The sequence below is a fragment of the Shewanella sp. SM74 genome, from assembly GCF_025653725.1.
GTDB lineage: Bacteria > Pseudomonadota > Gammaproteobacteria > Enterobacterales > Shewanellaceae > Shewanella > Shewanella oncorhynchi.
In genome coordinates this window covers 57672-115342 of record NZ_JAKKRZ010000003.1, presented here as the reverse complement: position 1 = coordinate 115342, position 57671 = coordinate 57672, and the positions used below count along the sequence as shown (strand labels likewise).

The window sequence follows — 57671 nt, the reverse complement described above, 5'->3', positions numbered from 1 at the left end:
AATCCAAGATTTGATGTTTGTATTTGAAAACTTAATTGATGTCGATGACCGCGGTATTCAAGCCCTGTTGCGTGAAGTGCAGCAAGATGTACTGATGAAGGCGCTTAAAGGCACAGATGATCAGCTGAAAGAAAAAATCTTGGGTAACATGTCAAAACGTGCCGCTGAATTATTGCGTGATGATCTTGAAGCCATGGGCCCAATCCGCATCAGTGAAGTGGAAGTCGCCCAAAAAGAAATCCTGTCTATTGCTCGTCGCTTAAGTGACAGCGGCGAAATCATGTTAGGCGGCGGTGGTGGCGATGAGTTCCTCTAATCCGAGCGATAATAAATTGCAGAATAAGGTCTTGAGCGAAGGAGATGTCGAATTTAGTCACTGGGCACTGCCAGATGTGACTGAAGCCGATGATGATTCTATCTCAAATCTGTTCGGCCATTCGAATCATCAAGCCGCTAAGTCGACTACAGTGGAAAGTGTTTCTCCACCGACTATGGCTGAGATTGAAGACATTCGAGCCCAAGCCGAAGAAGAAGGCTTTAGCGAAGGTAAGCAGCAAGGGTATGAGCAAGGGCTAGAAAAAGGGCGTTTAGAAGGGTTAGAGCAGGGCCATACTGAAGGGCTCGCCCAAGGGCATGAGCAAGGATTAGAAACCGGTTTAGCCCAAGCAAAAATATTGCTCTCGCGTTTTGAAACCTTATTAGCCCAATTTGAAAAACCATTGCAATTGCTCGATGGCGATATTGAACTTTCGCTACTGAACCTGAGTATGACATTAGCGAAATCTGTCATTGGCCACGAATTAAAAACTCATCCAGAACAAGTGCTTTCGGCATTGCGCTTAGGTATAGAATCGCTGCCGATAAAAGAACAAACGGTCACAATCCGCTTGCATCCTGACGATGTTATTTTAGTCGAACAACTTTATTCCAGCGCTCAATTGACCCGCAGTAAGTGGGAACTTGAAGTTGACCCTTCCTTAAGCCCAGGTGACTGTATTCTCAGTAGTCATCGTTCTTTAGTCGATTTGACCCTCGCATCGCGTATCGATGCTGTGTTTGAGTCCTTACGGAACCAACATGCTCACTTAAGTGACAAGCAGCGTCAATTGCAAGAGGCTATAGAGGTTGAAGATACCGCTAAACACGTTGCGGCTTCTGAGGCTGTGGGATCTGAGCTTGATGATCAGGTTGTCGATACGGTTTCTCAACATGCTGAGGATATACAATCTGCCTCAAACACAGGTGAGCAATTAGAGGCAAAATCAGATGCAAAATCGTCAACACCAATTGCTGAATAGGCTGAATCACCATCAGGATAAAGTGCCGCCATTTCGAGCTGTGGCCAGTGGTCAACTCGTGCGTGTTGTTGGCTTAACCTTAGAGGCGAGCGGTTGCCGTGCGCCTGTGGGCAGCTTATGTTCGATCGAAACCATGGTGGGCGAGTTAATTGCAGAAGTTGTCGGCTTTGATGGCGAACTATTATATTTAATGCCCATTGAAGAATTACGTGGTGTATTGCCCGGTGCGCGGGTTGTGCCTTTGGGGGAACAAACTGGACTCAATGTTGGTTTATCCCTGCTAGGACGCGTACTTGATGGTAACGGCGTGCCTTTAGATGGTTTAGGCGCGTTGCAAACCGACCAACAAGCGCCAAGACATAGCGCTGCCATTAATCCCTTATCTCGCCGTGCCATTACTGAACCGCTGGACGTTGGCGTTCGCGCTATCAACGCTATGCTGACTGTGGGCAAAGGCCAACGTATGGGCTTGTTTGCGGGCTCAGGTGTAGGTAAGAGTGTGCTCTTAGGTATGATGACTCGCGGTACTACCGCCGACATTATTGTGGTTGGGCTAGTGGGTGAGCGTGGCCGGGAAGTGAAAGAGTTTATTGAGGAAATTCTTGGTGAGAAAGGTCGAGCGCGTTCAGTCGTTGTTGCTGCGCCTGCGGATACATCGCCTCTGATGCGCCTTCGCGCCTGTGAAACCTCGACTCGTATTGCCGAATACTTCCGCGATTTAGGCTATAACGTTTTATTGCTTATGGACAGTTTAACGCGCTACGCCCAAGCGCAGCGGGAAATTGCTTTGGCTGTGGGTGAACCGCCTGCGACTAAAGGTTACCCGCCTTCTGTGTTTGCAAAATTGCCACGTTTAGTTGAGCGCGCCGGAAACGGTGGCCCTGGGCAAGGTTCAATTACGGCATTTTATACTGTGTTGACGGAAGGAGACGATCAACAGGATCCCATTGCCGATGCTTCGCGGGCGATCCTCGATGGTCACATTGTCTTGTCACGTTCGCTTGCGGATTCGGGGCACTATCCTGCAATTGATATTGAAGCTTCTATTAGCCGAGTCGCGCCTATGGTGATCTCCAATGAACATTTGGAGGCGATGCGCCGCGTGAAACAAACCTATTCTTTGTATCAGCAAAATCGAGATTTGATTTCTATTGGGGCCTATGCCCAAGGAAGCGATCCTCGCATTGATAATGCGATACGACTGCAGCCAGCAATGAATGCTTTTTTGCGACAAACCATGCGTGATGCATTTAGCTTTGCCGATAGCCAAGTCATGCTTGGGCAACTTGCTGCACAGTGCAAATAATGGCGTCATCGAATTAATCGAGGTCTAGTATGGCTAACGCCGATCCCTTGTTGTTAGTGTTAAAGCTTGCCAATGATGCCGAAGAACAAGCGGCTTTATTGTTAAAATCGGCGCAGTTAGAGTGTCAAAAACGGTTGAATCAACTCAGTGCTCTGAATAACTATCGCTTAGAATACATGAAGCAAATGCAATCCCAGCAAGGTCAAGCCATCAGTGCTAGTCACTATCACCAGTTTCACCGTTTTATTCGTCAGATCGATGACGCTATTATCCAGCAAAATCGCGTCGTAGCCGACGGTGAAAAGCAAAAAGAATATCGACAACAACATTGGTTGGAAAAGCAAAAAAAACGTAAGGCAGTAGAATTACTCTTAGCCAGTAAAGAGAAGAAGCGTCAAGTGGTTGAACAAAAAAGGGAGCAAAAAATGACCGATGAATTTGCTTCCCAGCAATTTTATCGCCGTCATCAACGTTAGTGAAATAATAGGCATCTTTACTGCTCGCTAGCCGGATAGGCTCTTTAGTTTTTTTGTATTGATGGCATAAGCATCAATTCGGCACCTCTCAGTGTTAATTCTTTTCGATATGCTGTCGTAAAATCTGATGTTTTGGCATCTTATTTGCTTTGATTTAGTCCATGACCCTGCAACCGCAGTGTTTAATTGACGTTTCTACCTAGCCATTTCTTTTTTTGCTGGGTGATGTTTGGGAGCACTTATGCAACAAATGACCAATATCCTGTTAAGTAAAACAGGCAACTCTGCGGCCAATTCCGCTAAGACATCTTCCCAAGAGTCTAATAATGAAGACTTTTCATCTACACTTGCGTCAGTCACTGCTAGCTCATTTTCTATTTCTGCGTCTAAAAAAACCATTGCTAACACTGATGATACTGTGCAGGTTACCTCTGCTGATAAAGTAAAAGATGACGATATATCAACTGATGACGCCGACGTAAATCTCATTTTTGCCCAAATTAGCATGGCAAATGATATGAAGAAAACGGCATCGGATGGAGATAGTTTGCCGCTAGCATTTTTAAATGCTGAAGAAGATATAACTGGTGAAGAAAATATTGATACTTCATCAGCTTTATTAACCGGCTCAGCATTGGCATCTACTGTTTCTGCTGAGATTGAACTGGCATCAGATATAGATGCCGATGAAGCGGGTTTTTCTGCTGAATTACAAAAGTTAGTTTCTACTAGCCCAGATATGGCAGCAATTTTAATCGCAGATGATGTGAAACCATCATCTTTGACTGATAAGTCACTCGTACAAATTCTCCCCATAGACCCAAATATACTTGAAGTGTCAGCGGATAGTGATGCTGTGATTGATCCAAATTTGACCGATGACGCTTCAGAATTACCTTTAGAAGACACTGAGCTTGTCTCTGCCACTGAAGTCGGGGTGAGTATAGATGAGTCTTTAGTTGAGAATGAGGTCACACTTAATGCTGTGATTAATCAAGCGGGCTTAGCGAACAGTGCAACGATAAAGTCGGCAACCAACACTGCGGCAAAAGCAACGACTAGTAGCTCGACAGTGAATAGTCCCAATACGGCTAATATCGCGACCTCGGGAAATACTTTCGACCTGAATACCTTAGGCTCTTCAACTTCATCTGAACCATTAGATACAACATCTGTAACAGAAAGTGATCTTGATGGGAGTCCCAATTCCGATTTGGCTGCTAACCTATTACTGAAAGATGCTAAATTAACGGTTGCGATGGATATTCCCAGAGACGAAAGTTTTATGGATGATAGTAATACTTTCTCAGAACTTAAGTCGACATCATCCATACAGACACTCTCGATGTCACAATTAAATCGCCAAGAAACCATGCAAGTTCAGCTGTCATTGCGTCAAGGAGTAGAACAGCAAAACCAAATGCAGGAGATGATCCAACGATTTTCACCTGTGATGAAGCAGCAATTGATTACTATGGTGAGTCAAGGCATCCAACATGCGGAAATCCGGCTCGATCCACCTGAACTTGGGCATATGTTGGTAAAGATCCAAGTGCATGGCGACCAAACCCAAGTACAGTTTCATGTTACTCAACCGCAAACGCGCGATCTGGTTGAACAAGCTATGCCAAGATTACGGGAGTTATTGCAAGAGCAAGGGATGCAGTTGGCTGACAGCCATGTTTCTCAAGGCGATCAAGGTGAGCGTCGGGAAGGTAGTTTCGGTGATGGCGGCAGTTCAAATGCGGCTGATATGGATGAAATCTCGGCAGAAGAGTTACATTTAGGTTTAAATCAAGCGATTAGTGTAACTTCAGGTATAGATTATTATGCTTAAGCAGGTAACCTATAGCAATGACTGACATAATTACGTTTCAAATAAAACTGTAATGAGTTTCCGCCTAAATTAAAGAGAATAGTGATGGCTAAGGAAGAATCGTTAGAACTTGAAAGTACTGAAGAGCCTAAGAGTAAGAAGAAACTATTTATTTTTGCTGGTGTGGGCGTTTTAGTCGCGCTGTTAATCGGTGGCGGTGTCTGGTTCTTTATGGGAAGCAGTACCGAAGAGGTTCCCGCCGTAGCAGCAGATAGTGCTGTTCAGGCTGAAGTACCTGCATCAGGAGAAGTAGCTACCGCATCATACGTGCCTATGCCACGTCCTTTTTTATTCAACTTACCAGGGCCTGATAGGGCTCGTTTAGTTGAGATTAAAGTGCAGCTTATGGTGCGTGGTACCGATGATGATGTGCTAACACAAAAACATATTCCGCTGATTGAAGATGCGCTTTTAACGACCTTTAGTGGTGCAGATGTGCAAAAGCTCAGCACGCAAGCGGGGAAAGATGAGTTACGGCAGTTAGCACTTTTGAGTGTGCAAAATACTCTACAGTCAGTAACTGGGCGTAAGGTTGTCGAGAAAGTACTATTTACCGGTTTTGTAATGCAATAACCCTTTAACTTCAGCACCAAAAGAGGCGAAGGCAATATAGTGAGTGATTTATTAAGCCAAGACGAAATTGATGCGCTATTGCACGGGGTTGATGACGTCGATGATGACGAAATTGACGCTGTTGGAGAAGATGCCCGTTCCTACGATTTCTCTTCCCAAGATCGAATAGTTCGTGGGCGTATGCCGACGCTGGAAATCGTGAATGAGCGTTTTGCGCGCCATTTGCGCATCAGCATGTTTAATATGATGCGCCGAGCGGCCGAAGTGTCGATCAACGGTGTACAGATGCTCAAGTTTGGTGAGTACGTACATACGCTTTTTGTTCCTACTAGCTTGAATATGGTGCGTTTTAGCCCACTCAAAGGCACAGCATTGATCACCATGGAAGCGCGACTGGTATTTATCCTGGTGGATAACTTCTTTGGTGGCGATGGGCGTTTCCATGCCAAGATTGAAGGGCGAGAATTTACGCCGACAGAAAGACGAATTGTGCAGTTACTGCTTAAGATTATATTTGAAGATTATAAAGATGCTTGGGCGCCCGTAATGGATGTTGAGTTTGATTATTTGGACTCTGAAGTCAATCCCGCCATGGCGAACATTGTTAGTCCTACCGAAGTTGTGGTGATTAATTCATTCCATATTGAAGTCGATGGAGGCGGTGGTGATTTTCATATCACTATGCCTTACTCCATGATTGAACCTATCCGAGAGTTACTCGATGCGGGGGTGCAAAGTGACAAGCAAGATACTGATATGCGTTGGTCACAGGCATTACACGATGAAATCATGGATGTGAAGGTCGGGTTCGATGCCAATATTGTTGAACATGAATTAACGCTCAAAGAGGTCATGAATTTTAAAGCGGGCGATATTATTCCGATTGAGTTACCCGAGTTTATCATGATGAAAATCGAGGATTTACCGACATATCGTTGTAAAATGGGCCGTTCTAGAGATAACCTAGCGCTTAAAATATGTGAGAAAATCCCTCGGCCAGAGACAGTTAAATCTGAGCTGCAATTGGTGACGCGTAAGGGTAAATCTCGTGATATATCAGAATTATAAGGTGAAGTAAGATGAGCACAGACGATACGGATGATTGGGCTGCAGCAATGGCAGAACAAGCGTTAGAAGAAGCCAACGCAATTGAACTCGATGAGCTGGTTGATGATTCAAGACCTATTTCTAAGGCTGAAGCGGCTAAGTTAGATACAATTTTAGATATTCCTGTCACCATTTCGATGGAAGTGGGCCGTAGCTATATTAGTATTCGAAACTTATTACAACTTAACCAAGGTTCTGTGGTTGAGTTAGATAGAGTCGCAGGTGAACCGTTAGATGTGATGGTCAATGGCACGCTTATCGCTCACGGTGAAGTGGTGGTGGTAAACGATAAATTCGGTATTCGCTTAACGGATGTGATCAGTCAAACTGAGCGAATTAAAAAGCTTAAATAATTCGAGATGTAAAAGTCGTTGGAACTTTAAATGAGCACATCGGTAATACAGAGTTTAGTGGTAGCGGTTCAAGCGAGCGCCGATAGCCTCGGTGGGGAAGGCGCAGCTAATATTGCTTCAATAGCGCCTGCTGCTACAAAAATGGCAGAACCTTCTCAAGTTGCGACCTTAGCAAGTATGTTAGGCGGCTTGATTCTGGTTTTATTATTAATTTTCGCGTTAGCTTATTTACTGAGAAGGTTTAATTTAGTCCCCACGACCAATGGCGTGCTAAAGACTATTGCTGTGACTTCCCTCGGTCAAAAAGAGCGTTTAGTCTTGGTTCAGGTGGGAGAACAACAATATTTACTTGGGGTTAGCTCGCAGCAGGTGAGTTTGATTGATAAGTTAGCTGAACCTATCCATCTAGAAGCTGATTCGTTTGCGAGTCGATTACGCCAGGCGAAATTAAAACAATGACAACACGTATCCTCGCGTTAGTTGGGTTCGTTATGCTGCTATTGATGCCGTCAGCATGGGCCGCAGATGGCGTCTTACCTGCTGTAACAGTAACAACGGCGCCAGACGGCTCAACGGAATATTCGGTCACAATGCAGATTTTACTGCTGATGACATCGCTGAGTTTTTTACCTGCGATGCTCATCATGTTGACCTCTTTCACGCGGATTATCATTGTCCTGTCGATATTACGCCAAGCCATTGGATTACAACAGACTCCATCTAATCAAGTCTTAATTGGCATGAGTTTGTTCATGACTTTTTTTATCATGGCACCGGTATTCGACCGGATTTATGATGAAGGGGTGAAGCCTTATATCGATGAGCAATTAACCTTGCAGCAAGCGTTTGATAAAGGGAAAGAGCCGCTGAGAGGCTTTATGTTGGGCCAAGTAAGAACGACGGATTTAAAGACCTTTATTGAGATTTCTGGCTATAAGGATATTAAGTCTCCCGAAGAAGCACCCATGAGTGTGTTAGTGCCCGCTTTCATTACCAGTGAGTTAAAAACCGCATTTCAGATTGGCTTTATGCTATTTGTGCCTTTTTTAGTACTCGATTTAGTGGTGGCGAGTATCTTGATGGCTATGGGTATGATGATGTTATCTCCCATGATAGTGTCGCTGCCGTTTAAGATCATGTTGTTTGTGCTCGTAGATGGTTGGAGCTTAGTCCTCGGGACATTAGCGAATAGTTTCGGATAGCCAAGGGAGAGTAAACACATGAGTCCTGAGGCGCTAATTGATATTTTTCGTGAAGCTCTCGCTGTTATCGTCATGATGGTGTCTGCTATTGTGTTGCCTGGGCTGGGAATTGGGTTAATTGTTGCTGTGTTTCAAGCGGCTACTTCTATTAACGAGCAGACCTTAAGTTTCCTTCCGCGTTTGTTAGTGACACTTTTTGGCCTAATGTTTATGGGGCACTGGTTAGTTGAAACCCTGATGGACTTTTTCATCGAGATGGTGAATCGCATTCCTCAAGTGATAGGCTAACGCGATGGAGCTGCTGCTCGATACCTTAATGCAAACCATTGCTGCTTATATTTGGCCAATGTTTCGCGTCGCGAGCATGTTGATGGTCATGGTAGTATTTGGGGCGGCAACGACACCAACTCGAGTGCGTTTATTATTGGCGATGGCAATTACCTTTGCGATAGCACCCGTTCTTCCTCCAACTAAAAATGTGGATTTATTTTCGTTAAGCGCAGTGTTCATCACGGCGCAGCAAATTATTATCGGTGTTGCCATGGGATTTGTGACTCAAATGGTGATGCAAGTCTTTGTGCTCACCGGACAGATCATTGGTATGCAGACTAGTTTAGGCTTTGCCTCTATGGTTGATCCCGGTTCTGGCCAACAAACACCCGTTATTGGTAACTTTTTCCTTTTATTGGCGACATTGATTTTCTTAGCTGTGGACGGCCATCTTTTGATGATCCGTATGCTAGTGGCGAGCTTTGAAACTTTGCCGATTTCTAATCAAGGCTTAACACTGACAAGTTATCGATCGCTGGCTGATTGGGGGTCGTATATGTTTGGTGCGGCACTCACTATGTCGATATCTGCGATTATCGCCTTGTTATTAGTCAACTTGTCCTTCGGGGTCATGACCCGCGCCGCGCCGCAATTGAATATTTTCTCTATTGGTTTTCCGATCACTATGATTGGTGGACTGTTTATTCTGTGGTTAACCCTAACACCGGTAATGGCACACTTCGATGAAGTATGGTCGACGGCTCAAGTGCTGCTTTGCGATATGTTAGCGCTCCAATGTAACGCTGATGGCTTGATATGATGTGATTAGGAGAAGCCCATGGCTGAAGAATCAAGTGGCGAACGTACAGAGGAACCCACGGGGAGGCGTCTAGAACAGGCGCGGGAAAAAGGACAGATTGCACGTTCGAAAGAACTCGGGACTGCAGCGGTATTGATTTCGGCGGCATGTGGGTTTTATATGCTAGGCCCGAGTTTGGCCATTAGCCTAACTCGGGTGTTTGAAATTGTATTTACCATGGATAGGGCGCAAATTTTTGATACTAATGAAATGTTCAACGTGTGGGGTGTTGTTGCGAGTGAAATAGCCTGGCCCATGGCTAAAATTATGCTACTGATTGTGGTTGTTGCGTTTATCGGTAACGTCTCTCTTGGAGGGATCAATTTTTCGACCCAAGCTATGATGCCAAAAGCCAGTAAAATGAGTCCCCTTGCTGGTTTTAAACGCATGTTTGGCGTACAGGCTCTGGTTGAACTCACCAAAGGCATTGCAAAATTTTCGGTAGTAGCGTTTTCTGCTTATTTTTTATTAAGCTTCTATTTCAATGACATCATGTTGCTGTCTAGCGACCATCTTCCTGGTAATGTTTACCATGCATTAGATTTGTTGGTTTGGATGTTTATCCTGTTATGTTCCTCGATTTTGTTTATTGTCGTCATCGATGTGCCGTTCCAAATTTGGAATCACAACAAACAACTTAAGATGACCAAACAAGAAGTAAAAGATGAATATAAAGACACTGAGGGTAAACCTGAGGTGAAAGGGCATATACGGCAGATGCAACGTGAACTAGCACAAAGGCGTATGATGGCTGAAGTGCCAAATGCCGATGTGATTGTCGTGAACCCTGAGCATTTTGCCGTTGCGATTAAATACGATGTGCAGCGCTCTGCGGCTCCCTTTGTGATAGCGAAAGGTGTTGATGATGTGGCCTTTAAAATACGTGAGATTGCCCGCGCGCACAATATTGCGATTGTCTCGGCCCCACCACTTGCAAGGGCGATTTACCATACGACTAAGTTAGATCAGCAGATCCCTGAAGGTTTGTTTACTGCTGTCGCACAGATTTTGGCTTATGTATTCCAGCTGCGCCAATATCAAAAAGGACGTGGCCGTAAACCTATTCCTGTCCCACTTAATCAACCTATACCAGATGAATTGAAATATTGAACCACTAGTCTCAGATGGTAGTCATTGGTAAAGCTGATGATGTCGAGTTCATTTTTTTATGGCTAATTTTATGTATATCAATCAGCCACAGTACATATCTTTCCTTCATTAATGGCTTTAATCTTGTTGGCGCGTTTTTTGCTTCATGCTATTACACGTCAAAGTTTAGGTTATAGCGAATGGATGTTAAAGCGACTCTTGGTCAAGTAAAACAAATTAGGCTCAGCACTTTTAAAGGCATTGGCACGCCGGTGGTTGTGCTTGCTGCATTGGCCATGATTGTTTTACCTATCCCTCCATTTCTATTAGACATACTCTTTTCATTCAACATTGCGTTAGCTCTCATCGTATTACTGGTGGCTATTTATACCGATAGACCCTTAGATTTTGCTGCCTTCCCTACCGTGTTACTGGTGGCGACGTTATTACGCCTTGCGCTCAACGTTGCTTCTACTCGTGTGGTTTTACTTGAGGGCCATAATGGCGGTGATGCCGCGGGTAAGGTGATTGAAGCTTTCGGTTCTGTGGTGATCGGTGGTAACTATGCCGTTGGTCTAGTGGTGTTTATCATTTTGATTATTATAAACTTTTCGGTGGTGACTAAAGGTGCTGGTCGTATCGCTGAAGTTAGCGCCCGCTTCACCTTGGATGCTATGCCTGGTAAGCAAATGGCAATTGATGCTGACTTAAATGCTGGAACCTTAAATCAAGACCAAGCGAGAATACGCCGTGCCGAAGTGACCCGTGAAGCCGATTTCTATGGTGCGATGGACGGTGCGTCCAAATTCGTTAAAGGGGATGCGATTGCCGGTATCATGATCTTAGTGATCAATATCGTAGGTGGTTTCATCATAGGGATTGTGCAGCATGGCTTAAGTTTCTCTGAAGCGGTTGAAATTTATACCTTACTGACTATCGGTGATGGTTTAGTAGCACAGATCCCTGGTCTATTATTGTCAATCGCCGCAGCCTTGATGGTGACCCGTCAAAATGAGTCAGGTGATATGGGCCAAATGATGATGAGTCAGATGTTTGACAGTCATAAGTCATTGGGTATCGCCGCCGGAGTCCTGTTTGTAATGGGTATTGTTCCTGGTATGCCACACATGGCGTTTTTAAGCTTTGCCTTTATGACAGCTGGTGCAGCTTATTTTGTTTATAAACGAAATGAAAACAAACGTCTTAAAGCGCTAGAACAAGTGAAATCAGGTCCTATAGAAAGACAAGATAAAGAGCCTAAAGAGCTGGGTTGGGACGATGTACATCATGTTGATACTATTGGTCTTGAGGTCGGATATCGTTTGATCCCTCTGGTAGACAAGGGCCAAGGTGGCGAGTTACTAAGCCGCATTAAAGGCGTGCGTAAAAAGTTGTCTCAGGAACTAGGCTTCTTAGTGCCCGCGGTGCATATTCGCGATAACTTAGATTTATCACCTAATGCGTATCGCATTTCATTAATGGGCGTCGTCGTCGGAGAGGCTGATATTCGTCATGATTGCGAATTGGCGATCAACCCTGGTCAAGTCTATGGCAAACTCGATGGTATCGAAACGCGCGATCCCGCCTTTGGCCTGGAAGCTGTATGGATCGCCCCTGAGTTACGTGAGCACGCACAAACACTAGGTTATACCGTCGTCGATGCCGCCACTGTTGTTGCAACTCATATTAGTCAATTACTCACAAATAACGCTGCTAAGTTGTTAGGTTACGAAGAAGTGCAACAACTGATGGATATGCTTGCGAAGCACTCACCTAAGCTGGTTGATGGCTTTATTCCAGATATCATGCCACTAGGACATGTCGTAAAAGTGATGCAGAACCTATTAAATGAAGGGGTTTCAGTTAGAGACTTGCGTACTATAGTGCAAACTTTGTTAGAATATGGCACTAAGAGCAATGACACTGAAGTCTTGACTGCCGCTGTACGTATCGCTTTGAAACGTATGATAGTTCAGGAAATCTCAGGCCCAGAGCTCGAAATCCCCGTCATTACTTTGGCGCCAGAGTTGGAACAGATGTTGCATCAGTCAATGCAAGCAACCGGTGGTGATGGTCCTAATATTGAACCCGGTCTTGCAGAACGCATGCAGCAGTCCCTTGCCGATGCGGCTCAGAAGCAAGAAATGGTCGGACAACCCGCCATATTGTTGACGTCAGGTATGTTACGCGCGACGCTGTCACGCTTTGTTAAACATACTATTCCTAATCTCAGAGTCATTTCATATCAAGAAATACCTGATGAGAAGCAAATACGTATCGTATCTGCAGTCGGCCAGTAGAGGACGCATAAGTGAAGATTAAACGATTTTTTGCCAAAGACATGCGCGCCGCACTGGCCCAAGTGAAAGAAACACTCGGCTCAGATGCCGTCATTATGTCAAATAAAAAAGTGAACGGTGGCATCGAAATTGTCGCTGCCGTTGACTATGACGAACCTAAAGCGAAAACTGCAGCCAATGCGCCAGCACCGACCTTTATGGACGTGAGCGACGATCTCGTGTCCTTAGGTGCTAAGCAGCCAGTTCGTGTAGAAACTCGCGCTAAGCCAGCCGCACCAGCAGACTCATTACAAGCCTTACTTGAGAAGCAGCAAAGCCGTTTGAATCAACAAATGTCACATCAGCAAGTTGATGCCGAGTTACCAGCATGGGCTAAGAGCTTACAAGCCCCTACTGCTGTGAAACCAGAACGTCGTGAAGCGCCTTCCTCGTTTGATAAAAAGCCACAAACATCACAGAAACAAAGTGCTGATATTGAGGCTATGCGTGATGAATTAGCATCACTGCGTAATTTATTGACACATCAAGTATCCTCCTTGATGACGGAACATAAAAAACGCATCGATCCCGTCGGTGCTATGCTCGAAGCGAAATTGCTTGAGGCTGAATTCTCCCCTGCGGTTGCGAATAAATTATCCGCGCTGAGCCAGCATTATACGCCAGCTGAATTAGTCAGAGCATTACCACAAAGTCTTGCTAATATGCTTGATAATCAGGGCGATGACATTGTTAAGCAGGGCGGGGTGGTTGCATTAGTTGGTCCTACTGGGGTTGGTAAAACAACGTCATTAGCTAAACTTGCTGCCCGTTTTGCGGCACATCATGGTGCTGAACATGTTGCTTTAATTACCACAGATCATTATCGCATCGGAGCCTATGAGCAATTAGCAACTTATGGCAAAATAATGGGCTGCCCAGTAAAGCAAGCTCATGATCTAAATGAATTAGAGCAAATTCTCTATCAGTTTAGGAATCGCAAGCTAGTATTGATAGATACGGCTGGCATGGGACAGCGAGATATGCGCCTTTACCAGCAACTTGATAATTTAACTGCAAATAGCAGGATACCTATCCGCAGTTATCTGGTACTGTCTGCGACAGGGCAGCGCCGTGTGCTGCAAGATGCAGTCAATCATTTTAAACGCATTCCCCTATCTGGTGTCGTTCTCACAAAACTCGATGAATCTGTGTCGTTAGCAGGAGCATTAAGTGTGTTGATCCAAAACGGATTACCATTAAGTTATATTACTGATGGACAAAGAGTTCCTGAAGATATGAAAGTTGCGGATACCCTAGATTTAGCCCAACAGGCACTCGCAGCGTTAGATAGTACAGAACAACAATCATTACAAGACACAGCGTGGTCAGATAATATGGCCTGTGCATTTGAGTAGATTTATGACCCTGGATCAAGCAAGTGGTTTACGTATGATGAATCAACCCTATAACGAAAAAGTGAAAGTAATCGCGGTCACTGGTGGCAAAGGAGGCGTGGGTAAAACCAGCGTTTCTATTAATACTGCTGTGGCATTAGCCGAAAAAGGCAAGCGTGTCTTGGTACTTGACGCTGACCTTGGCTTAGCAAACGTCGACGTCATGCTGGGTATTCGTGCCGAGCGTAACCTCTCTCACGTGCTCTCTGGTGATGCAGAGCTTGACGATATTATCGTGCGTGGTCCAAAGGGGATAGGCATAGTACCAGCCACCTCAGGAACACAGGGGATGGTGGAATTAAGCCCTGCACAACATGCTGGATTAATCCGAGCATTTAGCGAGATGCGGACTCAGTTTGATATTCTAGTCGTAGATACTGCGGCTGGGATCTCAGATATGGTGCTCAGTTTCTCACGTGCTTCGCAGGATGTGTTAGTCGTTGTTTGTGATGAACCCACTTCGATTACCGATGCCTACGCCCTGATTAAAATTCTCAGCCGTGAGCATGGTGTGTTCCGTTTTAAAATAGTTGCCAATATGGTGCGTAGTTTACGCGAAGGTATGGAATTATTTGCTAAACTCAGTAAAGTGACCGACAGATTTTTAGATGTTGCACTTGAATTAGTCGCCACGATTCCATTTGACGAAAACTTACGTAAATCTGTTCGTAAACAAAAATTGGTGGTTGAAGCTTATCCTAAATCACCAGCGGCGATTGCGTATCAAGGATTGGCAAATAAAATTTTGAGCTGGCCTGTGCCGCAGCAACCTGGTGGGCATTTGGAGTTTTTCGTTGAGCGTTTAGTACAACGACCAGATTTTCAAGAGGAAAAAACGAGTGAATAAAGCCGCTGCGTATACTTGTTTAGACAATAAATCGTCGATCGTTGAACAGTATGCTCCGTTGGTTAAAAGAATTGCGCATCATTTACTCGCCAGACTACCTGCATCTGTGCAGTTAGATGATTTACTCCAAGCTGGGATGATGGGGTTACTAGAAGCATCATCCAAGTTTGATGGTGGCAAGGGTGCGAAATTTGAAACCTTCGCCGGCATACGCATACGTGGAGCCATGTTAGATGAAATTCGTCGTGGCGACTGGGTCCCTCGTTCCGTTCATCGTAACAATCGTAAGGTTGCACACGCTATTGATGAGTTAGAGCAAGAACTGGGCCGTGATGCACGCGACACAGAAATTGCAGAAAAACTTGATATGACGCTCGATGAGTACCATCATATTCTTAACGATGTTTCTGTCGGAAAAATCATAGGGATAGAAGATTTAGGCGTATCTCAGGATATACTTACAGTGAGTGATCGGTCCGATGATGATTCATTTGAAGCATTAGCTGAGAACCAATTTCATTCTGCTCTGGTTGAGGCAATTAAATTATTGCCTGAAAGAGATGCATTAGTGTTATCCCTGTACTACGATGAAGCATTGAATTTAAAAGAGATTGGCGCCATTCTTGAAGTCAGTGAATCGCGGGTTAGCCAGATATTAAGTCAGGCAATGTTGCGATTGAAAGCTAAACTCAAGCACTGGACATAAGTATAATTATTAATCGAGCACAGAATGTCAGCTCACCGGAGGAAACCTTGGACAAGAATATGAAGATTCTCATTGTTGACGATTTTTCGACAATGAGGCGTATCATCAAGAACTTGTTGCGAGACTTGGGGTTTAATAACACCCAAGAAGCAGACGATGGCTCAACAGCCCTGCCGATGTTGCAAAAGGGGGATTTTGATTTTGTTGTTACAGATTGGAATATGCCTGGTATGCAAGGAATCGATCTGTTAAAAGCAATTCGCGCTGATGATTCGCTGAAGCATTTACCCGTATTAATGGTGACTGCTGAAGCAAAACGTGAACAGATTATTGCTGCCGCTCAAGCGGGAGTGAATGGTTATGTGGTTAAGCCTTTTACCGCTGCAACGCTGAAAGAGAAGTTAGATAAAATATTCGAACGACTCGCTTGAGCAAGGATGAGCTATGAAGTCACAAACATCAGGGCTCATCACGCTCGAGCAAGCTCAGCACTTAGTTGAATTATTAAGTGCAGGTGAGCAAAGTCAGGCAGATGATTTATTTCGGGAGCTTGCTGCTCCACTGCAACGAGAATTATTCGAAGAAGTAGGTAAATTAACTCGGCAACTTCATAGTGCGCTGATGGATTTTCAAGTTGATAATCGTCTTGCTGAATTAGCCAATACAGAGATCCCCGATGCCAAGCAACGTTTAAATTACGTTATTGACATGACCGAACAAGCTGCAAATAAAACCATGGATGCGGTTGAAGAATGTTTACCTTTGGCTAATGCCGTGACCGTAAATATTCAAAATGTCATGCCATCTTGGGACAGATTAATGCGACGCGAGATAGCGCTGACTGAATTTAAGGGCCTTTGTCACGATGTACAAGACCTTATGTCTCGTAGTGCAAATGACTCGACTCGATTACGTGAATTGCTTAATCAAATTTTGATGGCGCAAGATTTTCAAGACTTAACAGGACAAATAATACGTCGTGTTATTGATCTAGTAATGGAAGTAGAAAGTAATCTGGTTTCTATGCTGACGGTATTTGGTGAGCAACCTATGATTGAAAGTCAGATTGCTCAGAAAAATAATATTGAAGCAGAAGGCCCGATAATGAATGCCGAGCTTCGTCAAGATGTGGTAACGGGTCAAGACGAAGTGGATGATCTTCTATCGAGTCTGGGTTTCTAACTGGGAGTCAATTTGATGGCCTTTGATGTAGATGAAGAGATACTCCAGGACTTTTTAATCGAAGCCGGTGAAATTTTAGAGCTTCTGCAAGAGCAACTCGTTGCGCTTGAAAATAATCCTGATGATACTAACTTGCTGAACGCCATTTTCCGAGGTTTTCATACCGTTAAAGGTGGTGCTGGCTTTCTTAGCTTAACTCCCATGGTTGATGTTTGTCATGAGGCTGAGAATACCTTCGATTTATTGCGGACAGGCAAGCGTAGCGTTAACGCAGAGTTGATGGATATTATTTTGCAGGCTGTTGATGCAATTAATACCATGTTTGCGCAAACCCAGCAGGGCGAGCAACAAGATCCCGCCGATTCAGGTTTGTTAGCGAGACTTAAAATGCTCAGTTCAGGTGTGCCTTTGCCATCTGAAGTCGCTTCTGCCAAGGTTGCAGAGCCAGAACCTGTTGTTGAAGTCATTATTGATACTCCTACCCTTCAAGAAATCCCTGCTGACATAAGTGATAACTCATCTTCCATTGAAAATACGTCTTCAAGTATCGATGATATCAATGATGCTGAATTTGAAGCTTTATTGGATGCGCTTCATGGTTCAGGAAAGGGACCTGCGGTCGCTGCTACCACATTTGTATCTGAGCCTGTTGCTGTCAAGCCTGCTGCACCAATTAAAACACCTTCAACATCAGGTGATGACATCACTGATGATGAGTTCGAGGCGTTACTGGATGAACTTCATGGCTCAGGTAAATTTAAAGCTGAGGCTGAAGTGCCTGTTAAGCCTAAGGTTGTGGCAACACCTGCGCCTCAACCGATTGTAGATGCTGATGAAATTACCGATGATGAGTTTGAGCGATTACTCGATGAACTCCATGGGAAAGGCGGAGCACCTGCGAAAGCTGAAGTAAAAGCGCCTACGTCCCCTGTTTCGACTGTAGCACCTACTGCTGCACCACATGCTCCTGCGCCAGTAAAAGCCGCAGTACCAGCTCCAGCCCCAGTCGTTGCTGCAAAACCTAAGGTGGAAATTGCGGTTGTCGATAAAGCACCTGCTAAGGCTAGCTCTGCGAATGTGCCTCAGGGGGAAACAACAGTACGTGTAGATACCGCACGACTCGACCAGATCATGAATATGGTGGGTGAGTTAGTGTTAGTGCGAAATCGATTGGTGAGCTTAGGCATCAGCCGTGATGATGAGGAGATGTCGAAAGCTCTCGCGAACTTAGATCTCGTTACTGCCGATTTGCAAGGCGCTGTGATGAAAACCCGTATGCAACCGATCAAGAAAGTGTTTGGTCGTTTCCCTCGGGTGGTACGTGATCTTGCTCGTACACTAAACAAAGAAATTGATTTGATCATGGTCGGTGAAGAAACTGACTTAGATAAAAACCTCGTTGAAGCGCTTGCCGATCCACTCGTCCACTTAGTGCGTAACTCTGTTGATCATGGTATCGAGATGCCAAATGAGCGTGAAGCTAGTGGTAAGCCAAGAACGGGAACGATTACCTTATCAGCAAGTCAGGAAGGCGACCATATACTGCTGAAAATCGAAGACGATGGCGCAGGCATGGATCCTGAAAAACTCAAAAAAATCGCCATAAATCGTGGTGTGCTCGATGAAGATTCTGCTTCGCGGATGACAGACAGCGAAGCCTATAATTTGATTTTTGCACCAGGTTTTTCAACTAAAGTTGAGATTTCAGATATTTCAGGCCGTGGTGTTGGGATGGACGTGGTAAAAACTCGTATCACCCAGCTGAATGGCACTGTACATATTGATTCCATGAAAGGTAAGGGAACGATACTTGAGATTAAAGTACCGCTAACACTGGCGATTATGCCAACCTTAATGGTCGATGTCGCTAAACAAGTGTTCGCATTACCTCTATCTAGCGTGAATGAGATTTTCCATCTCGATCTCACAAAAACCAATATTGTTGATGGGCAATTGACTGTCATAGTGCGTAATAAGGCCGTACCTTTGTTCTATTTGGAACACTGGCTACATAGAAACAAAACGACCTTTAAACATGGCGATAAAAAGCATGGTCATGTGGTTATCGTGCAATTAGGCATGATGCAAATTGGTTTTGTAGTGGATGCCTTAATAGGACAAGAAGAGGTCGTTATTAAACCTCTTGGCGCTATGTTACATGGCACACCTGGGATGGCTGGTGCGACAATTACATCGGATGGTGGTATTGCACTGATCTTAGATGTTCCTGGATTGCTAAAGCATTATGCGAAAAGTAAGAGTTAGTTTCCAAGCTAAGGAATGGAATGGCCATTAAAGTATTAGTCGTTGATGACTCAAGTTTTTTCAGACGACGTGTTAGTGAAATAGTCAATCAAGATCCTGAACTGGAAGTTATCGCGACGGCCTCAAATGGGGCCGAAGCGGTGAAGTTGGCTGCTGAGCTTAATCCCCAAGTTATCACTATGGATATTGAGATGCCTGTCATGGATGGTATTACTGCTGTTCGTGAAATCATGGCTAAGTGTCCGACTCCGATCTTGATGTTTTCTTCTTTAACCCATGATGGCGCTAAAGCAACGTTAGACGCTTTAGATGCTGGTGCATTAGATTTTCTACCTAAACGTTTTGAAGATATTGCGACCAACAAAGATGATGCCATTTTATTGTTGCAACAAAGAGTTAAGGCATTGGGACGACGCAGAATGTTTCGTCCGATTGCACGTCCTGTGGTCGCGCCAATACCTAGTGCGCGTCCAACAGGTAGCGTTTTAGGTTCAACCAGTATATCGGCTCATACGCCTGTTGCAGCTCCTGTTAGAACCTCAACGGCAACGACGATTCGTGCAAGTGGTAAGCAGTATAAATTATTGCTGATCGGTACATCTACTGGTGGTCCGGTTGCGCTGCAAAAAATACTCACGCAGTTTCCGGCAAACTATCCGCATCCAATTTTATTAATCCAGCATATGCCTGCTGCCTTTACCCCTGCATTTGCGAGTCGTTTAAATGGCTTATGTAAGATTGAAGTAAAAGAGGCCGCTAATGGCGATCTGCTTAAACCGGGTTGTGCATATTTAGCGCCGGGTGGTATGCAAATGATGGTTGAACGTACTGGAGCAAGTGGCCGATTAAAAGTTATCGCAGGCAGTGCTGATATGAATTATAAGCCCTGTGTGGATATCACCTTTGCTTCTGCTTCTAAAGCCTTTAGTGGTGATGTGCTTGCTGTTGTATTAACTGGCATGGGGGCGGATGGCAGAGAAGGCGCACGTATGTTGAAAGCTGTAGGCGCTACCATTTGGGCGCAAGATGAAGCCAGTTGTGTGGTTTATGGTATGCCACAAGCCGTTGCGAGTGCCGGGATTGCCACCCAGTCGATAGCCTTAGACAACATGGCCGAATGTATTTTAAAAGAGTCTGTTCGTGTCTAAAAATCAATATCCGATGAGCACAAATAGTGTGCTCATCATCTTGTTGATGGGCATAGCCATTTTGGTTCTTGGTGCCTTAAGCCTAGATTACAAGCGTAAGAATAGTTTACTGCAGGCGGATGTAAAACGTTTGGAATCGACTCAGGTGCTGTTAATGGTACCTGACGAACAGGCTGAGGCCATTGCAACTTGGTTAGCGTCTCATCCCGATCAGACTAAAGCAATGTTGCAATTGGCGGCTCCTGGTGAGCAGAAGGCTGTAGCGATTGGTCCTGAGCCGGTACAAAATAGTATTCCGCCTTTGCTGGGCGAACCAGATACTGAAATAGATACGGCGAAGGAAAAAACTAATCTGGAATCCTCTATTCCTAAACAGCTTCAAGCGCCAGAAAAAGAGGTTAAAGCTGTTTCTCAGACAATTGCCCCCCAAAATGCAGAGATGCTGCCAGTGGTGATATCTGAGAATGCCGATGGTGTCAAAGTGATTAGTTTGCCCAATGGCGGCATTCGAGTCACGACCAGAAAAGAGCAGTAATTTTTAGAATTTGTGAACTCACAATTTTCTAGTTCATTAGCGTATTAACCAGTATAGGTAGGGGTTACTTCTTGAAAGTCTGGACCATAGCGAATCAAAAAGGTGGCGTAGGTAAAACCACGACGGTAGCGAGTTTAGCGGGAACTTTAGCTAAGCGTGGTAAGCGTGTTCTTATGATAGATACCGATCCACATGCTTCGTTAGGTTATTACTTAGGTATTGATTCTGAAGAGGTTCCAGGCTCGTTGTTTGATGTTTTTCTTGCCCATAAAAACCTTTCTAAGGAACTCGTTTTATCCCATGTTGTGCCAACCTTAGTCGATGGTTTGGATTTATTGCCTGCAACTATGGCATTGGCTACCTTAGACAGAGCCTTAGGTCATCAAGAGGGAATGGGATTAGTACTACGTAATTTATTAGCACTGGTTGCTGATGATTATGATGTTGCTATCGTTGATTGCCCACCCGTACTCGGGGTATTAATGGTCAATGCGCTTGCGGCAAGTCAGCATATCATTATTCCTGTGCAGACGGAGTTTCTTGCCATTAAAGGGCTAGAGCGGATGATTAAAACAATGGAGTTAATGGGGCGATCTAAGAAGACGCGCTACAGTTACACTGTTGTGCCAACCATGTACGATAAACGCACCAAAGCATCACCTGCGGCTTTGCAAGTTCTTGGTGCCGAATACAGTGATACTTTGTGGAAAGACGTTATTCCAGTAGACACTAAGTTTAGAGATGCCAGTTTGGCACATTTACCAGCATCGCATTATGCGAGTGGTTGCCGCGGTGTTAAAGCCTATGAAAGATTATTAGATTTCTTATTAGTTGGGGAGTTTGGCCATGTCAAAATCGGTTGATGAAACTGTTTTTGATTTTTTCGCATTATTGCTACAGGAAGACGACAGTCCAAACCAGATTGTTTCCCCTCAAAGCATTGTAAAAGCAGACTCAAATCAAAATGTTGCCGTTAATCAAACGGAGGCAGCATTGCTCGATGCGGCTATTTTGGCTGAAAATGGTCGCACTGCCGCACCGCAGAATGTAGAGAAGGCCATAACGCCTACTGCGCAGTTGCAGCCAAAAGCGGCGCCAAGACAACATGAGTTTGTTGCTCCGGTAAGCCAGGTTGTAGCTCAAGTGAATAAGCAAGCGTTAGAGAAATTACTCGCGCCAGTACTAAAGACTGCAAGGTTAGAACCTATACCACCTTCAGTAGAGATAGCGCCACCTATTGATGTTCAACCTGTTGTGGTGGAAGTACCAAAAGCTCAGCCTGTTGTTAATGAAACCGTTGTTGATGAAATCGTTGAGCCAGTGGTTGTGCCAGAAACACAAGTCGGCATTACGCCTCCTAGTGTGACAAAAGATTTGCAAGAAGTGCTCGATGATGAGTTTCAGGTACTATTCTTTAAAGTAGCAGGGCTGACATTGGCTGTGCCTTTGGTGAGTTTAGGCGGAATAGTAAAAGTTGAGCGGATAAACCACATCTTTGGTCGACCCGCATGGTTTCTTGGTGTACAAACGCATAGGGAGGAGCAATTGAACATTGTTGATACTTGTGCGTGGGTTATGCCAGAAAAATACACAGATAAACTGGCGCAATCGGTAAATTATCAATATCTTGTATTATTAGAAGGCAGTAACTGGGGATTGACTTGTGAGTCCTTGGTCAATGCGGTAAAAATTAATAAATCGCAAGTCAACTGGCGTAGTCAAGCGGGTAAACGTCCTTGGTTAGCAGGTGTAGTGAAAGAACAGATGTGTGGCATTTTGCACGTACAAGCCTTAGTTGAAATGCTTAATGCGGGTTTAGGTTGTCAGGACTCAATTGGTTGAGGTAAACATGAAAGATACAAGAAATGTAGCAGCAGTCGCTGCAAGTAAAGATGATGCAGTATTACAATGGGTTACCTTTAAGTTGGACCATGAAACTTATGGTATCAACGTAATGCAAGTGCAGGAAGTGCTGCGTTATACTGAAATTGCTCCTGTACCTGGTGCCCCCTATTATGTACTAGGGATCATTAACTTACGTGGTAATGTCGTCACTGTAATTGATACCCGCTCACGTTTTGGATTGCAGTCTGCTGAAGTTGATGATTCAACCCGAATCGTTATCATCGAAGCTGAAAAGCAGGTCATTGGTATCTTAGTTGATAGTGTTGCAGAAGTGGTTTATTTGCGTCGCTCTGAAATTGACAATGCGCCTAATGTTGGAACGGAAGAGAGTGCTAAGTTTATTCAAGGCGTGAGCAATCGCGACAATGAATTACTTATCTTAGTTGATCTCGACAAATTATTGTCCGATGAAGAATGGGCTGAGTTGACTCAGATCTAATCAATGAGTGTGATAAGGCTGAATGATTAGAATTCATTCAGCCATTTTGTTTATTTGCGAATAAATCGATGATGTTGAGTATTTATGATTTATGGATAGACGAAGTCTTTTTATTATAGCTTGAACAATGGCCAATGATATTGGTGACGTTAAGTGAGCACTTTGGAATAGATAACTCAATTGTAAGCCAGCTCCTAATCTATGGCTTTGAGTGAGTATAAGGATTTTTGATGGGCGATGAATTTTTGATCGCAGCGTTAGTCTATGTCATCGCATGCTTAGGGTTAGTACTCTTTTTACAAAAGCAATTGAGTAAATTAAGAAGCAAAGTTGATGCATTGACTGTGTTAGTTAAAGAGGGCGATCGGCAGCGAGAGTCTTTTAAACGTGAATTGCAAGAATTACGCAGTGGCACAATCGGTGTAGGCCGTCGTGTTATTGAATTAGAAAAACGCATACTGCAACAGTCTGAACGGATTGAAGAGACGACTCAACAGGATCCACAGGCAAAACTTTATACTCGAGCCATGAAGATGGTCGCGCTTGGTGCTGGCGTCGACGAATTGATTAAGGAATGCGAATTACCTAAAGCTGAAGCCGAGCTGTTGATCCGTCTGCATCGTAAGTAATCGCTAGACAATTGAACACTAAAAGCTAATTTTTCTGAATTAGCTTTTTTATTTTATGCTTTCTCGACAATTTTTTTATGCATATTATTCCATTGCTCAGGAAATTTACCGTCGAGCATATACACAAATGCAATCAGTTCGGCGATAAGCAGGTAAAGCTCCTTGGGAATTTCCTCTCCTAACTCTAGCAATTGCAAAAAATGGCTCAGATGGGGATCTTGATGGATATAAACGCCGTTAGCCTTAGCTAAGGCAATAATTTCTTCTGCGATAAGCCCTTCACCAGTCGCGACTATTTTAGGAGCGTTACGGCCATCGTAGCTCAGTGCGACAGCTTGTTTAGGTTCACTCTCTTCGCTCATATCGTTATTTCCAATGTTTTGTATAATGAACTCAATATTAGTGTTGGAACATTGTCACTCATTAAGCTTTTGTCTTTACGAGGAAATGATCACCAGGTAATAAGGTTGCTGGTACTTGCGCTATTTGAGTTGATAGTTCACCAGGCGTAAAACCCAGTTGTGATAGTTTTTGGCTTAAGGGCGTTAAAAAGTTATTAACCTTATTAAGTAGTATCTGACTATTGCCTTTAAACTGGATATCTAATTGTTGATTGTGGTTTTGGGCTGAAATCAGCAGAGGTCCTTGTGCTAGATTAAACTTCAGTTGTAAACGCCATCCAATTTTTTTATCTGGGTCATCAGGATCGGCTTCTTGCTCAAATTTCCCTTCCAGTTGCTCCTGTCGTTGGTTAATGCCATAGGGCAGGGCGAAGAACCACACCAAATTGCCAGCGCTCTCATTACTTGCCTGTTGGTATAAATGCAGGTTAGAGGCTAATAGTCCCATGCTATCAAGGCCTCCTGCTTTGCTCAGTTGCCCAAGAAGTTTAGTGGAGAAGCCCACTTTAGCTTGTAACTGTTCAAGGTAGTCGGCAAGTTTTTTGCTCACGGAATTCGAATTGTTATTGGCTTTAAAGCCAAGTAGCAGCTGAAAAAGTGAGGTAATTGCACTCCCATTCATGAGCATTGAGGCTTGATTTGATTGAGGAGTAGCAAGATTTACACTCGCTAGACCGAGAATATTGGCTTTGAGTTCATCGATATCATTTAATTGGCTCAGTGGTGGTAGCCCTAAATGCGGTAGGTGTTTCAATAACTCAGATGCTAAATTCGAGCTGCTATTAGAACGAGATAACTCAATAGGAAGTGCCCCCGCTTTATTGAACGCTTTTTGTAAGACATCGGCCACTTTTATTGAAGTGTCAGTCTTAGCATCATTGCCTTGTTGTTCATTCTTTTGGCTACTTGATCCTAAAATATTATTAAGTTTGTTTATGTCTGTAGGACTCACTCTTAGGATTTCTTGTGACGTTTTTGAGCCTTGAGGTAACCCGTTTTTGCTATTTACGTTTTCACCCATTTGTGATGTCGGTGATTGACCCACAAGCCGATTTTCAAGGGCTGAGTTTTGAGTGCTGATCTGACCTAGGTCTTTAGTTGTTGACGTTATGACTTGCGCGTTAGAGATATTCTGTGAGCCTGTCGCAGTGGGCGCTGATGGAACATCTACTTTACTTTGAAGCTGCATTATATCGACTTTGGCTGTGACCATTTGTTTTGTGGGCTCAGGCAGAAAGTTGATATTTTCGAGTTTTTTTAGAAAGGAGGCAATGATCTGGGCTGGTTCAATTTTCGCGATCACAAGATCAGAAGATGGTTTATTTGTGGGAACCTGAGTTTCATTTACTGGCGCCCCAATTATGATTTCGAGTTTGCTCTGTATTGGGGTGAGTAATAAAATAGGGTGCCCTTGTTGAAAGGCTATTTTCGCGATGAATTCACCTTGATTCAGCTGGGGTCCAGGATCTTGTGCTACAACGGTACCATTAGCAAATTGAAGCTCCTTGTTAACTATAGTGACGTTGGGTAATGGATAGCCCTGTGTGCGAGCCGCGAGCGTTGAAAGCTGCGTCTGAGATATGCCATTTTGTTGCGCCAGATTGATCACTGCCTCAGGGATTTTCAGTACGAGAGGTGTAGCTAACGCAAGCAGTTGGCTAGTGGAGTTTTGCACTATCGTAGTTGGAGTTGAGCTGTTTTGCGCATTGGGCGTGACTAAAAAGCTATTAGCAGTCAACAATATTTGCCGTTGTTGAGCATTAACTAGCTTTAAATTATATTCTGTACCGTTTAGAATAATACTATCTCCCTCAGGTGATGTTTGTACCTGAGCTGGAATGGGGCGTGGAGTAGCATTGAGGGCATCAGTGTTAGCCATCGCAGTGTGTAACTGCGAATTTTGACTGCTGACAAGTGGAATCGACTCCATTTAATGACCTTATATAGTTTATCCTGCGATACATTCGTTTAGTAAAATTAACAATTGACCAATTTTTTTTGCCAAGTATGCTTATGCGCCTTGTGACAAAGGAACTGTCATACTGGATAGTATGCCACTAAGACGAATTATCTTTATATCGTCATTTTTGTATTGTCACTTTAGCGAAAATTTGATGTCTAAACAGTACATTTATATTAAGAGAGCGATATGAAGTTAAAATGGATGGGATTATCTTTGGGGTTAATGCTGTTGCCTAAAGTGCAATCGGCTGAAGTATCCCTACCAGATACCATTCAGCAGGAAACACCTGCTAAGGTACAAATTACCTATGATGATCCCCGCGATCCGTTCGAAGGCTTTAACCGAGCTATGTGGGACTTCAATTATCTCTACCTAGATAGATATTTATATCGTCCTGTAGCCCATGGTTATAACGATTATATTCCTACGCCTGCTAAAACAGGTATCAATAACTTTGTGCAGAATTTAGAGGAACCTAGCAGCTTAGTAAACAATGTGCTGCAGGGTAAGTGGGGCTGGGCAGCTAATGCTGGTGGACGCTTTACAATCAATTCTACTGTCGGCTTATTAGGTGTCATTGATGTCGCTGACATGATGGGTATGAGCCGCAAGCAAGATGAGTTTAATGAAGTGCTGGGTTATTATGGGGTGCCTAATGGACCTTACTTCATGGCGCCATTTGCGGGTCCTTATGTTGTGCGAGAACTCGCGTCTGATTGGGTTGATGGTCTATACTTTCCATTGTCTGAGTTAACAATGTGGCAATCCATTGTTAAATGGGGACTTAAAAACCTTCATTCTAGAGCATCAGCAATCGATCAAGAGCGACTTGTTGATAATGCACTCGATCCCTATGCCTTTGTCAAAGATGCATATTTACAGCACATGGACTATAAAGTCTATGATGGTAATGTCCCTCAAAAGCAAGATGATGATGAGTTGCTCGATCAGTATATGCAGGAGCTTGAGTAACCCTATTGGCCGTACTTGACAGCATTTGTCTTTAGTCATCAAATGCTAGCCTTGTTAAATTTTGTTATTGGCATATTCACTTGAGTAATGGCTATGCGATGAACTTTATTCGGGAACCTTTATGGCGTTAAATGGTGTTGCGGTTCTTTTAGTTGAAGATGACCCCGTGTTTAGACAGATTGTTGCAAGCTTTCTCGATAGCAGAGGCGCGCAAGTCACACAAGCCTGTGATGGTGAACAAGGATTGTCAGTTTTTAAATCGCAGCGCTTCGATATTGTTCTTGCAGACTTGAGTATGCCTAAGCTCGGTGGGCTCGATATGCTTAAGGAAATGACAAGGTTAGCACCTTTAGTGCCTTCTATTGTGATCTCGGGTAATAATGTCATGGCTGACGTCGTAGAAGCCTTACGCATTGGCGCCAGTGATTATCTCGTTAAGCCAGTATCTGATTTATTTATTATTGAACAAGCCATTAAACAAAGCCTTCATAGTTCCTACATTGATGATACTCAAGCCGCAGATTTTGACGCGCTATCCCACCAAGAATTAAGTGATAATCTAGCATTGCTTGAGCAAAGTGTTGCTGCTGCAAAACAAGTTCAGCAACAACTCTTTCCCGCTTCAAATATTAGTTATCCGGCAGCCAAGGTTGACTATAGCCTTTATAAAAATAGCGATATAAGCAGTTATTTCATAGATTCAACTATGGTAGGTAGTGATTACCTGATTATGTACATGGCCCATTTGTATCCTGAGGATAATCGAGCCGCGTTTGCCTGCGTTCTGCTTAGAAGTTTTGTTAATCAGAAGCTTAAAGATTTTAGGAATGGTCAGAGTCAAAGTATTATTGAACCCTTTAACATGATGAGCTATTTGAACGAGCGTTTAGTGAAATCTGGTCTCGATATCAAAGCAGATATGATTTACGTTGCTATTGAGCTAACTAAGTACCGTGCTGCTATTGCACAGGCGGGTAAGGGGCTGCGTTGTTATCTGCGTAATGACGAGGGATTAAGCCCGTTAGCACTGCCTGAGAGTCTTCAGCTTGGCGTGTTAGATTGGGGTAAACCGAGCATTCAGTTCCGCAGTATTTTACCGCAAGAACAGTTATGTATTGCGACAAGTGAGCCTGAGCATAAACAAGCTTTACTTGATAACAAGTTTAAGGGCTTAGTCTATGATGCAACGCTACCCGCAGGTGGTTTTCTACAGTTAAGCCTTTAGTTTTTTTAGACGCTTTGGCAAAATTGAGTATCGAATAGCTGACTTAACAAAAACGCCTTACTCTTGCGAGTAAGGCGTTTTGTTTTAACAGTAAAAAACAGTCGAACAGGATTATTAACGTTTTATCGCTTCATGTTCAGCCGTCACTGCAATTTCACTTTCTAAGGCTTCGGCTTCAGTATGATGCTTGGTTTCTGCGCCATGCATCCAATCGACTAATTTGTCAGCCATAAAATACAGGATCACGCCAGACAGAGCCGCTGTAATCGCGATACCGGCAAAAATTGACATAGCATTAGCAAGTTGTTCCTCTTTGCCACCACCGTGACCAATCAAAGAGCCTACGACCCCAGCAACCTTGTTTGCCATCGCAATAAACAGGAACCAAGCGCCCATCATCAAAGAGGCAATACGCAGTGGTGCTAGCTTAGTTACCATAGATAAGCCAATAGGTGACAAACATAATTCACCCATAGTATGGAAGAAATAAGCACCCACTAACCACCACATGCTTGATTTAGCTGTAGGATCGCTACCCATCTCAACCACAGCGCCAATCATGAACAAGAAGCCAATCGCCAATAAGAACAAACCTAAGGCAAATTTTACTGGCGAGTTAGGTTCATTTTTACCTAAACGGATCCAGATAGAAGCAATTACAGGGGCAAATAACACAATAAAAATAGCGTTTAGCGATTGGAAATAAGTCGTGGGCACTTCCCAAGTACCTATGTAACGGTCTGTAAACTCATTGGTAAATAAGTTCATTAACCCGCCCGCTTGTTCAAAGCCCGCCCAGAAAATAATCGTGAACAAACCCAGCACCATAATTACCTTGAGACGATCACGCTCAATTTTAGTAAATGGTTCTTTACGGGTATTGCCTAGCTTAGCCTGGCGTTCACGTTCAAGCTTGGCCGCTGGCACGGTGCCAATATTACCTAACAGTTTTTGAGCAAATAAAAATTGAATCACCAGCGACAGCAGCATACCAATACCAGCACAGAAGAAACCTGCCTGCCAGTTATTAACAAAAACCTCTTGGCCATTAACCATTTCAGTGTGGCCAAAGCTAGTATAAGCCCAAGCAACAATAAAGCCGGATAATGCCGCACCTAAATTGATTCCCATATAGAAAATAGTAAATGCACCATCGCGACGGTGATCACCTTCCTCGTAGAGATCGCCCACCATAGTGGAAATGTTCGGCTTAAACAAACCATTACCCAGAATGAGTGTACCTAGACCGATATAAAAAATGGTCGTCTCAATACCAGGAAACCAAGCATGAGGCGCAGCTAGCGTAAATTGGCCTGCCGCCATTAACGCGCCACCAAAATAAATGGCTTTGCGCTGTCCCAGAAAATTATCAGCTAACCAACCACCAATCAGCGGCGTTAAATACACTAACGCAGTAAAAGTACCATACAAGGATAAAGCGTCAGCTTGGCTAAATCCTAAGCCGCCACCGCCTTGTTTACCCACCTGATCAACTAAATACAGTACCAAAATGGCACGCATTGCATAATAACTAAATCGTTCCCAAAGTTCTGTTGTAAACAGCAGGAACAATCCCTTGGGATGCCCAAGCATCGTTCCTTGTGGTTTTGCTACGCTCATGAAGTCTTCCACCTTAAGCTCGTGATTGCCTGTGGGCCCCTGAAACAGGATGATGTCACCACAGAAAAATGGTTGTTGCTCGTCCCAATATCGCCTGCAGGTTTAATCAACCATTAATTCCTGCTATAGCATTCATTAATTGTTGATTAACCGCTAGTTACGTATGGGTTATTGTTACGTTCTTATAATAAAAGTAATGTATTTAGCGGTAAAATGAGTATTTTCGCTAAAATCCCACCTTATATACCCCTTAAAAGCAACCAAAGTCAATTTTGGTAAGCTAAGTGGTGACATTATCAGCTGTTAAGTATTATCGCTATTATATCGCCGTGGCTTTTCATCAGTAACTTGTTGACCCTATTATGTAACGATCAGTTTTGATTCTAATAAATACAACTGAAACTCATAAAGTCTCTGACAATAGTAAATAACTTGTTATCAGTATCTTCAAGAATGAGTGGAATGCTTAGTATTTACTGACGGCGAGTTTTCACTACAATTGGGCCGTACTCAGTAAGGCAATCTTGCTGTTGATTCCAGTTAGCTGTGTGGTTTTCCTCCAAGCGTTCACTGATGCGCATTATAAGGATTGAATGTCATGGAGTTCGACGGCTTTTGGATACAAAACTGACCTTTGGCCGACAAGCTGTTTCAGCAAGAGCATAACATCGTTGATATAATTTTTATTGCCTCTGCAGCATGGATCCTCCATTCTCGAGAAGTATGGCCGAGTTTTTCGATAGCGCGTCCCTAGTAATTAGCGCTGTAGTAGTCTTCCATCAGAACGAACGCTCTAAGGGCCTGGAGGTTAATTTACGGTTTAAAAATGGTGTTTTCAGGGTTAAAGGCCGCGACTTGGAAGACATTTTTACTAAATCAATGTAGATGAGTTAATAGTTTATATCGGTCACCTCAAGTCAGATTTTTTGCACCTAAGTCATGGCCTATTTCGATGCCAAGACTGGTGTGTTTATCTTTGCAGTCAAGAAAGGTGTAAGGTATTGTTTTGTAATGGCAATATCTAATTTTTCATATGCGTTACAACATTAAACATGTTGGTTCGCTTTTTCAGGAGCACAACATCATTCTTATATATGTTTTTTGTGACTAAAATATTTTGTCAAGCTTATGTTTTTTTGTGTAAATTCTATGTTGGCTTGAGTCCTGCTCTATACTCCCTTCCACATGCATTAGGTATTTACATATTTAGGCATAGGCGTATCTTGTGCGATGAACATGTAGTCGAAGTCAGTTAATTCAGTTAGAATTCCGGCTCAAAAAGCGGTTACACTTGCGAACTGATTTATTTTTCGAGGAGTGTAGTTTTGTTCAGCAGTGAAAAGGATTTTATCCGGCTGTAGAATGATCATTTATTGCACACTAATGTGTATATCTATTTGAATTGCATAGTTTTACTTTTTGTGTTTTGGTATGTTACCTGGCAATTAGTATTAAAATAGAAAATTTGTACATAAATACATAAATCAATGGAGATATCGGGTGTTACAACACGTCAAAAAATTCATCATATTAGGCATTAGTTTCGCCATATTGATTGGGGGGCAGGTACACGCAGCTACTCCATCTCCACAAATGATTGAACAATTCAAGAAATTACCTAAATCAGAACAAACACGTTTAGCTTCCCAATATGGCATAGATCCATCAATGCTGAGCAGTTTGAATGACAAGACGAATGCTAAATCAAGTTTAACAAACCCAACATTAGTCAATCCCAGAATTGATAAGAATTTAGAAGACTTTGATTCTGAGGAGAAAAGTGCAATTACACTTGAGGTTGAAAAGTACCTCAAAGAGAAAAAAGAATTTAAAGACAAAGAGTTGAAGAGGTTTGGTTATGACCTCTTTAATGGTGAGCCGACTACTTTTGCACCTGTGACAGACATTCCTGTTTCGAGTGATTATATTGTCGGACCAGGTGATACCGTGAAAGTGCAGTTATATGGAAAAGAGAATAAGCAACTTGACCTGTTAGTTGATCGCGACGGTAGTATTCGATTCCCTGAATTAGGGCCTGTTTCTGTATCTGGACTAACTTTTAGTGAATTGCGGGAGTCTTTATCATTAGTCATTAAGCAGCAAATGATTGGTGTAGAAGCGAATATCACTATGGGGGATTTGCGCTCCATCAGAATTTTTGTTGCCGGAGACGCATATAAGCCTGGTTCATATACTGTCTCAAGTTTATCAACTATTACCCAAGCCTTGTTTGTGGCTGGCGGCCTTAATGAAATTGGTTCACTCCGTAATGTACAACTGAAACGCAGCGGTAAATTGATTGGTACCTTAGATCTATATGACTTATTGATGAGGGGTGATGCGTCTGGTGATCTTCGCCTGCAATCTGGTGATGTTGTTTTTATTCCAGCAGTAGGCGGATTGGTTACTGTTGATGGTGAAGTTCGTCGCCCAGCAATTTATGAAGTAAAAAATAATGAAACGATGGCCGATGTCATCACTATGGCAGCAGGCCTGAAGGCTGGTGCTTATCCCAAAGCAAGCTCTGTTGAACGTTATAATCGTGAAGGATTGAAATCATTTTTAAATGTTGATTTAACAACAGATAAAGGTAGAAACGTTCTCGTTTCGCCTGGAGACATTATTAATGTTAAAGGTGTTTCTAGTCAGTTTGAAAGTGCTATCACAGTTGTGGGAGCTGTTGTTCGTCCTGGTAAATATCAGTGGTATGAAGGTCAACGTGTCAGCGATTTATTACCTTCTCTCTGGGGTGATCTGTTAGTCTCAGCCGATCTAGACTACGCAATTATATTAAGGGAGATAAATAAGTATGGCGATGTTGAGGTCCATCAATTTGCGCCTAGTCAAGCTATCGTTAATCACTCTGTTACTGACGATTTACTGCTTGAACCTCGTGATAGGATTATAGTGTTTAATTTTAGTGATGATGATCAAAATCGTTACGAGTTGAATAAGTTAGTAAAAGCTCGAGTAAGTACCTTGAATGAGCTTAGTGATGAGAATTTCCTGACAAGTGACATTTTTAAGCAAGGTTTTTCTGAGTTAACAGCTTCGAGTTCCAAAAAGAGTGCTTTTGATAATAAGCAAGAATTAGCTGGTGTTGTTATCAATAAAACGAATAAGGAAGAGCAGCAGCAAGTAGCAACAATTAGCCAAGAAGTGAGTAAGATGTTGGCAAATTTGTTTGATGATCCTGCCTTGATTAAATTAAGTCATGTCATGACTCGTCAGGAGCTACTTTATCCTGTGATCCGTATGCTCACGATTCAAAGTCGAAATGGCAGTGAAGCACAGATAGTCTCAGTTAATGGGCAAGTTCGTTACCCTTCTGTATATCCATTAGCCGTCAATGGTGATGTTCGAGATCTAGTCGCTGCAGGTGGTGGTTTAAAAGAAGGCGCATACTTAGTCAGAGCCGAGTTAACGCGAACGCTTAATGATAACAATGGCTCAATTGTCTCACATCAGAATATTGAATTATCTAGAGCTTTGAGTCATGACGCTTCTGACAATATGCAGCTGAAGAGCCGTGATATCCTCACAGTGATGACCATTCCTGATTGGCAAGAGCATCAGTCGGTAGAAATACGTGGAGAAGTTAAATTTCCTGGTACATATAATATACGTCGTGGCGAAACTTTAGAGGCTGTCATTGAACGAGCCGGTGGATTCACTGATTATGCATACTTACCCTCAGCAGTGTTTGTGCGTGAGTCAGTGCGAAAACAGGAACAGCTAGAAATCCAGAAGTTAGCAGACCAACTCAGAAGAGAAATTGCAACTCGTGGTGTATCGAAAGATGGGAACGTTATCAATTACTCTGATGCACAGTTGATGTTAGATGATTTGCAAAACATCAGAGCAGTCGGACGCCTTGTTGTTGATCTATCCGCTATATCTGTAGGTATAAAGCAAGCTGATTTACAATTAGAGAATCAGGATATTTTGTATATACCTTCTACTCAGCAGACAATTGCAGTAATGGGAGAGGTGCAAAATGCCGCCACACACAGATTTAAGCCTGGTTTAACAATTGAGCAGTACGTATCTATGTCAGGTGGCACACGTAAACGTGCCGATGATGATAGAATGTACGTTGTGAAAGCAAATGGTGCAGTAATGTTACCTACAAATTCATTCTGGTTTAGTAATGAAGATAAGCTACAGCCTGGCGATACAATTATCGTCCCATTAGATACTGAGTATAAAGATAATTTAACTTTATGGAGCCAGATTACTCAGATCATTTATAACACTGCTGTAGCAGTAGCGACTATTGGTAATTTATAACTGCGTATCTCATTGTTTATGTTTATGAGTGTGGGGGTAACTTCCCACACTTTTTGTTAGGATGATTAGTCATGGATTACATGATACCCCTTATTTCGGCTTTTATAGTTTCATTTGTAGCGATAAGCTGTGTTAGACCAATTGCCATTAAGGCTGGATTAGTTGATTCGCCTAATGCGCGAAAACAACATGTTGGTCAAGTACCTTTGATCGGTGGTTTGGCTATTTATCTAGCTGTTTTAACTACTAGCATGCTATTTATTCCTCATAGCCATGTTTTAAATATTTATCTATTAGCTTCATCAATGATGTTGTTTATAGGCATTCTAGACGACAGGTATGATCTTGCTGTAAGTTATCGCCTTGTTGCTCAAATGTTAGTTGCGGCAATGATGATTTTTGGGGCAGAGTATTACATCAAAGATTTTGGGAATCTGTTTGGTTTTGGAGTTATATCATTAGGTGTTGTTGGTGTTTTTATAACAACAGTTGCTGTTATTGGTGCAATTAACGCATTTAACATGGTTGATGGTATTGATGGATTAGCGGGTTCACTGAGTGTTATTACTTTCTCTGCACTTTTTTTATTACTTTATCTTGCTGGTAGTCATTGGTGTCTCTTGCCTCTGCTATTTATTGCAGCCTTGCTAGCCTATTTAATGTTTAATCTTGGTTGGCCATCCAAATTGCTTAGTAAAGTCTTTATGGGGGATGCAGGTAGTATGCTAATTGGTTTTACAATAGTGTGGCTGCTTGTTGTAAGTGTTGATGCTTCAATCAAAGCTTTTAGACCTGTAACGGCTCTTTACTTGATTGCAATTCCTTTAATGGATATGGTCGCTATTATGTATCGCAGAGTTAAGAAGGGCGAATCGCCTTTTAAACCAGACCGTGACCATTTGCACCATATTTTTATGCGTGCAGGTTTCAGCTCTAATCAGTCGCTTATCATTATCAGTTCTTGTGCGATATTAATTGCAGGGCTAGGCATATTAGGTGAGTTCTTTGTGCTTCCTGAAGTGTTTATGTTTTTGTTTTTTATTAGTATTTTTTTCGTTTACAGTTACGTCATTCAACATGTGTGGTTAATTTTATCTTGGTATAGAAACGTCACCGGAAAGGCTTAATTAGTTTTTAAAGTATGGTTTGAGAGGTTTTTGTATGTGTTTTACTCGCAAAGTTAATTTGTTATCGAAAAAAAACGGTTTTACACTCATTGAACTGTTAATTGTTATCGTTATTTTAGGCTTGCTTATGTCTCTAGTTGCACCTGCGATGTTTTCAAAAGTGGGTTCAAGTAAAACAAAGGCTGCAGCTGTTCAGATGGAGATGATGGCAACAGCTTTGGATACTTACAGATTAGATATAGGTAATTACCCATCTGCACTTAGTGAGTTGAGATCATCGACTAACCCCAAATGGGATGGTCCATATTTACCTAAAGATGTTCCCATGGACCCTTGGGGCAATCCGTATATTTATGCTGTACCAGGCGAACAAGGTTTACCCTTTACTCTAAAATCCTATGGTAAAAATGGTGTTGTGGGTGGTACTGACGAAGATCAAGACGTTATTTATCAATGATGAACGTTAATAATATACTGCAACAAGTATTGCATGTATCTCTGTCTGATATGGAAAAAGCCACCACATTTCAGCGTAAGTATGGTGGTCGTTTAGAGCATATATTAGTCAATATTGGCGCGCTTTCAGAGGATGCTCTTCCTACTTATTATGCAAAAATTCTTGATACTCAAATTATATCGGATGAAATTTTTAATGGACTTGACATTAATACATTGCGACAAATTGAGCATAATCAGTACTTAGCTCCTTATCACTGGTTTGTTATTGAACAACCAACAGATTTTTCCTTTCCTCATATTGTTGTCGCCAGTGACCCTTTTTCACCTGAAGCAAACCAATATATAGGACAAAAAAATCTCAATATTTCTTTATTGATTGCTACAGAAGCACAACTTCAGAGGCTCAAGCTACAGTTTGAGCAAACAGATACTGTCAATGTCTCCACTAATGAAGAACTTACTGATTTAGAAGAAGACCGTTTACGTGAGTTGGCCGGTGAAGCACCAACAGTTAATATGCTCAACTCTTTGATTTCTCGAGCCCTTAAAGCTAGAGCATCTGATATGCACTTAGAGCCTATAGGCAATCGATATCGTGTTCGCTTTAGAATTGATGGTGTTTTGCAGGAGGCTGATTGGATCCCACCACGAATGAGATTACCAATTGCTTCCCGTTTAAAGATTTTGTCTGGAATGGATATTGCTGAAAAGCGGCGTCCACAGGATGGCAAAATTGGAATGAAGATTGCCAATGAAGACTTAGATATTCGGGTTTCAGCGCTTCCGCTCCATGACGGTGAAAGTATTGTCATGCGTTTTTTAAGGCAGGATGCGATTAATTACAGTATGGAAGTACTGGGTCTTTCTGCGGATATTGAGCGTTCAATTCGTGAAGATATTAAGAAAACGGCTGGTGTTATCTTGCTTACTGGCCCAACTGGTTCAGGTAAAACGACGAGTCTTTATACTTTCTTAAACGCAATCAATAGTGAAAGTGTCAAAATTATTACCTTAGAAGATCCTGTTGAATATCAAATTGAAGGGATAAACCAGGTGCAAGTTCAAGCCAATATTGGATTTGACTTCGCCGCGGGTTTACGCAGTATCGTGCGTCAAGATCCTGATGTAATTATGCTCGGTGAGATCCGAGATAAAGAAACCGCTCAAATTGCGATGCAATCTGCACTGACGGGACACTTAGTATTTTCAACAGTACATACGAATGATGCTCCGAGTGCTTATACCCGATTACTGGATCTCGGTGCTGAAGAATACCTACTTAACGCTGCAATTGTCTCTATTGTGGCTCAACGTCTTGTGCGAAAACTTTGTGAGCATTGTTCACAACCTGATCCGTTGCAGTCAGAAAAAATAAGTCAGTATCAGTTAACAACCTTAGCTGATACTTATGGTTATGATATCAATTTGCAAAAGTCGATAGGCTGTGAGCATTGTGCTCATACGGGGTATCGTGGACGTGTCGCAATTGTGGAGTATTTACGTTGTGATGAAGCGATAAAAGCTTTACCAAAAGATGAGAATTTTCCAATAAATGCGTGGAAACTAAATCAAGCTCGTGGTGGTCGAACTTTACTGCAAGATGGGTTAGTCAAAGCTATTTTAGGGCAAACAACCATTGATGAAGTGATTAGAGTGGCTGGTTGATGGTTATTTTTGAATACAAAGCATATGACTCAAGTGGTGCGGTTGTAAATAGCAGCATAGAGAGTGTTGATCTGGATACAGCTAAAAGTGCTCTTGTACAGCAAGGGCTACATTTAGTCTCGATAAAGATGAAACCAAGTACTCGCAATGGTAATTTGTTTACATCTGACAAATTAACATTAGATGAGTTAGAGTTTATAACCTCAGAATTATCTTTATTGCTGCGAAGTGGGGTTAAGATAGATCGTAGTTTGCATATTTTAAGCAAGGGGAAATCTAATTCACCATCGGGTAAGTTACTGTCAGAACTTTCTTTAGCGGTTAAAAGAGGAGAGTCGCTTGCCGATGCGTTATCTCACCATCCACACTTTGATTCTCTTTATGTCAATTTAGTTAAAATGGGCGAAGCAAGTGGGGAGCTAAGTAGTGTCTTTGCAGGGTTAGCTCGTGATCTCACTTTTAGAAAAGAGTTAAAGGCTAAAATCGTTCAGGCACTAACTTATCCATCTGTTATTCTTGCAGTTTGTATTTTGGCTATTGTATTTGTTTTTAATTTTATTGTTCCACAAATGGGTGGGCTATTCGATGGTAATGACAATTTACCTCTTTATACCCAGTTTTTGCTCAATGCCAGTGAATGGATGCGAAACTATCAGTGGTGGCTTTTAGCTGCGATTATATTGTCCGGAATTGGGATAAAATACGCCTTACAAAAAGGATTAATCAACGATTGGTTAGATGATACTTTGGTTAAGTTGCCAATATTTAAGTCTGCTATTTATCAGATAGAGCGTATTCGTTTTAACACCAGTATGGCGTTAATGCTTGATGCTGGTGTAAAGCTGGATAAAGCTATCGAGCTAGCGGCAGGCACCGTTAAGAATAGCGCTATTCGCCAAGGATTACATGCTGCAAAATCAAAAATTAAACGGGGTATAAGCCTCACTGAAGCCTTAAGCGTTAGTGTTATTTATCCTGATTTTTATGTTTCTTTACTTGAAGTGGGTGAAGAAAGTGGTCAGCTGAGCCCTGTGTTTGAAGAGATTGCTAGCCGTAGTCGTAATGATTTTGGAGCTTGGACTACTAAAATTACCAGTCTTCTTGAACCGTTGATGATTCTTGTTATGGGAGGCATTGTTGGCTCTGTCGTCGTTGTCATGCTACTTAGTATCATGTCTGTCAATGACGGTTTTTAGGTGACAGATGTGAAACGCATGCAGCAAGGAGTTACTCTAATCGAGTTACTGGTGGTTATTGTAATGCTTGGCATCGCAATAGCACTTGTTGGGCCATTAACGATATCGCAAGTTGATAAATTTAAAGCAAAAAACGAAGAGTTGTTATTAAAGCGTTGGTTAAAACAAGCGAGTTCAGATGCGTTCAAAATAGAAACATCAAAGAGTTATCTTTTAGATGGAAAAATAATCTACGAAGCCAATACGTTAAATCCTGAATCACCTGAGTTAGATAAGTTTGATATAGATAAGTTTGATATAGATAAAAAAGTCGTACTTGAGTTTAACGAATTGTTTTTTTTACCTACGACATTGCATTTCAATCCAAACGGATATGCTTCTGCTAAACGTCTAACTTATACTGTTCGCGGTCAGTCTAACACGCTCAATATTGATGAATTATTAACTGGTCGTCATGAAAACTAACCGTCAAACTGGCTTTACGCTAATCGAAGTGCTTATTGCTGCGACGATTCTATTCGCTGTTATTGGCGTAGTCAGTCAAACTTATCGTTCTGCTATTATCTCAAGTGAAAAAGCGACTCGTTCTGTCGCCTTGTTGGGAATAACTCCTTTACTATTAGATACTATTCAATTTCGTTTAAAGCAAGCTGATGTTGATAAGGTTATTACTGATGAAGGGGTAATTGATGGTTTTCAATTTGATTGGACTGCTAAAGTAATCAAAGCTGCCTCCCCTGCGCAGAGATTCAGTCCAGAAGATGGTGATCTTATCACCTACGACAAAAAGTTTTTCCTATGGGGTGTGATACTGACGGTTAAGCAGGGTGATTATAGCCAAACTTTTGAGTTTGAGAGTCTTGCATGGGGCTCTCAATGAGGAATGCTAAAGGTTTTACGTTAATCGAAGTGCTGATAGCTATGCTCCTGCTGAGTATTGTTATGTTCATTGGTAGTTTAAGTTTTTCCGTATTTAGTCAGCGTTGGCAAAAAGATATGGGCGATTTTACTCAACAAGCTGAGCAAGCAAAAAAGCTGTTTTTATTGCAACGTACCCTCCAAGGAATATCAAATTATTTTGTTTTAGACCCTAAAAAAGAACCTGTGTACTTTTTTTTGGGGAGTTCAACCCATTTAGTATTCGTGACAAATCGTCCGATATTTGCATCTGAAGGTCAGGCATTAGTGCGTTTGACAGTTTTACCATTAGAGGGAGGTCAACAGCAGTTAGTTTATCAGGAGACTGATTTTATGGAGACACCTTTATATAATTTAGAACATTTACCAGAACCAAAGCAATCGTTGATACTTTTAACTGCTGAAAATATCCGATTTAATTACTTTGGTTGGGCGACTATGTTAGATAAAGCGTCATTTTATGAGGGTGAAGGGACTCAACCTATTTGGCAAGATGAGTACCTTGCCCAAAAAACGGCTACATTGCCCTATGCAATCAACCTTAGTTGGGGAAAGAATGAGCCGATAATTTTTCCATTAGCTAATGATAATGGATTCCAGCTATTGTTTACTAATGAGAAGCGTATCGGTGCTTAATCTGTCTAATCAAAAAGGTATAGCTTTAATTCAGGTGTTATTATTGAGTGCCATTCTCGCAATGATGGCGTTACAGTTTACTTTGTCCAGTCGTCAGCAGGTGCTGCAAGCCAATGCATTTAAAGATAAAATTGCTGCAGAGGTTGAGCTTCGTACGTTAGAGAGCCGAGTCTTAATGGCGCTTTTATCATTGCCGTTGTACGGGCCATACATGGACTTACAAAAAGACGATCCTATTGGTAAAGTATGGAATTTCTACGGAAAACCCTTCGCAGTAGGCGATAATGCTGAGATCAGTATTCAAGATATTAATGGTTTGATTTCAGTCTACGGTTATGGTGTTTCGAATAGTCAGCCACTAAAGCGGTTACTTCTTGATTTAGGAAAAAGTGAATCAGAGGCAAAAGTCATTATCGAAAACTTGGCCTATTGGCAAGGTCATGGGAGTAGCTTTGGTAAAACTTTATCTAACAAAGTAGTGCGTAATAATTATTTTGTTAGTAAAACTGACCTTAAACATATTGATGGGATTGACGAGAAGTTATATCAACAATTAGTGCCATTGATAACAACATTACAAGTTACATCTTTTAATCCACTTGTTGCCCCTTTATCAGTAATGAAAACGGCTATGCCAGCAAAGATGGCCTTTGAATTTAATGGCTTGCGGGAGCGAGGAGCCGCATTAATGAAGCGTTATATTGAATTAAATCCAGACTACGATGACGATGTGATTAGCTTATCTGTAGGTGACCGATTTGAAGTGCATTTGAAGACTAAAAAGAACGGTGCGGTAGCGAAGCGTAGTGTAATCTGGTACATTCGCCCGCTAGAGCGTATCCCTGTCTCATGGCAGCAATAACGTACTCAAATGAATTAAGTTGTTTATAAAAAGAATGAGAAATGCATAGAGTAAAAGCTAAAGTTGTAGAGTACATATACCGACTGTTTTTTGGGCAAGTCGTCTACGTTGGCAAGCATTTGTACGCTATTCGTCTAGATTCAAAACGGCAGAATTTCCTTGCTTCAGCACAGTGGCAGAAATGCCAGCAATCTACGGCTAAAATTGCCGTTTTGAGTCGTGCTTGCTACCGTGAGCAACTGGTGTGGTATCCGATCATTAAAAAAGCGGACGTCATAAATTTAGTGCGTCTTCAGTTAGCGAGCGCCGACTGCGTAGTGTTATATGTCATTGGTGATGTCGTCAATGGCAAAACCCCCGTGACTTATTATTATCTAGATAATATACCTGCTGATATCCAACCTTGGCTTTTTTTGCCAGAAACCTTGTTATTAGCTCAGCAGCTAAATCAGGGAGAGTTTATTAGTTATCCTAGTGTTGATGATTCACGGACACTGTTTGTCGCAAAGGCTATCGGCGGTGTGGTCTCTGCTTTTAAGGGCGGAATGATACAGTCATCACTGCAATTTGCACTATCGCAGGGACTGACCATAACGCAAGATAGAGACCTTGCAGGTCATGAAATGCGCGCTTTGTTATTAGCGCAGCTACGCCAATTTTATCAGTTACCGCTTGCCGGTCTGGTTAATCGTCACAGCTTTGATTCGCAAATTAACTTAAGAAAGTTGGCTTCTTTAGCTCTACCAGCGGTGTTAGTGGTGACATTATATTTAGTGGTGACTGAAAAAGTTGCTAGCATAATGGTAGATTCCAATACCAGTCAGTTAGCGCTGGCGAGAGCAGAGGCTAATAACATCTTAAAACAACGCCAAGATATTCTTGATAAAAGTGAGCGTTTCCAGTTATTGGGTAAATACCTACCAGAAAATGGTCAACTATTACAATTATGGCAGGTGCTCGCTCCTCTTTATAAAATAGGTGTTGCTTTTCAAACGATTCAGACAACTCAAGGTAAAGTAGTGCTCCGGATTGAAACTGACTCCGCATCACAGGTGCTTGGCCTATTAATTTCTCAGCCAGGAGTGACTCAGGCGCAATTTGATAGTGCTGTGCGTCGTCAGGGTAATCTTGATGAAGCGACGATCAGTTTTTTCCTTCAACCTAGTGAGGTGAACTAGCATGGAGTCGCTGATTAAGTACCAAAAATTACTCTTGCTCTTAGGTGTTTTAATACTCGCTAAATTTGTTTGGGTACCATTATGGGAGTCAAAACAAGCATATTGGCAACAATACACTCAGGGGCAATATAATCTTGCCAAAATGCAAGCTTTAATCACCTTGTCTGCTCCCATGGCCGAACGAAGTGCAGAAATAGCACAAGTTCAAAGTGAACTAGAGGCGCTAATTCCACAGTCTGATGACTTAACTAGCTACAAGTTAACGGCTCAGAGCGAGCTTGAGGCCTTATTTAAGCGCCACGCTTTACCCTTAACCAGCACGTCTTGGCGCGATGGTATAGGCGAGCAAGATATTCATGTGCTGCTATTAGACTTACGTTTTAAAGGCAAGCTTAAGAGTTATTTGTCATTGCTACAGGAATTTGAACAGAATAAAGCCTTTATGAATTTGACGGTTGTTAGCGATCAACTGATTATTCGCGGCCAGAACGCCGACAGTTTAGGTCTAGTTGACGGCACTGTGTCCTTGCAGTTAGCTGTAAAGGTATTGCCATTAGGGGAGGTTAAATGATCTCTTCATTAAAAGCGCATTTTACCCCACGATTTGTACTATTTGTGATGGGGGTAAGTTTACTGCTTGCTGGACTCGATGTCGTGATTAATCGCAGTAATGGGACTTTGGTTGAATCTGACCTACTACCGACATTACCTGCTTCTACTATGCGCGCGAATACAGATCCTAGTCATTCTAGCTTACTAACTGATTATGCTTCTTATGATAAAGAAAAAGCTGCTGAAGTTGAGGTTACGGATAGTATAACTCCCACCGAAATTGGTATGAGTGATTCGGACCAGGCGCTGCAGCAGGGGTTAATCTCTAAACTTTATATTGGAGATAAAATCTATCGTCTCGATGCACTGGTTAAGCGTCAGCAGGTTTCAGCTGTGCTTAAGGTGACTCAGGTTAGTGCAACCGATGCTAATGGTGAGATAGTGACATTGCAGTTGGGGGATAATTTAGGGCCCTATTCTGTGGTAGCACTAAATCATAAACGTCTAGAACTGTCAGTTGGTGAGCGTCGTCTCTGGTTAGCATTATTTACCCCGCAGAAGATTAATACTGAAGCGACTCCATGATAAGACAATAATGTAATGCAGAACCTGAATAGGGTTCGAATGTGTAAAATAGGATAGCCGTGTAAAAATAAAAGCCGCAGAGCCTTTATTACAACCCAGCTAGCGTTTTCAATATATGTGAACTAGTCCACTTTGCGATTCAGAGTAGGTAAGTGTAACCATGACAAATGAGCGAGACATGCGCAATTTTTATACCCACTATCTTCGTCCGTCGAGCGCTGCGCTCGGAGTCTCCATTTTACTGTCGGGGTGCGCCAATTGGCCGGTACAAGAAAGGCAACCTAAAAAAGTTGAGGTGTCTTACCTAGAGCAACCGCTCTCTGATAGCACAGTAAACAATGCCTCTGGTGCAGAGGCCGGGGAAAAAAATGGCGTTACGCTTAAAGAAGGTACTTTTACTAAGGTTCCTTCGTTAGCCAAAGAAAATCAAGGCTTTACCAACGACATCGCAATTGCAGATTTGTTTAGCACTAAGCCTTCGTTAACCATCGCGGCCGATAACATGGCCTTGATTGATTTTTTACATTACAGTTTTGGTGATCTGTTAAAGGCAAGTTATATCTTAGGCGAAGGTCTAGACAGTGATTCGAGTAAGGTCAGTTTAAATATTCAAGACGATATTAGCCCGCAAAAGTTGTACACGCTGACAGAACAGTTGTTATTGGCTCGTAGTATTGGTATTAAGCGTCAAAATGAGCTGTTATATATTTACAAAATCACCAAAGACAGTACTGACTTAACGGCGGTAGGCTATGGTCGCACCGCAGATACAGTGCCTAATGCCATCAATGTTCAGCAAATAGTGCCCTTACGCTATTTGATGAACAGTAATGCGATGAAAACCATTCGCGATATTACCAATGTCAAAACTACAGCGGATGTATCCCAAGGGGTATTATTTTTATCCGGTGAACGTCAACAAGTTGTCCGCGCCTTAGAGTTACTCGACCTCCTCGATGCGCCCGGTAGCCGCAGCCGTAATATCGGTTTTTTGACTTTGACCTATATTGATGCCGAAAGCTTTATTACTTCAGTGACCGAAATATTAAAGAATGAAGGCATAATGACTGGCGACCAAAGTCAGGATAATAGGGTGTCTTTTGTACCCATTAATCAACTAGGTGCCGTCGCAGTATTTGCCAGCGAGGCAGATTTTGTAACTAGGGTACAATATTGGGCTACTCAATTAGATAAGCCAAGTAAAGGGAAAGACTTACAGTACTTTGTTTATTCGCCGCAATTTGCCCGTGCCTCAGATTTAGGTCAAAGCGTGTCGGCCTTAATCAGTGGCCGTTCAGCTGGGTTGCAACAAGCGGAAAAAGCCTCTGAAGATAAAGCTGCTACCATAGAGAACCGCAGCGCCAATACCAGCGGCGTTAGTAATGCCAGTAATGATAAGATGAACATGGTGGTGGATGAGCGCTCTAATAGCCTAATCTTCTATACATCGGGTGCCGAGTATCAGGCTATGTTGCCTCTGGTGGCTCGTCTAGATGTTATGCCTAAACAAGTCATGCTCGAAGTGGCTATTGCTGAAGTTACCATGACAGATGAATTTAAGTTTGGTGTGGATGTCGCTTTTAGCTCAGGGAACTTCAGTTTTAGCAATGCTTTTGGTGGCGCGGGAATTGGTGGCTCCGTATTAAAGTGGGCCAGTGGCGGCAGCACTATTGATGCCCAAGCCTTTGAGAGCAATAAGTGGGTCAATGTATTGTCAAAACCTACCTTGCTGGTCCGCGACGGTGTAGCTGCCAGCATTCAAGTAGGTACTGACATCCCTGTCGTAGGTAAAACCACCACTGACCCGACAACCGGTACCTCACGTTCAATTGAATATCGTAAAACCGGTATTAGCGTTAAAGTCACTCCGACCATTAATGCCCAAGGTGTAGTCATCATGACCATAGACCAAACCAACAGTAATACGGTAGATGCTGGTTCTGATGTTGAAGGCAATCCGCAAATTTTCGAGCGCAGTCTCAGCACTGAAGTGGTGGCCGAAAGTGGCCAAACGGTGATTATGGGCGGCTTAATTAGTGAGAATAATAACGACAACAGTTCAGGCTTGCCTGGGCTACGTAGTCTGCCTTTTATTGGCCCTTTATTTGGTAATACTACTAACACTAAGATTAAAACAGAATTGGTGATTATGGTGACCCCAAAAGTCATTAGTCGCAGTGACGAATGGGACGATATCAAGACTAAGTTGCGTCAAGGCTTAGAGTATATTGAGCTACCCCAGTAATTACCCTCAAATGTTATTATTTGAAATTAACAAATAACATAGGTATCAAATGGATACCTTGACATTAAGGCCCCTTGTGGGCCTTTTTTATTTTTAGGGCATATAGAGTTCGTCAAAATTTTTTTTTGGCTGATTTTGGCCAGTTTGAGCTTTGGGAAGGGGGTACATGGGTTAATAAATGTTGAAATTATCAGCTGCTTTTCCCTAGATTAGCGATAAAGTTAGCATTTTGAGTGGCTTTTTAGCCATATACGCAATATACAGTTGACATCTTTTATCGAATCCATAAACTAAAGGCCGAGAAGTTGAAGTAAGGGCGCGCGCTAGGGTCTAGTGCCACTGGCTTAACTTTACTATTTATTGGCTTTCTCAAGAAAGTTGTAATAAAACATGGAACATAAGTCGTCAATAAAAACAGTTTATTATTGCTTCTTGTTCCAATTTCATGAAATTGGAGAATTGGATTTATGAACAAGGTATTTAAAGCCTCTATTTTAGCAGCGTCTGTTGCTCTGTCTTTCGGTGCAAGCGCTGCAACCGTTGCGCCTTCATCAGTGACATACCTTTCTTCTGAAGGTGTTGCTGCAGGGATTGTTGCAGAAAATAAAAACATTTCTTTTGACGTTATTGTAGAAAAGAACCACCCAGCATCTTCAATTATCACTTTAACTTTCGATAGCAAGTTAGATTTAGATGATTTGTCTGCAGGTACTGGTGAAGTAACACAGACTCCAGGTGCAGGTACTGCTACTGCTGGTGACATTACTTTTAACTATGGTACTGGTTCATTTACATTCGACAATGTTGAAATCGATGCTGAAAAAGGTACTATCACTTTCGTAGTTAACTTGGGTAACCCTTTAACGGCTGATTCAGCTTTCCGTATCTCCTTAGGTGCTGCCAAAGTAGATCTTACTGGTAAGTCTATTGTTAGCTATAAGTCTACAAAGGCTGACGGTACAGAAATTGAAACTGGTTCAGGTGTGATTGCAGATACTAAGTCACAGTTTAGTTTTGCTATTACTAAGCCTTACAGCAAGTTAATCGATCGTGAAGATAATAAAGAGTTCATTGATGGTACTTCTGCAGAAGATTTAGAATATGTTTTCACTAATGATGAAACATTAGGCGCAGCTTTAGAAGATGTATCTGCGAAAATTGAGTTTACAGGTGCTTTTGGTAGTACTTTAACTGCTGATTTCGATGGCGCAACTACGACTGGTACTGCTGTTTCTAACGGAGTTGGAGCTCTTCCTGGTCCTGCTGTTAAAGCAACTAAAGTTACTGTTAACTTAGCAGATACTGAAGTTCCATTAGCAGATGGCACAGATAACGACGGCGTATTATCTTTCGCTCTAGCTACAGTCGGAATAGATATCCCTCAAACTGGTGCTATTAAAGCAAAAGTAACTTTAGATGGTTCTAATAACCCTAAAGATGCGTTTGTTTATAAATCAGATGTGAATGCTGGTGAATGGCGTTTAGATGCTGCTATCGTTAACGTACCTTACTTACCAGTTGGTTACACGTTTACACCTAACGTTGAAATTTCTAACGCTGGCGCTACAGACGCTGAAGTTCAAGTTAAAGCTTTTGACCAATATGGCGAAGAGTACAAAACTGTAACTTTACCTTTCAAAGCGAAAGCAAACACAGTAACTAAAGTCAGCGAAGCTGATTTAGAAAAAGCTTTTGGATTACAGCCTTTATCTAAGAAAAAGCTAAGCACGACTTTCATTATCGATGCTGATCTGAACAACATCACTTTAGTTCCTTACTACAAAGAAGGCACTAGCCGTATCAACGTACTTGCTGACCAATATAAAGCAGACAACGCACGTTAATATCGTTTGATATGAAAAAACGAGCCTATGGCTCGTTTTTTTTTGTTATTAAAATAATGCATGTCATGCTCATTTTGGTCTTAAATGCTTTAAGTTGAAAAATTAATGCAATTAATGCTGAATTTAGTGGGATAAACATGCGACTTATAGCTTTGTTTGTTTTATAATCAATTTGCTTTAATTCTAAATACGGTTAATCCAATTGCTGTACAAAAATCCATTTCATGAATTTTAAGCCCTAACTTGTTTAGGGCTTTTTTTTTATTATTTTTGCGATGCAACTTATTAAGCAGGAAAGTTGCAGTAGGGTAATCACCACTCCAAAGGTATAATTAAGGCTGAATTTATATTAAGTAATACTGATGATGTGTATGATTCTACTGTATGGATTTAGCTCTTTTATGAGTCAAAACACTGTTATCTTTGTTATGTGATTGTGTAGTAAAGCTAGGAAGCTGACTTTTTAGCCTTATGATTATCAAGGTTTTTATCTAGGTTTCCCATGAGAAAACTGTTGCAGATGGGGTTTCGCTCTCAAGCGTTACGGAACGCGGGCTGGCTACTCGCCGAGAAAGGGCTGCTGCTGGGCGGTGGTTTTATATTTACCATAGTGTTAACGCGTTATTGGCGTGTTGAAGAGCTTGGGCATTTTCAATATCTATTGGCATTAGTGGCCTTATTATTGCCTTTTTCGAGTTTAGGCTTAAATTCACTTGTGAGCCATCAACTGGTAACTCGACCCAGTAATATTGACACTATTATGGGCACTGCACTCATTCTAAGGCTAGCGGGCGCTTTAGTGGGAGGGGGAATCTTTTTTTGTTTATCCTTTTGGCTAGTTCCATCTCCCTATCAAAGCTTATTCTGGATTTTATTATTGGGCCAGATTTCTCAGTCTTTAGGGGTATTTGATTACTATTTCGAGGCACAAATACACTCCAAAATTTCTGCGATAGTCAGAAGTAGTGTTGGGCTGATTTTCATGCTCATTAAACTCGTTTACGTCTTTGATGGTGGTGATTTGACAGGAGTGGTTTGGCTTACGGCTATCGAATGGATACTGCTAGGCGGATTGTGGCTTACAGTCTATAGCATGTATGCCAAGGCAGTAACCAAGCTTTCTTGGTGTCGTTTACAGGCTAAAATTTATCTGCAGCGCTGTGGTTGGTTATTTTTATCGAGTATGGCCGCGATTATTTATCTCAAGATAGATCAGGTGATGCTTGGGATGATGGCGTCTAGTGAATCGGTGGCTTTTTATAGTCTTGCGAGCCGTTTGTCAGAGGTGTGGTATTTGATCCCTGGGATTTTAGTGGCGTCATTTTATCCCGGGCTAATTCTTGCAAGGCAAAGAGGGGAGCAGTATCAAGTCAAGTTACAGCGATTGTGTGATGCGCTTTGTTGGGGCGCGATTACAATTGCTGTACTTGTTAGCTTGCTGGCGCCCTATTTTGTTCCTTTGATTTTTGGTGAAGCTTATCAAGCCGTGACCCCAATACTGCAGATCCATATTTGGGCGGGGGTGTTTATTTTTATGCGAGCGCTCTTTAGTAAGTGGTTACTTATTGAAGATATTCCCCATTATTCATTGTTGACCCATGGCAGCGGTGCGTTGATTAATATCATCTTAAATGCACTGTTTATTCCACTATGGGGGACGTTGGGGGCCGCATGGGCAACTATGATTTCCTACGCCATTGCGTCGTATTTTGCGTTATTTTTGTTCCCTAAAACACGGGGTATGGCAAAACTCATGTCGCTAGCCTTCATTGCTCCTGTACGTAAGTTTGTGTATCTCGCCCGCAGTTAATCTTGTCCGTTCGTTTGTATTGCTGTGGTGAGCTTGGTAGTAATTTCGCAATCTTTGACGTAGACTTCTGCGTCGACTTAACAGTAATGAATTGTTTGTGATGAAGAACTTAGCCCGTAAATTACTACCTACTCGCAGCAAGCAGATACTGCGTGGTTTATTGGGGAAATGGGATGTGTTTTTAACACGTTGCTTTTCTACAGCTTGGGTGTTGGCTCATCCTAGACTTGCCAGTTTATTTTATGCTTTTTTTAGCAGTCAGTTTGATCGTGAACACCTTGCCATTCTGGCAGGGAAGAAAGCGTATCGATATAAGTTAGGACCAAGCAATACCAGCCCGTTATTACGCCGCAATATCCATCGGATTGAGAAGGGCCTCTGTATGTCGCCAATGAGGCCTGTATTTGCAGAGGACTTTATTGTTGAGACTGTTAATTGCTTTGTGCAACTCCAAAGCCAGCAGCAGGTTTGCCAGACGGAATTAACCTGGGCAAATGATGTGTTGAAGGCCTATTTTTCAGTGGTATCTTCGACTCCGATTACTGATCAGGCGCGTGTTATCTTTGCGCAGCAAGCCGCCTTTTACCCCGAACCAGATCCCCTTGATGTTGTTAATATTGCTTCACACACTCCTTATGCTCGTCATTTGGGTCATCATAGCGATGTAAGTGTTGAGCAGTTTCATTCATTATGTTTACAGCGCCGATCCGTGCGCTGGTTTTTGCCACAGTCGGTAGATGATGAGTTACTTAATCAAGCGATAATGACAGCTTCATTAGCTCCGAGTGCTTGTAATCGCCAGCCTTTTAGCTTTCATGTTGCTAATGATGCGACTTTGGCTGCCGAGGTAGCCTCATTTGCAGGGGGGACACGTGGTTTTGCCGATAATATCCCGTGTTTATTGGTGGTCGTTGGGGATTTAAGTGCTTATCCGTCGGAACGTGACCGGCATGTGATTTATATTGATGGTGCACTAGCGGCGATGCAATTGATGCTGGCTCTTGAAACGCTTGGCTTAAGTTCATGCCCCATTAATTGGCCTGATCTTGATGTCCCTGAACAGAAAATGGCCAAGAAATTAAATTTATTACCTTTCCAACGGCCTGTGATGTTACTCGCGGTTGGTTATGCAAAGCCAGATGGCATGATCCCTTATTCACAGAAGAAAACTGTGGATGTTTTACGTAAAGATATTAAATAAATGATTATAGAAATCAAAGGTGTTCAGTTTGTAAATAAGGGCGCAGAGCTAATGCTACATGCTGTGATTCAGCAGATAGAGCAACATTGGCCTACCGCCGAAATTGCTTTAAGAGCGTGCCCTAATTCCCCTTATTTAAAGCGTGCAAGTGTTGCAGCTTGGCAGAAGGTGAGCTTACGTAAGCATGTCTTAGATTTAAACTGGCTAACCTATCATTTACCCATAAACTTAACCGCACAATTGAAACGCTACGGCCTCATTACGGAGGCTGATATTGACCTTGTGCTTGATGCCAGTGGATTTGCATACGGTGATCAATGGTCTGCCCGTCAGTTAGCTCATATCAGCAGGGAAGTGGCTCGTTTTCAAAAAAAAGGTAAACCTTATATTTTTTTACCGCAAGCGTTAGGACCATTTAATACTTCAGCCCGTTCTGCTCAGATTGCGAAGTTTTGGGCTGATGCGGCATTGATTTTTGCGAGAGATAAGGTTTCCTATGACTATGTTGCTCAGTGCTTACCGCAGCATAACAACCTCTTTCTAGCGCCAGATTTCACTAATTTAGTGTCTGGAACGCTTCAGCCACTCCAACATGCAGCCAGAACATTATTGGTCATTCCCAATGGAAAGATGCTGAGTCCACGCAATAACCGTTCGGCATGGAGGGAAACGTATGTGGCTATGATGGCCGACTATTGTCGTGAAGCAAATGCCAGAGGATTTATTCCTTTGTTGTTAAACCACGATGGCGTTAAGGATGAAGCCCTGTGTACGGCTATCACACTTGCTTCAGGTTTAGAGATTACGACCATTTCGATTGAGGACCCGCTAGCGGTCAAAGGATTAATCGGGCAAGTTGCTGCAGTGATTAGTTCACGCTTTCATGGTTGTGTGAGCGCGTTAAGCCAAGGCATTCCGTGTATTGGTACAAGCTGGAGTCATAAATATGAACAGCTTTTTGGCGATTATCATCAAGAGGCTATGTTAATTTCAGAGCCTGAAATGATAGATGTATCCGCCCAATTGACACGTCTGTTATCTGCCGAATACCTTGCCGAATGCCGTCAGAATCCTTGTATTACGCAACAGAAAATTTTATCCCAAGAAATGTGGTCTCAAGTTGTGGCTAAGGTTGCTGAGTATTATGACTGATAAGCATAAATCGCCACCTTTAGTCTCTATTTATATGCCGACACATAATCGCTTGCATTTGCTTAAACGCGCAGTGGCTTCGGTATTGGCTCAAACTTATCAGTATTATGAATTGCTGATCGTGGATGATGGCTCGACTGATGGCACTTGGGATTACTTACAAAAATTATCTAGCCTTGAGTCAAAGATTAAGATTTTTAGATCTGATGTTGCAAAGGGGGCATGTGCTGCGAGAAATATCGCGATAAATGAGGCTCAAGGCGAGTTGATCACTGGAATCGATGATGATGATGAATTTCTCGTTGATCGTTTAGATATTTTAGTCAAGGCATATACTCCGGATTATGCTTTTGTTTGTCATGGTTTTTTCTGGGATTATGGTGCTGTTCGTAAAGCTGTAGATTCCACTACTATGGTGATTAAACTTGATGACTTGCTCAATTATAATTTTGCGGGTAATCAGATACTGACTTCAACTGAGAAGCTACGCAGAGCCGGTGGGTTTGATCCTCAGTTTAAAGCTTGCCAAGATTATGATACTTGGACCCGAATGGTTTTAATGTTTGGTCCAGCAAAACGTATCGCAGGCGCCTCATATGTAGTCCATCAATCCCATGAAGGACCAAGAGTGACAGCTAAGCAGAATAAACTCATTGGTTATCAGCAATATTTTGACAAACATAGCAAGCATATGTCAGTTAAAAATAAATTAAATCAAGATTTTATGAGGTTGGTCGCAGCAAGATCATACTTAAGTTTTGCGCAGTTATTATCCCAGCTAAAGTCTGGTTTTATCCGCCGAAAGTTACGCTATTATTTGGCTTGTCGTTTTAGCAAACTAGCACAATTACGAAGAAAGTGGTTACGAGGTTCATCGTGACATTAAAGTTAGTTATTGTTGCTACTCACACTACTGAAACCCGCGGTGGAATTAGTTCTGCCTTAGCTGGCTATGAGGCTGGTTTTCGTGAGCTTAATGTTGAGTTCATTAGAGTGAATTCACATAGTGATCAACGTGGACGAGTCTCTCAATGGTTGCTTGCAGGATGGCAAATATTGCGCCTAGCGATGAAGTATCGTAGTAATGCCGTTTTTTGGTTTCACTGCGGCCCTTGGTTGTCTATGTCGCGAAAATTTACTTTCGCTTTGGTTGCTCGCGCTTTTGGTGCTAAGACAATCGCGCATCTACATAGCCCAGCTATAAGTGACTACTTAAATACAGCAATAGGGCGTTTTGGGGTTAAACTTTTTTCGCTTCCATTTGAACAATTTATTGTACTTACTCCTTGGTGGCGAGAAAAAGTATTAGCCAGTGGTTTAAAGAAGCCTATCAATATTTGTCCCAATCCTGTAACGCCTGAGTTGCTGAGTCATGCTCGTAAATACTGCTTTCATGCCCCTGAACTGCCAAAAGTGTCTGAGTCTATTGTGATATTAGCTATGGCTCGTTTACTTCCAGAGAAAGGAATTCAGCATGTGCTGGCAGCGTTGGACCTTTTACCTGAACAATTTCAGTTAGTCATTGCCGGTGATGGCCCACTTAAAGTTTCGCTAGAAAAACAGGTGGATTTGCTTGGGCTTCAACACCGAGTCACTTTTACTGGGTGGCTAGAGACTAAGGTAAAAATTGAGATCTTAAATAAGGCCGATTTATTCTGCCTGCCTTCTTTATATGATTCATTTGGTATGGTGTTCATTGAAGCTATGGCGTTTAACTTGCCTATTGTCGCTTGTGATTGGGGGCCCATTGCGGATGTTGTGACATCAGAAGTCGGTTTGCTTGTTCCCTATGCCAACCCTGAGTCTGTCGCGTCGGCGGTGACTGAGATTGTGAAAAATCCTTTCTATTTTTCTGTTCATGGGGCAGAGTCCGTTGTTAAAAAGTATTCTCCTAAAGCTTGTGCTGAAAAAGTTGTGGCATTGCTTTAATACCACATTTTAGTCAGATAGATTTAACTTTCATACTAACGCATTAACCTAGATGAGAATTGTCGGCTTGAGAGTGGTTATGTCAACGGCATTACATTACAATGACGCCCGCTATTGAACTTATTTTTTAATCCGAAAGAGTGGTTAACATTAATCAGTATGTCCGAAAAAGTCATTTTAGTTGTATATGGTCGTGGTGGGCATCAGGAGCAGATGCGTCGCTTACTTATTCAATTGAAAAAAGTTTCTCCTCAGCTCAAATTCGTTTCTATTGCAGATGTGCCTGATCGCCTTGGTGCTTTAGAGCATTTGGCGTGCCCTGAACCTAGAAATAAATTTCGTTCATGGACAGCGCCTGTAACGCTATTCTACTCTGGGATTGTTAGCTTATTTCAATGTATCAGATTGTTACTAAAGTATCGCGTTAGCGGTATTGTTTCTACTGGGCCTGGAATGGCTGTTTTTCCTTCAATTGTATTCAGATTACTAGGCCGTCAAGTAGTCTACATCGAGTCTTGGTCTCGATTTTATTCAGCCTCATTAACTGGAAGATTTATGTATTTGATTGCTAATGGTTTTTATGTGCAAAATAGAACAATGCAAAACACTTATAAAAAAGCGAGATATTCAGGTAGATTATGAAGATTTTCGTTACAGTAGGGCATACTCGATTCGATTCGCTATTTAAACAAATTGATCTAATACGTAATCCAGAATGGCATTTTATTTCTCAGGTATATGATGGCTATTATGTGCCTGAAAACGGTGATTCAATATCGTTTACCTCAAATATACATAAATATTTTGAAATAGCAGATGTTGTGATTACTCATGCTGGGGCAGGAACTGTTTATACCTTACTCGAGCTTGCTAAACCGACCATAGTGATAGCAAATACAGATAGAGTTGATAGTCATCAGGAAGACTTACTGAAGTATGTTGAAGACAATGAATTTGCACTCGTATGCAGACAGTTATCTGAACTTGAATTTTTAATTGAACAGTTCGGAACGTTTAAACCTAAATCATATGTCAGTGAACCTTTTTTAGCTGCGAATGAAATATCACTCATGCTTGGTTTAATTGATTAAGACAAATTTAGAGGTGGTCTTTTAGAAATGGATATGAATACTCAAGCAAAACAATTGGATACAGATAATGATGTTATATCATTCAGAATCGTATGGAATATGATCTCCCGAATGAAGTATTTTGTGGTCATTTTTACACTTATCTGTTCTATTGCAACGGTGTTATTCGCAATCAGCCTACCAAATGTTTACCGTGCTTCAGCAATTTATTTGCCAAAAGCGGCAGATAGTTCTGGCGCTCTATCGAAATTATCGGGTCAATTTGGTGGTCTTGCAAGCATGGCGGGCATTTCCCTTGGTGGCTCAGATGATAAGACTGACGCAGCTCTTGAATATTTTAAGTCTCGTAGTTTTTTGCAAAAATTTATTGAAAAACATGACTTAGTTGTTCCTTTACTTGCTGCAAAAGGGTGGGATCCTGTCACTAAACGTTTAATTATTGATGCTGATTTATATGATGAAAAAACTAAAACTTGGGTTCGAAAGCCCCCAGTAGGTATGTCTACAGTACCTTCGTCTTGGGAAGCCTATGATGAACTTAACAAAAGAATAAGTACTTCTTATCAATCAAAAAAAGGTTATGTTGAAGTGTTTGTAAGCTATTACTCACCAGAGATGGCCGCACATTGGTTAGAATGGCTAATTGCTGATCTCAATGAGTTTTGGAAGCAACGCGAACATGAGCAAAACGTAAAGCGTACTCAGTTTTTAGAACAACAAGCTGAGAAAGCTCAAGTGAGTGAACTAAAAACTGTATTTTATCAGTTGATTGCAGAGCAAACGAAATCAAGTGTGTTATCTGAAGTCACTGATGAGGTGATCCTAGAATCGATGGCAAATGTGATTGTGCCTGAACAAAAATATAGCCCCTCACGTTCTTTATTATGTTTAGTTGGCTTTTTTATCTCATTAATTTTATCAATATTCATTTCAATGGTTTATTGCGTTATGAAGCCGAAAGCTAATGCCTAGGTCAATCATAAAATGATGATGACCTCCTCAAATGCAATAACTAACAGGAGCTATGCCTCTCCTGTAGTCTATTTACATTACACTACCTTAGTGATGATGGCTGTTTATTTACTGGCAGATATGATGTCGGGATTTACTTTGATCACTTTTGGTCTTGATCTTAAGATTTCCTTAATCTATAAGACGCCGCTATTTCTTTTTTTAGCACTACTTATTGCTCGCTATAATATTCGCTGGTTTTTAGGTATTTTAGGTGTTTTAGGTATTTTACTTATTGGACCTACAGCTAAATTCTTTCAACATGTTGACTTATCAGTTTATTTTTCTGATTTTGGTTATGCAGTTAAACTACTAATGCCAATCACTGTGTTTGCATATTTTGCTCAACTTTATCGTATCGCTCCTGATTTTGCTTTATGTTGGACCAAGCGAATTTTGTGGTCAGCATTTTTTATACTGAGTTTTAACTTCATTTTAGGTGCACTAGGTTTTGGCCACGGAACATATCAGTTAGAGGGGGACGACACTGCGGGTACGACAGGATTTATATACGCAGGTAATGAATTAGGGCCTGCATTTCTTGTTGTATTCGGTTTTGTTTTGCACCAATTATGGAATCATAGCAAGAAAAGATGGTATGTCCTGTGTGCTTTATTTACATTAGCTGCTGGTTTGCTGGTTGCAACCAAAACAGCAATGTTAGCTGCTTTTCTTCTTGTTTCATTTATTCCAATTGTAAATGAGCGACATAATATAATGAGGCTGACTTGGCTGAAAATTAAGATCCTCGCACCTTTCTTTTTGGCTATTATTGTTATTGTCATTGCCATCAGTGAACTACTAGAAGCCATTGGCTTATATGACCGTATGATGTTCTTCTATCAACAAAGAGGAATAATTGGAATTTTATGGTCTGGTAGAGATATTTTTATTGATCGTATGTTTGATGTCTATCTTCATCAATCAAATATTTTTTACCAGTTTTTTGGCCATGGTACTTCAATCGGTAAATTGCATCCATTAGGGTTAAGTGGAACTGAAGTCGATCTAATGGATTCTTTAACGTGGTTTGGTTTTTTAGGAGCGACACTTTGTATTGTGTTTTATGTCACTCTTTTCTACAAATCATTAAAATTAACATTGAGGCGTAATTCAGTATTCGCACCATGCTTACTTATTGTTAATTCACTGTTGCTTTTATTGTCTCAGCTAAGTGGACATATTTGGATGTCTGGTACGTTAGGTATTTTATTCGGCGTAATCAATAGTTTATTATTTTATGAATTGCAACAACTAGATAAGTCTAGTCGTTCTATATTAGGAAAGGATCTGTAAATGAAAGTAATGCTAATTTTTGGAACTCGACCTGAAGCAATTAAAATGGCTCCACTTGTGATTGCGATGAAGGAGCATCCTGATATCGATGTCAAAGTTTGTGTAACTGCACAGCATCGTGAAATGCTTGATCAGGTTTTAGATTTATTTGAGATAGTGCCTGATTATGATTTAAATATCATGAGCTCAGGACAAGGTTTGACTGAGATAACATCAAGAATATTATTGGGTCTTAAACCTGTTCTCGAAAATGAGAAGCCAAATATTGTACTTGTACACGGGGACACTTCTACAACGCTTTCAGCGACTTTAGCAGCATTTTACCAACAAATTCCAGTAGGTCATGTTGAGGCTGGATTACGCACTGGTAACTTATTATCTCCTTGGCCAGAAGAAGGCAATCGTAAATTAACTGGCGCAATTGCAAATCTGCATTTTGCACCGACAGAAACATCTGAAGCAAATTTGTTAGCTGAAGCTGTACGGCCTGAGTCCATTTACGTTACAGGTAATACTGTAATTGATGCGTTACTATGGGTTAAAGATAAAATTACTAATAATCAAAACTTTAATGCTGAACTTGCATCCTTATTTCCATGGCGTAATGTTGAACAGCGTATGGTTTTGATCACAGGTCACCGCAGA

General features: G+C 42.0%; 55 protein-coding genes and 1 pseudogene (2 of these 56 cut by a window edge). 52 read left to right on the top strand and 4 right to left on the bottom strand.

What is annotated here, in order from left to right:
• From fliG to L5M49_RS04285, 26 genes are all read left to right on the top strand, one after another.
• Positions 1-316: the 3' end of a flagellar motor switch protein FliG gene (gene fliG, locus L5M49_RS04410; protein ID WP_028761189.1), read on the top strand. Its footprint begins 737 nt before the window's first position; the window shows 316 of its 1053 coding nt (coding positions 738-1053); its start codon lies beyond the left edge, outside the window; it ends in the stop codon at positions 314-316.
• On the top strand, positions 303-1298 hold the full coding sequence (gene fliH / locus L5M49_RS04405; RefSeq protein WP_263207743.1) for a flagellar assembly protein FliH: 996 nt from the start codon (positions 303-305) through the stop codon (positions 1296-1298). The genes fliG and fliH overlap by 14 nt, the downstream gene beginning before the upstream one ends.
• Positions 1267-2604 carry a flagellar protein export ATPase FliI gene (fliI, locus tag L5M49_RS04400; RefSeq protein WP_263265530.1) on the top strand — a complete coding sequence of 446 codons (1338 nt, stop codon included), beginning with the start codon at positions 1267-1269 and terminating at the stop codon, positions 2602-2604. The genes fliH and fliI overlap by 32 nt, the downstream gene beginning before the upstream one ends.
• Positions 2605-2633: 29 nt before the next feature.
• The gene (gene fliJ / locus L5M49_RS04395) at positions 2634-3080 is read left to right on the top strand and encodes a flagellar export protein FliJ (RefSeq protein ID WP_028761186.1); all 447 of its coding nucleotides are present in this window, start codon (positions 2634-2636) and stop codon (positions 3078-3080) included.
• Between the two features lie 241 nt (positions 3081-3321).
• Positions 3322-4917 carry a flagellar hook-length control protein FliK gene (locus tag L5M49_RS04390; protein ID WP_263265529.1) on the top strand — a complete coding sequence of 532 codons (1596 nt, stop codon included), beginning with the start codon at positions 3322-3324 and terminating at the stop codon, positions 4915-4917.
• 84 nt (positions 4918-5001) lie between these two features.
• Complete coding sequence (fliL, locus tag L5M49_RS04385; RefSeq protein WP_028761184.1) at positions 5002-5529, top strand: flagellar basal body-associated protein FliL; 528 nt, start codon at positions 5002-5004, stop codon at positions 5527-5529.
• 39 nt (positions 5530-5568) lie between these two features.
• Positions 5569-6597, top strand: coding sequence for a flagellar motor switch protein FliM (gene fliM / locus L5M49_RS04380; protein ID WP_105251943.1), 1029 nt, complete (start codon positions 5569-5571; stop codon positions 6595-6597).
• A gap of 11 nt (positions 6598-6608) precedes the next feature.
• Complete coding sequence (gene fliN / locus L5M49_RS04375; protein ID WP_028761182.1) at positions 6609-6989, top strand: flagellar motor switch protein FliN; 381 nt, start codon at positions 6609-6611, stop codon at positions 6987-6989.
• A gap of 30 nt (positions 6990-7019) precedes the next feature.
• Positions 7020-7448: a flagellar biosynthetic protein FliO gene (fliO, locus tag L5M49_RS04370; protein ID WP_105251944.1), complete on the top strand. Its 429-nt coding sequence runs from the start codon at positions 7020-7022 to the stop codon at positions 7446-7448.
• Positions 7445-8191 carry a flagellar type III secretion system pore protein FliP gene (gene fliP, locus L5M49_RS04365; RefSeq protein WP_263181638.1) on the top strand — a complete coding sequence of 249 codons (747 nt, stop codon included), beginning with the start codon at positions 7445-7447 and terminating at the stop codon, positions 8189-8191. The genes fliO and fliP overlap by 4 nt, the downstream gene beginning before the upstream one ends.
• Before the next feature lie 18 nt (positions 8192-8209).
• Positions 8210-8479 (top strand): flagellar biosynthesis protein FliQ, encoded by a 270-nt coding sequence (gene fliQ / locus L5M49_RS04360; RefSeq protein ID WP_012587225.1) that lies wholly within the window; start codon positions 8210-8212, stop codon positions 8477-8479.
• 4 nt (positions 8480-8483) lie between these two features.
• Positions 8484-9281, top strand: a complete 798-nt coding sequence (gene fliR / locus L5M49_RS04355; protein WP_263181637.1) for a flagellar biosynthetic protein FliR — start codon at positions 8484-8486, stop codon at positions 9279-9281.
• An 18-nt stretch (positions 9282-9299) separates the two neighbouring features.
• On the top strand, positions 9300-10430 hold the full coding sequence (flhB, locus tag L5M49_RS04350; RefSeq protein WP_131523091.1) for a flagellar biosynthesis protein FlhB: 1131 nt from the start codon (positions 9300-9302) through the stop codon (positions 10428-10430).
• 179 nt (positions 10431-10609) lie between these two features.
• Complete coding sequence (flhA, locus tag L5M49_RS04345; RefSeq protein WP_263265528.1) at positions 10610-12709, top strand: flagellar biosynthesis protein FlhA; 2100 nt, start codon at positions 10610-10612, stop codon at positions 12707-12709.
• Positions 12710-12720: 11 nt separating this feature from the next.
• The gene (gene flhF, locus L5M49_RS04340; protein ID WP_263265527.1) at positions 12721-14103 is read left to right on the top strand and encodes a flagellar biosynthesis protein FlhF; all 1383 of its coding nucleotides are present in this window, start codon (positions 12721-12723) and stop codon (positions 14101-14103) included.
• A gap of 4 nt (positions 14104-14107) precedes the next feature.
• Complete coding sequence (locus L5M49_RS04335) at positions 14108-14989, top strand: MinD/ParA family protein (RefSeq protein WP_006082389.1); 882 nt, start codon at positions 14108-14110, stop codon at positions 14987-14989.
• Positions 14982-15695 carry an RNA polymerase sigma factor FliA gene (locus tag L5M49_RS04330; RefSeq protein WP_028761175.1) on the top strand — a complete coding sequence of 238 codons (714 nt, stop codon included), beginning with the start codon at positions 14982-14984 and terminating at the stop codon, positions 15693-15695. The genes L5M49_RS04335 and L5M49_RS04330 overlap by 8 nt, the downstream gene beginning before the upstream one ends.
• A gap of 47 nt (positions 15696-15742) precedes the next feature.
• Positions 15743-16126: a chemotaxis response regulator CheY gene (gene cheY / locus L5M49_RS04325; RefSeq protein WP_007649667.1), complete on the top strand. Its 384-nt coding sequence runs from the start codon at positions 15743-15745 to the stop codon at positions 16124-16126.
• A gap of 13 nt (positions 16127-16139) precedes the next feature.
• Entirely contained in the window at positions 16140-16877 is a 738-nt protein-coding gene (locus L5M49_RS04320; protein WP_028761174.1) for a protein phosphatase CheZ, read from the top strand.
• Positions 16878-16892: 15 nt separating this feature from the next.
• A complete protein-coding gene (locus L5M49_RS04315; RefSeq protein WP_263265526.1) occupies positions 16893-19142 on the top strand; it encodes a chemotaxis protein CheA in 2250 nt (749 codons plus the stop codon).
• Positions 19143-19162: 20 nt separating this feature from the next.
• Positions 19163-20290 (top strand): chemotaxis response regulator protein-glutamate methylesterase, encoded by a 1128-nt coding sequence (locus L5M49_RS04310; RefSeq protein WP_263265525.1) that lies wholly within the window; start codon positions 19163-19165, stop codon positions 20288-20290.
• 13 nt (positions 20291-20303) lie between these two features.
• A complete protein-coding gene (locus tag L5M49_RS04305; protein WP_212600960.1) occupies positions 20304-20825 on the top strand; it encodes a membrane anchored protein in chemotaxis locus in 522 nt (173 codons plus the stop codon).
• A gap of 71 nt (positions 20826-20896) precedes the next feature.
• The gene (locus L5M49_RS04300; RefSeq protein WP_028761170.1) at positions 20897-21688 is read left to right on the top strand and encodes a ParA family protein; all 792 of its coding nucleotides are present in this window, start codon (positions 20897-20899) and stop codon (positions 21686-21688) included.
• Positions 21672-22667: a chemotaxis protein CheW gene (locus L5M49_RS04295; RefSeq protein ID WP_263265524.1), complete on the top strand. Its 996-nt coding sequence runs from the start codon at positions 21672-21674 to the stop codon at positions 22665-22667. The genes L5M49_RS04300 and L5M49_RS04295 overlap by 17 nt, the downstream gene beginning before the upstream one ends.
• A gap of 7 nt (positions 22668-22674) precedes the next feature.
• Positions 22675-23169: a chemotaxis protein CheW gene (locus tag L5M49_RS04290; protein WP_006082380.1), complete on the top strand. Its 495-nt coding sequence runs from the start codon at positions 22675-22677 to the stop codon at positions 23167-23169.
• A gap of 230 nt (positions 23170-23399) precedes the next feature.
• Entirely contained in the window at positions 23400-23798 is a 399-nt protein-coding gene (locus L5M49_RS04285; protein ID WP_173243810.1) for a DUF2802 domain-containing protein, read from the top strand.
• Between the two features lie 53 nt (positions 23799-23851).
• On the opposite strand, the gene L5M49_RS04280 is transcribed toward L5M49_RS04285, so the two are convergent.
• Positions 23852-24160: an EscU/YscU/HrcU family type III secretion system export apparatus switch protein gene (locus tag L5M49_RS04280; RefSeq protein WP_028761167.1), complete on the bottom strand. Its 309-nt coding sequence runs from the start codon at positions 24158-24160 to the stop codon at positions 23852-23854.
• 61 nt (positions 24161-24221) lie between these two features.
• A complete protein-coding gene (locus L5M49_RS04275; protein WP_263265523.1) occupies positions 24222-26129 on the bottom strand; it encodes a hypothetical protein in 1908 nt (635 codons plus the stop codon).
• Between the two features lie 219 nt (positions 26130-26348).
• Between L5M49_RS04275 and L5M49_RS04270 the strand changes: the two genes are divergently transcribed.
• Both L5M49_RS04270 and L5M49_RS04265 read left to right on the top strand, forming a co-directional pair.
• On the top strand, positions 26349-27134 hold the full coding sequence (locus tag L5M49_RS04270) for a VacJ family lipoprotein (RefSeq protein ID WP_219233968.1): 786 nt from the start codon (positions 26349-26351) through the stop codon (positions 27132-27134).
• Positions 27135-27255: 121 nt separating this feature from the next.
• A complete protein-coding gene (locus L5M49_RS04265) occupies positions 27256-28359 on the top strand; it encodes a response regulator (protein WP_263265522.1) in 1104 nt (367 codons plus the stop codon).
• Between the two features lie 114 nt (positions 28360-28473).
• Here L5M49_RS04265 and L5M49_RS04260 read toward each other — a convergent pair whose 3' ends face one another.
• Positions 28474-29979, bottom strand: a complete 1506-nt coding sequence (locus tag L5M49_RS04260; protein WP_263265521.1) for a peptide MFS transporter — start codon at positions 29977-29979, stop codon at positions 28474-28476.
• Positions 29980-30360: 381 nt separating this feature from the next.
• Positions 30361-30852 (bottom strand): annotated as a pseudogene (locus L5M49_RS04255) (IS110 family transposase); the annotation flags it as partial.
• A 627-nt stretch (positions 30853-31479) separates the two neighbouring features.
• On the opposite strand from L5M49_RS04255, the gene L5M49_RS04250 reads away from it, so the two are divergent.
• The 24 genes from L5M49_RS04250 to wecB form a co-directional block, all read left to right on the top strand.
• Entirely contained in the window at positions 31480-34269 is a 2790-nt protein-coding gene (locus L5M49_RS04250; protein ID WP_263265520.1) for an SLBB domain-containing protein, read from the top strand.
• Positions 34270-34340: 71 nt separating this feature from the next.
• On the top strand, positions 34341-35396 hold the full coding sequence (gene wecA, locus L5M49_RS04245) for a UDP-N-acetylglucosamine--undecaprenyl-phosphate N-acetylglucosaminephosphotransferase (protein WP_263207718.1): 1056 nt from the start codon (positions 34341-34343) through the stop codon (positions 35394-35396).
• A 34-nt stretch (positions 35397-35430) separates the two neighbouring features.
• Entirely contained in the window at positions 35431-35853 is a 423-nt protein-coding gene (gene gspG, locus L5M49_RS04240) for a type II secretion system major pseudopilin GspG (protein WP_263207716.1), read from the top strand.
• A complete protein-coding gene (locus L5M49_RS04235; RefSeq protein ID WP_263265619.1) occupies positions 35853-37520 on the top strand; it encodes a GspE/PulE family protein in 1668 nt (555 codons plus the stop codon). The genes gspG and L5M49_RS04235 overlap by 1 nt, the downstream gene beginning before the upstream one ends.
• On the top strand, positions 37520-38716 hold the full coding sequence (locus L5M49_RS04230) for a type II secretion system F family protein (RefSeq protein WP_263265519.1): 1197 nt from the start codon (positions 37520-37522) through the stop codon (positions 38714-38716). The genes L5M49_RS04235 and L5M49_RS04230 overlap by 1 nt, the downstream gene beginning before the upstream one ends.
• A gap of 18 nt (positions 38717-38734) precedes the next feature.
• The gene (locus L5M49_RS04225; protein ID WP_263265618.1) at positions 38735-39181 is read left to right on the top strand and encodes a type II secretion system protein; all 447 of its coding nucleotides are present in this window, start codon (positions 38735-38737) and stop codon (positions 39179-39181) included.
• Positions 39171-39596, top strand: coding sequence for a prepilin-type N-terminal cleavage/methylation domain-containing protein (locus L5M49_RS04220; protein ID WP_263265518.1), 426 nt, complete (start codon positions 39171-39173; stop codon positions 39594-39596). Before L5M49_RS04225 ends, L5M49_RS04220 begins: the two co-directional genes overlap by 11 nt.
• Positions 39593-40270, top strand: coding sequence for a type II secretion system protein J (locus L5M49_RS04215; protein WP_263265517.1), 678 nt, complete (start codon positions 39593-39595; stop codon positions 40268-40270). The genes L5M49_RS04220 and L5M49_RS04215 overlap by 4 nt, the downstream gene beginning before the upstream one ends.
• Complete coding sequence (locus L5M49_RS04210; RefSeq protein ID WP_263265516.1) at positions 40263-41132, top strand: type II secretion system protein GspK; 870 nt, start codon at positions 40263-40265, stop codon at positions 41130-41132. The genes L5M49_RS04215 and L5M49_RS04210 overlap by 8 nt, the downstream gene beginning before the upstream one ends.
• A 41-nt stretch (positions 41133-41173) precedes the next feature.
• Positions 41174-42310: a hypothetical protein gene (locus L5M49_RS04205; RefSeq protein WP_263265515.1), complete on the top strand. Its 1137-nt coding sequence runs from the start codon at positions 41174-41176 to the stop codon at positions 42308-42310.
• 1 nt (position 42311) lies between these two features.
• Entirely contained in the window at positions 42312-42881 is a 570-nt protein-coding gene (locus tag L5M49_RS04200; RefSeq protein ID WP_263265514.1) for a hypothetical protein, read from the top strand.
• The gene (locus L5M49_RS04195; RefSeq protein WP_263265513.1) at positions 42878-43447 is read left to right on the top strand and encodes a hypothetical protein; all 570 of its coding nucleotides are present in this window, start codon (positions 42878-42880) and stop codon (positions 43445-43447) included. The genes L5M49_RS04200 and L5M49_RS04195 overlap by 4 nt, the downstream gene beginning before the upstream one ends.
• Before the next feature lie 178 nt (positions 43448-43625).
• On the top strand, positions 43626-45692 hold the full coding sequence (locus L5M49_RS04190) for a secretin N-terminal domain-containing protein (RefSeq protein WP_263265512.1): 2067 nt from the start codon (positions 43626-43628) through the stop codon (positions 45690-45692).
• A gap of 467 nt (positions 45693-46159) precedes the next feature.
• A complete protein-coding gene (locus L5M49_RS04185; protein WP_263265511.1) occupies positions 46160-47536 on the top strand; it encodes a hypothetical protein in 1377 nt (458 codons plus the stop codon).
• A gap of 502 nt (positions 47537-48038) precedes the next feature.
• Complete coding sequence (locus L5M49_RS04180) at positions 48039-49346, top strand: flippase (protein ID WP_263265510.1); 1308 nt, start codon at positions 48039-48041, stop codon at positions 49344-49346.
• 100 nt (positions 49347-49446) lie between these two features.
• On the top strand, positions 49447-50547 hold the full coding sequence (locus tag L5M49_RS04175; protein ID WP_263265617.1) for a nitroreductase family protein: 1101 nt from the start codon (positions 49447-49449) through the stop codon (positions 50545-50547).
• A complete protein-coding gene (locus L5M49_RS04170) occupies positions 50548-51699 on the top strand; it encodes a polysaccharide pyruvyl transferase family protein (RefSeq protein ID WP_263265509.1) in 1152 nt (383 codons plus the stop codon).
• Positions 51692-52579: a glycosyltransferase gene (locus L5M49_RS04165; protein ID WP_263265508.1), complete on the top strand. Its 888-nt coding sequence runs from the start codon at positions 51692-51694 to the stop codon at positions 52577-52579. Before L5M49_RS04170 ends, L5M49_RS04165 begins: the two co-directional genes overlap by 8 nt.
• Positions 52576-53628, top strand: a complete 1053-nt coding sequence (locus L5M49_RS04160) for a glycosyltransferase family 4 protein (RefSeq protein ID WP_263265507.1) — start codon at positions 52576-52578, stop codon at positions 53626-53628. Before L5M49_RS04165 ends, L5M49_RS04160 begins: the two co-directional genes overlap by 4 nt.
• Positions 53629-53742: 114 nt before the next feature.
• Complete coding sequence (gene pssD, locus L5M49_RS04155) at positions 53743-54270, top strand: PssD/Cps14F family polysaccharide biosynthesis glycosyltransferase (protein ID WP_263207683.1); 528 nt, start codon at positions 53743-53745, stop codon at positions 54268-54270.
• Positions 54267-54719 carry a PssE/Cps14G family polysaccharide biosynthesis glycosyltransferase gene (gene pssE, locus L5M49_RS04150; RefSeq protein ID WP_263265506.1) on the top strand — a complete coding sequence of 151 codons (453 nt, stop codon included), beginning with the start codon at positions 54267-54269 and terminating at the stop codon, positions 54717-54719. Before pssD ends, pssE begins: the two co-directional genes overlap by 4 nt.
• Before the next feature lie 27 nt (positions 54720-54746).
• The gene (locus L5M49_RS04145; RefSeq protein WP_263207677.1) at positions 54747-55691 is read left to right on the top strand and encodes a Wzz/FepE/Etk N-terminal domain-containing protein; all 945 of its coding nucleotides are present in this window, start codon (positions 54747-54749) and stop codon (positions 55689-55691) included.
• A 12-nt stretch (positions 55692-55703) separates the two neighbouring features.
• The gene (locus tag L5M49_RS04140) at positions 55704-57026 is read left to right on the top strand and encodes an O-antigen ligase family protein (protein ID WP_263265505.1); all 1323 of its coding nucleotides are present in this window, start codon (positions 55704-55706) and stop codon (positions 57024-57026) included.
• A protein-coding gene (wecB, locus tag L5M49_RS04135) for a non-hydrolyzing UDP-N-acetylglucosamine 2-epimerase (RefSeq protein WP_263265504.1) crosses the window boundary here: on the top strand, positions 57027-57671 show its 5' portion. The gene runs 474 nt beyond the window's last position; the window shows 645 of its 1119 coding nt (coding positions 1-645); the start codon lies at positions 57027-57029; its stop codon lies off the right edge, out of view.

Excerpts from the sequence above, each read along its gene's own strand:
- gspG (WP_263207716.1), top strand. The coding sequence starts at position 35,431 with ATGTGTTTTACTCGCAAAGTTAATTTGTTATCGAAAAAAAACGGTTTT.
- L5M49_RS04390 (WP_263265529.1), top strand. The coding sequence starts at position 3,322 with ATGCAACAAATGACCAATATCCTGTTAAGTAAAACAGGCAACTCTGCG.
- fliH (WP_263207743.1), top strand. The coding sequence starts at position 303 with ATGAGTTCCTCTAATCCGAGCGATAATAAATTGCAGAATAAGGTCTTG.
- L5M49_RS04285 (WP_173243810.1), top strand. The coding sequence starts at position 23,400 with ATGGGCGATGAATTTTTGATCGCAGCGTTAGTCTATGTCATCGCATGC.
- L5M49_RS04195 (WP_263265513.1), top strand. The coding sequence starts at position 42,878 with ATGATCTCTTCATTAAAAGCGCATTTTACCCCACGATTTGTACTATTT.
- fliJ (WP_028761186.1), top strand. The coding sequence starts at position 2,634 with ATGGCTAACGCCGATCCCTTGTTGTTAGTGTTAAAGCTTGCCAATGAT.
- L5M49_RS04270 (WP_219233968.1), top strand. The coding sequence starts at position 26,349 with ATGAAGTTAAAATGGATGGGATTATCTTTGGGGTTAATGCTGTTGCCT.
- L5M49_RS04235 (WP_263265619.1), top strand. The coding sequence starts at position 35,853 with ATGAACGTTAATAATATACTGCAACAAGTATTGCATGTATCTCTGTCT.
- L5M49_RS04320 (WP_028761174.1), top strand. The coding sequence starts at position 16,140 with ATGAAGTCACAAACATCAGGGCTCATCACGCTCGAGCAAGCTCAGCAC.
- L5M49_RS04185 (WP_263265511.1), top strand. The coding sequence starts at position 46,160 with ATGAACAAGGTATTTAAAGCCTCTATTTTAGCAGCGTCTGTTGCTCTG.
- fliI (WP_263265530.1), top strand. The coding sequence starts at position 1,267 with ATGCAAAATCGTCAACACCAATTGCTGAATAGGCTGAATCACCATCAG.
- L5M49_RS04265 (WP_263265522.1), top strand. The coding sequence starts at position 27,256 with ATGGCGTTAAATGGTGTTGCGGTTCTTTTAGTTGAAGATGACCCCGTG.
- L5M49_RS04145 (WP_263207677.1), top strand. The coding sequence starts at position 54,747 with ATGGATATGAATACTCAAGCAAAACAATTGGATACAGATAATGATGTT.
- L5M49_RS04275 (WP_263265523.1), bottom strand. The coding sequence starts at position 26,129 with ATGGAGTCGATTCCACTTGTCAGCAGTCAAAATTCGCAGTTACACACT.
- L5M49_RS04295 (WP_263265524.1), top strand. The coding sequence starts at position 21,672 with ATGTCAAAATCGGTTGATGAAACTGTTTTTGATTTTTTCGCATTATTG.
- L5M49_RS04205 (WP_263265515.1), top strand. The coding sequence starts at position 41,174 with ATGCATAGAGTAAAAGCTAAAGTTGTAGAGTACATATACCGACTGTTT.
- fliO (WP_105251944.1), top strand. The coding sequence starts at position 7,020 with ATGAGCACATCGGTAATACAGAGTTTAGTGGTAGCGGTTCAAGCGAGC.
- L5M49_RS04290 (WP_006082380.1), top strand. The coding sequence starts at position 22,675 with ATGAAAGATACAAGAAATGTAGCAGCAGTCGCTGCAAGTAAAGATGAT.
- fliR (WP_263181637.1), top strand. The coding sequence starts at position 8,484 with ATGGAGCTGCTGCTCGATACCTTAATGCAAACCATTGCTGCTTATATT.
- fliL (WP_028761184.1), top strand. The coding sequence starts at position 5,002 with ATGGCTAAGGAAGAATCGTTAGAACTTGAAAGTACTGAAGAGCCTAAG.
- fliP (WP_263181638.1), top strand. The coding sequence starts at position 7,445 with ATGACAACACGTATCCTCGCGTTAGTTGGGTTCGTTATGCTGCTATTG.
- wecA (WP_263207718.1), top strand. The coding sequence starts at position 34,341 with ATGGATTACATGATACCCCTTATTTCGGCTTTTATAGTTTCATTTGTA.
- L5M49_RS04165 (WP_263265508.1), top strand. The coding sequence starts at position 51,692 with ATGACTGATAAGCATAAATCGCCACCTTTAGTCTCTATTTATATGCCG.
- L5M49_RS04305 (WP_212600960.1), top strand. The coding sequence starts at position 20,304 with ATGAGCACAAATAGTGTGCTCATCATCTTGTTGATGGGCATAGCCATT.
- L5M49_RS04190 (WP_263265512.1), top strand. The coding sequence starts at position 43,626 with ATGCGCAATTTTTATACCCACTATCTTCGTCCGTCGAGCGCTGCGCTC.
- L5M49_RS04260 (WP_263265521.1), bottom strand. The coding sequence starts at position 29,979 with ATGAGCGTAGCAAAACCACAAGGAACGATGCTTGGGCATCCCAAGGGA.
- pssE (WP_263265506.1), top strand. The coding sequence starts at position 54,267 with ATGAAGATTTTCGTTACAGTAGGGCATACTCGATTCGATTCGCTATTT.
- L5M49_RS04215 (WP_263265517.1), top strand. The coding sequence starts at position 39,593 with ATGAGGAATGCTAAAGGTTTTACGTTAATCGAAGTGCTGATAGCTATG.
- L5M49_RS04200 (WP_263265514.1), top strand. The coding sequence starts at position 42,312 with ATGGAGTCGCTGATTAAGTACCAAAAATTACTCTTGCTCTTAGGTGTT.
- L5M49_RS04310 (WP_263265525.1), top strand. The coding sequence starts at position 19,163 with ATGGCCATTAAAGTATTAGTCGTTGATGACTCAAGTTTTTTCAGACGA.
- L5M49_RS04280 (WP_028761167.1), bottom strand. The coding sequence starts at position 24,160 with ATGAGCGAAGAGAGTGAACCTAAACAAGCTGTCGCACTGAGCTACGAT.
- fliN (WP_028761182.1), top strand. The coding sequence starts at position 6,609 with ATGAGCACAGACGATACGGATGATTGGGCTGCAGCAATGGCAGAACAA.
- L5M49_RS04225 (WP_263265618.1), top strand. The coding sequence starts at position 38,735 with ATGCAGCAAGGAGTTACTCTAATCGAGTTACTGGTGGTTATTGTAATG.
- fliQ (WP_012587225.1), top strand. The coding sequence starts at position 8,210 with ATGAGTCCTGAGGCGCTAATTGATATTTTTCGTGAAGCTCTCGCTGTT.
- L5M49_RS04175 (WP_263265617.1), top strand. The coding sequence starts at position 49,447 with ATGAAGAACTTAGCCCGTAAATTACTACCTACTCGCAGCAAGCAGATA.
- flhA (WP_263265528.1), top strand. The coding sequence starts at position 10,610 with ATGGATGTTAAAGCGACTCTTGGTCAAGTAAAACAAATTAGGCTCAGC.
- L5M49_RS04335 (WP_006082389.1), top strand. The coding sequence starts at position 14,108 with ATGACCCTGGATCAAGCAAGTGGTTTACGTATGATGAATCAACCCTAT.
- L5M49_RS04315 (WP_263265526.1), top strand. The coding sequence starts at position 16,893 with ATGGCCTTTGATGTAGATGAAGAGATACTCCAGGACTTTTTAATCGAA.
- L5M49_RS04180 (WP_263265510.1), top strand. The coding sequence starts at position 48,039 with ATGAGAAAACTGTTGCAGATGGGGTTTCGCTCTCAAGCGTTACGGAAC.
- L5M49_RS04230 (WP_263265519.1), top strand. The coding sequence starts at position 37,520 with ATGGTTATTTTTGAATACAAAGCATATGACTCAAGTGGTGCGGTTGTA.
- flhB (WP_131523091.1), top strand. The coding sequence starts at position 9,300 with ATGGCTGAAGAATCAAGTGGCGAACGTACAGAGGAACCCACGGGGAGG.
- L5M49_RS04140 (WP_263265505.1), top strand. The coding sequence starts at position 55,704 with ATGATGATGACCTCCTCAAATGCAATAACTAACAGGAGCTATGCCTCT.
- L5M49_RS04220 (WP_263265518.1), top strand. The coding sequence starts at position 39,171 with ATGAAAACTAACCGTCAAACTGGCTTTACGCTAATCGAAGTGCTTATT.
- L5M49_RS04170 (WP_263265509.1), top strand. The coding sequence starts at position 50,548 with ATGATTATAGAAATCAAAGGTGTTCAGTTTGTAAATAAGGGCGCAGAG.